46 protein-coding genes, 1 pseudogene and 1 riboswitch (2 of these 48 running past the window's edge) are annotated in these 57,671 nt (G+C 66.3%); of the genes and pseudogenes, 21 read left to right on the top strand and 26 right to left on the bottom strand.

Annotation, left to right across the window (positions count from 1 at the left end):
- The 6 genes from DT603_RS03495 to DT603_RS03520 form a co-directional block, all read left to right on the top strand.
- Positions 1–2,708: the 3' portion of an efflux RND transporter permease subunit gene (locus tag DT603_RS03495; RefSeq protein WP_162348470.1), read on the top strand. The gene continues 454 nt to the left of window position 1, outside the view; 2,708 of the gene's 3,162 nt are visible here — the last part of the coding sequence; the start codon falls outside the window, past its left edge; it ends in the stop codon at positions 2,706–2,708.
- A gap of 154 nt (positions 2,709–2,862) precedes the next feature.
- Positions 2,863–3,300 carry a hypothetical protein gene (locus tag DT603_RS03500; RefSeq protein WP_162348471.1) on the top strand — a complete coding sequence of 146 codons (438 nt, stop codon included), beginning with the start codon at positions 2,863–2,865 and terminating at the stop codon, positions 3,298–3,300.
- 409 nt (positions 3,301–3,709) lie between these two features.
- On the top strand, positions 3,710–4,066 hold the full coding sequence (locus DT603_RS03505; protein WP_162348472.1) for a hypothetical protein: 357 nt from the start codon (positions 3,710–3,712) through the stop codon (positions 4,064–4,066).
- Positions 4,063–5,676 (top strand): PA domain-containing protein, encoded by a 1,614-nt coding sequence (locus tag DT603_RS03510; RefSeq protein WP_162348473.1) that lies wholly within the window; start codon positions 4,063–4,065, stop codon positions 5,674–5,676. Before DT603_RS03505 ends, DT603_RS03510 begins: the two co-directional genes overlap by 4 nt.
- 254 nt (positions 5,677–5,930) lie before the next feature.
- Positions 5,931–6,596: a hypothetical protein gene (locus DT603_RS03515; protein ID WP_162348474.1), complete on the top strand. Its 666-nt coding sequence runs from the start codon at positions 5,931–5,933 to the stop codon at positions 6,594–6,596.
- Positions 6,597–6,827: 231 nt separating this feature from the next.
- Complete coding sequence (locus DT603_RS03520) at positions 6,828–8,396, top strand: FAD-dependent monooxygenase (protein ID WP_162348475.1); 1,569 nt, start codon at positions 6,828–6,830, stop codon at positions 8,394–8,396.
- A gap of 43 nt (positions 8,397–8,439) precedes the next feature.
- On the opposite strand, the gene DT603_RS03525 is transcribed toward DT603_RS03520, so the two are convergent.
- The 3 genes from DT603_RS03525 to DT603_RS03535 all read right to left on the bottom strand — a co-directional run bounded on the left by DT603_RS03525 (position 8,440) and on the right by DT603_RS03535 (position 9,914).
- Positions 8,440–8,718, bottom strand: coding sequence for a hypothetical protein (locus DT603_RS03525; protein WP_162348476.1), 279 nt, complete (start codon positions 8,716–8,718; stop codon positions 8,440–8,442).
- The gene (locus DT603_RS03530; protein WP_162348477.1) at positions 8,715–9,479 is read right to left on the bottom strand and encodes a COG4705 family protein; all 765 of its coding nucleotides are present in this window, start codon (positions 9,477–9,479) and stop codon (positions 8,715–8,717) included. Before DT603_RS03530 ends, DT603_RS03525 begins: the two co-directional genes overlap by 4 nt.
- Positions 9,480–9,641: 162 nt before the next feature.
- Positions 9,642–9,914 (bottom strand): hypothetical protein, encoded by a 273-nt coding sequence (locus DT603_RS03535; protein WP_162348478.1) that lies wholly within the window; start codon positions 9,912–9,914, stop codon positions 9,642–9,644.
- A 120-nt stretch (positions 9,915–10,034) separates the two neighbouring features.
- Between DT603_RS03535 and DT603_RS03540 the strand changes: the two genes are divergently transcribed.
- A complete protein-coding gene (locus tag DT603_RS03540; RefSeq protein ID WP_162348479.1) occupies positions 10,035–10,487 on the top strand; it encodes an EamA family transporter in 453 nt (150 codons plus the stop codon).
- A gap of 98 nt (positions 10,488–10,585) precedes the next feature.
- Here the strand turns inward: DT603_RS03540 and DT603_RS03545 are convergent, their stop codons facing one another.
- From DT603_RS03545 to ilvC, 15 genes are all read right to left on the bottom strand, one after another.
- Complete coding sequence (locus tag DT603_RS03545; RefSeq protein ID WP_162348480.1) at positions 10,586–10,825, bottom strand: hypothetical protein; 240 nt, start codon at positions 10,823–10,825, stop codon at positions 10,586–10,588.
- A gap of 137 nt (positions 10,826–10,962) precedes the next feature.
- Complete coding sequence (locus tag DT603_RS03550; protein ID WP_162348481.1) at positions 10,963–11,235, bottom strand: hypothetical protein; 273 nt, start codon at positions 11,233–11,235, stop codon at positions 10,963–10,965.
- Positions 11,236–11,365: 130 nt separating this feature from the next.
- Entirely contained in the window at positions 11,366–11,830 is a 465-nt protein-coding gene (locus DT603_RS03555; protein ID WP_162348751.1) for an Hsp20/alpha crystallin family protein, read from the bottom strand.
- Positions 11,831–12,498: 668 nt separating this feature from the next.
- Complete coding sequence (locus tag DT603_RS03560) at positions 12,499–13,668, bottom strand: serine hydrolase domain-containing protein (protein WP_162348482.1); 1,170 nt, start codon at positions 13,666–13,668, stop codon at positions 12,499–12,501.
- A 203-nt stretch (positions 13,669–13,871) separates the two neighbouring features.
- Positions 13,872–14,885 carry an acyltransferase family protein gene (locus DT603_RS03565; RefSeq protein ID WP_162348483.1) on the bottom strand — a complete coding sequence of 338 codons (1,014 nt, stop codon included), beginning with the start codon at positions 14,883–14,885 and terminating at the stop codon, positions 13,872–13,874.
- A gap of 149 nt (positions 14,886–15,034) precedes the next feature.
- On the bottom strand, positions 15,035–15,661 hold the full coding sequence (locus DT603_RS03570) for a 2-hydroxychromene-2-carboxylate isomerase (protein WP_162348484.1): 627 nt from the start codon (positions 15,659–15,661) through the stop codon (positions 15,035–15,037).
- A gap of 122 nt (positions 15,662–15,783) precedes the next feature.
- Positions 15,784–17,292 carry a glycerol kinase GlpK gene (glpK, locus tag DT603_RS03575; RefSeq protein WP_162348485.1) on the bottom strand — a complete coding sequence of 503 codons (1,509 nt, stop codon included), beginning with the start codon at positions 17,290–17,292 and terminating at the stop codon, positions 15,784–15,786.
- A 342-nt stretch (positions 17,293–17,634) separates the two neighbouring features.
- Positions 17,635–18,723: a 3-isopropylmalate dehydrogenase gene (gene leuB / locus DT603_RS03580; protein ID WP_162348486.1), complete on the bottom strand. Its 1,089-nt coding sequence runs from the start codon at positions 18,721–18,723 to the stop codon at positions 17,635–17,637.
- Positions 18,713–19,294: a 3-isopropylmalate dehydratase small subunit gene (gene leuD, locus DT603_RS03585; RefSeq protein ID WP_162348487.1), complete on the bottom strand. Its 582-nt coding sequence runs from the start codon at positions 19,292–19,294 to the stop codon at positions 18,713–18,715. The genes leuB and leuD overlap by 11 nt, the downstream gene beginning before the upstream one ends.
- Before the next feature lie 124 nt (positions 19,295–19,418).
- Positions 19,419–20,837 (bottom strand): 3-isopropylmalate dehydratase large subunit, encoded by a 1,419-nt coding sequence (gene leuC / locus DT603_RS03590; protein WP_162348488.1) that lies wholly within the window; start codon positions 20,835–20,837, stop codon positions 19,419–19,421.
- Between the two features lie 210 nt (positions 20,838–21,047).
- Positions 21,048–22,607, bottom strand: coding sequence for a 2-isopropylmalate synthase (locus DT603_RS03595; protein ID WP_162348752.1), 1,560 nt, complete (start codon positions 22,605–22,607; stop codon positions 21,048–21,050).
- A gap of 5 nt (positions 22,608–22,612) precedes the next feature.
- A complete protein-coding gene (locus tag DT603_RS03600; RefSeq protein WP_162348489.1) occupies positions 22,613–23,743 on the bottom strand; it encodes a threonine dehydratase in 1,131 nt (376 codons plus the stop codon).
- 255 nt (positions 23,744–23,998) lie between these two features.
- Positions 23,999–24,304 (bottom strand): ACT domain-containing protein, encoded by a 306-nt coding sequence (locus tag DT603_RS03605; protein WP_162348490.1) that lies wholly within the window; start codon positions 24,302–24,304, stop codon positions 23,999–24,001.
- Positions 24,288–26,057, bottom strand: a complete 1,770-nt coding sequence (ilvG, locus tag DT603_RS03610) for an acetolactate synthase 2 catalytic subunit (RefSeq protein ID WP_162348491.1) — start codon at positions 26,055–26,057, stop codon at positions 24,288–24,290. Before ilvG ends, DT603_RS03605 begins: the two co-directional genes overlap by 17 nt.
- Entirely contained in the window at positions 26,054–27,073 is a 1,020-nt protein-coding gene (ilvC, locus tag DT603_RS03615) for a ketol-acid reductoisomerase (RefSeq protein ID WP_162348492.1), read from the bottom strand. Before ilvC ends, ilvG begins: the two co-directional genes overlap by 4 nt.
- A 418-nt stretch (positions 27,074–27,491) precedes the next feature.
- On the opposite strand from ilvC, the gene ilvD reads away from it, so the two are divergent.
- The 5 genes from ilvD to DT603_RS03640 all read left to right on the top strand — a co-directional run bounded on the left by ilvD (position 27,492) and on the right by DT603_RS03640 (position 35,978).
- The gene (gene ilvD / locus DT603_RS03620; protein WP_162348493.1) at positions 27,492–29,375 is read left to right on the top strand and encodes a dihydroxy-acid dehydratase; all 1,884 of its coding nucleotides are present in this window, start codon (positions 27,492–27,494) and stop codon (positions 29,373–29,375) included.
- A 3-nt stretch (positions 29,376–29,378) separates the two neighbouring features.
- Positions 29,379–29,478: riboswitch (TPP riboswitch) on the top strand.
- A 105-nt stretch (positions 29,479–29,583) separates the two neighbouring features.
- Positions 29,584–31,461, top strand: a complete 1,878-nt coding sequence (thiC, locus tag DT603_RS03625; protein WP_162348494.1) for a phosphomethylpyrimidine synthase ThiC — start codon at positions 29,584–29,586, stop codon at positions 31,459–31,461.
- Positions 31,462–31,571: 110 nt separating this feature from the next.
- Entirely contained in the window at positions 31,572–32,165 is a 594-nt protein-coding gene (locus tag DT603_RS03630; protein ID WP_162348495.1) for a DUF4136 domain-containing protein, read from the top strand.
- 99 nt (positions 32,166–32,264) lie between these two features.
- Positions 32,265–32,948, top strand: a complete 684-nt coding sequence (locus tag DT603_RS03635) for a two pore domain potassium channel family protein (protein WP_162348496.1) — start codon at positions 32,265–32,267, stop codon at positions 32,946–32,948.
- A gap of 276 nt (positions 32,949–33,224) precedes the next feature.
- Positions 33,225–35,978, top strand: coding sequence for a TonB-dependent receptor plug domain-containing protein (locus DT603_RS03640; protein WP_425500934.1), 2,754 nt, complete (start codon positions 33,225–33,227; stop codon positions 35,976–35,978).
- A gap of 32 nt (positions 35,979–36,010) precedes the next feature.
- Here DT603_RS03640 and DT603_RS03645 read toward each other — a convergent pair whose 3' ends face one another.
- Positions 36,011–37,573, bottom strand: coding sequence for a tetratricopeptide repeat-containing sulfotransferase family protein (locus DT603_RS03645; protein ID WP_162348498.1), 1,563 nt, complete (start codon positions 37,571–37,573; stop codon positions 36,011–36,013).
- 485 nt (positions 37,574–38,058) lie between these two features.
- Between DT603_RS03645 and DT603_RS03650 the strand changes: the two genes are divergently transcribed.
- The 4 genes from DT603_RS03650 to DT603_RS03665 all read left to right on the top strand — a co-directional run bounded on the left by DT603_RS03650 (position 38,059) and on the right by DT603_RS03665 (position 45,448).
- Entirely contained in the window at positions 38,059–40,377 is a 2,319-nt protein-coding gene (locus tag DT603_RS03650) for a winged helix-turn-helix domain-containing protein (RefSeq protein ID WP_162348499.1), read from the top strand.
- A 140-nt stretch (positions 40,378–40,517) separates the two neighbouring features.
- Entirely contained in the window at positions 40,518–41,447 is a 930-nt protein-coding gene (locus tag DT603_RS03655; RefSeq protein ID WP_162348500.1) for a helix-turn-helix domain-containing protein, read from the top strand.
- Between the two features lie 48 nt (positions 41,448–41,495).
- Entirely contained in the window at positions 41,496–44,291 is a 2,796-nt protein-coding gene (locus DT603_RS03660; RefSeq protein WP_162348501.1) for a TonB-dependent receptor, read from the top strand.
- Positions 44,292–44,434: 143 nt separating this feature from the next.
- Positions 44,435–45,448, top strand: a complete 1,014-nt coding sequence (locus tag DT603_RS03665) for an aspartyl/asparaginyl beta-hydroxylase domain-containing protein (RefSeq protein ID WP_162348502.1) — start codon at positions 44,435–44,437, stop codon at positions 45,446–45,448.
- A 39-nt stretch (positions 45,449–45,487) separates the two neighbouring features.
- Here the strand turns inward: DT603_RS03665 and ppa are convergent, their stop codons facing one another.
- From ppa to DT603_RS03675, 3 genes and pseudogenes are all read right to left on the bottom strand, one after another.
- On the bottom strand, positions 45,488–46,036 hold the full coding sequence (ppa, locus tag DT603_RS03670; RefSeq protein WP_162348503.1) for an inorganic diphosphatase: 549 nt from the start codon (positions 46,034–46,036) through the stop codon (positions 45,488–45,490).
- A 263-nt stretch (positions 46,037–46,299) separates the two neighbouring features.
- On the bottom strand, positions 46,300–46,650 hold the full coding sequence (locus DT603_RS16190; protein WP_281350894.1) for an OmpA family protein: 351 nt from the start codon (positions 46,648–46,650) through the stop codon (positions 46,300–46,302).
- A 42-nt stretch (positions 46,651–46,692) separates the two neighbouring features.
- Positions 46,693–48,762 (bottom strand): annotated as a pseudogene (locus DT603_RS03675) (sodium-translocating pyrophosphatase); the annotation flags it as partial.
- A 250-nt stretch (positions 48,763–49,012) separates the two neighbouring features.
- Here DT603_RS03675 and DT603_RS03680 point away from each other — a divergent pair.
- Positions 49,013–49,531 carry a hypothetical protein gene (locus tag DT603_RS03680; protein ID WP_162348505.1) on the top strand — a complete coding sequence of 173 codons (519 nt, stop codon included), beginning with the start codon at positions 49,013–49,015 and terminating at the stop codon, positions 49,529–49,531.
- 59 nt (positions 49,532–49,590) lie between these two features.
- On the opposite strand, the gene DT603_RS03685 is transcribed toward DT603_RS03680, so the two are convergent.
- Together DT603_RS03685 and DT603_RS03690 are read right to left on the bottom strand one after the other, a co-directional pair.
- Positions 49,591–50,094 carry a DUF2846 domain-containing protein gene (locus tag DT603_RS03685; RefSeq protein WP_162348506.1) on the bottom strand — a complete coding sequence of 168 codons (504 nt, stop codon included), beginning with the start codon at positions 50,092–50,094 and terminating at the stop codon, positions 49,591–49,593.
- Positions 50,095–50,096: 2 nt separating this feature from the next.
- Positions 50,097–50,786, bottom strand: a complete 690-nt coding sequence (locus DT603_RS03690; protein WP_162348507.1) for a hypothetical protein — start codon at positions 50,784–50,786, stop codon at positions 50,097–50,099.
- A gap of 186 nt (positions 50,787–50,972) precedes the next feature.
- Between DT603_RS03690 and DT603_RS03695 the strand changes: the two genes are divergently transcribed.
- Positions 50,973–51,425: a PH domain-containing protein gene (locus tag DT603_RS03695; RefSeq protein ID WP_162348508.1), complete on the top strand. Its 453-nt coding sequence runs from the start codon at positions 50,973–50,975 to the stop codon at positions 51,423–51,425.
- 200 nt (positions 51,426–51,625) lie between these two features.
- On the opposite strand, the gene DT603_RS03700 is transcribed toward DT603_RS03695, so the two are convergent.
- The gene (locus DT603_RS03700; RefSeq protein ID WP_162348509.1) at positions 51,626–52,882 is read right to left on the bottom strand and encodes a 6-phosphofructokinase; all 1,257 of its coding nucleotides are present in this window, start codon (positions 52,880–52,882) and stop codon (positions 51,626–51,628) included.
- 126 nt (positions 52,883–53,008) lie between these two features.
- Between DT603_RS03700 and DT603_RS03705 the strand changes: the two genes are divergently transcribed.
- From DT603_RS03705 to DT603_RS03715, 3 genes are all read left to right on the top strand, one after another.
- The gene (locus tag DT603_RS03705; RefSeq protein ID WP_162348510.1) at positions 53,009–53,587 is read left to right on the top strand and encodes an adenylate kinase; all 579 of its coding nucleotides are present in this window, start codon (positions 53,009–53,011) and stop codon (positions 53,585–53,587) included.
- Positions 53,588–53,757: 170 nt separating this feature from the next.
- Complete coding sequence (gene mpl / locus DT603_RS03710; RefSeq protein ID WP_162348511.1) at positions 53,758–55,236, top strand: UDP-N-acetylmuramate:L-alanyl-gamma-D-glutamyl-meso-diaminopimelate ligase; 1,479 nt, start codon at positions 53,758–53,760, stop codon at positions 55,234–55,236.
- 13 nt (positions 55,237–55,249) lie between these two features.
- Positions 55,250–55,828, top strand: a complete 579-nt coding sequence (locus DT603_RS03715) for an LON peptidase substrate-binding domain-containing protein (RefSeq protein WP_162348512.1) — start codon at positions 55,250–55,252, stop codon at positions 55,826–55,828.
- A gap of 73 nt (positions 55,829–55,901) precedes the next feature.
- Here the strand turns inward: DT603_RS03715 and DT603_RS03720 are convergent, their stop codons facing one another.
- Positions 55,902–57,671 carry the 3' portion of a bifunctional DedA family/phosphatase PAP2 family protein gene (locus DT603_RS03720; RefSeq protein WP_162348513.1) on the bottom strand. The gene runs 240 nt beyond the window's last position, so 1,770 of the gene's 2,010 nt are visible here — the last part of the coding sequence; its start codon lies beyond the right edge, outside the window; its stop codon occupies positions 55,902–55,904.

Here is a 57,671-nt window from a genome sequence, read left to right on the forward strand (position 1 = left end):
GCTTCGACTACGCGGTGATGAAGGACTATGCCGAGCGCATCCAGCTGGAACTGCAACGCGTGGCCGACGTGGGCAAGGTGGAACTGGTCGGCCTGCAGGACGAGAAGGTCTGGATCGAGTTGTCCAACACCAAGCTGGCGACGCTCGGGATCCCGTTGAGCGTGGTGCAGCAGGCGCTGGACCAGCAGAACGCAGTGACTTCGGCCGGATTCTTCGAGACCACCAGCGACCGCGTGCAGCTGCGGGTCAGCGGTCACTTCGAATCGGTCAAGGACATCCGCGATTTCCCCATCCAGGCCGGCGGCCGCAGCCTGCGGCTGGGCGACATCGCCGAGGTCCATCGCGGCTTCGCCGACCCGTCGGCGCCGAAGATGCGCTTCATGGGCCAGGACGCGATCGGCCTGGCCGTGGCGATGAAGAGCGGCGGCGACATCATCGCGCTGGGCAAGACCCTGGACGCGCAATTCGAGCGCCTGCAGAAGACCCTGCCCATGGGCATGGAACTGCGCAAGGTTTCCGACCAGCCGCATTCGGTGCAGGATTCGGTCGGTGAATTCGTGCGCGTGCTGACCGAGGCCGTGGTCATCGTGCTGCTGGTGAGTTTCTTCTCGCTGGGCCTGCGCACCGGCCTGGTGGTAGCGGTGACCATCCCGCTGGTGCTGGCGATGACCTTCGCGGTCATGCACTACTTCAACATCGGCCTGCACAAGATCTCGCTGGGCGCGCTGGTGCTGGCGCTGGGCCTGCTGGTCGACGACGCGATCATCGCCGTGGAGATGATGGCGATCAAGATGGAGCAGGGCTTCGACCGCATGCGCGCGGCCAGCTTCGCCTATACCTCCACCGCCTTCCCCATGCTCACCGGCACGCTGGTCACCGCAGCCGGCTTCCTGCCCATCGCCACCGCCGCCTCCGGCACCGGCGAATACACGCGCTCGCTGTTCCAGGTGGTGACCATCGCGCTGGTGGTGTCGTGGATCGCGGCAGTGCTGTTCATTCCCTACCTGGGCGACAAGATGCTGCCGGACCTGCATCAACCCAGGCCGCCGAAACCCGGCTCGCTGGCCGCGCGCTGGCATGGCCTTCGCGAACGCCTGGCCGATCGCCATCCCGCATTTGCCCGCGTGCTCGCCCCCAAGGCCCACAAGGGCAACGATCACGACCCCTACCAGACCGGTTTCTACCAGCGTTACCGCAAGCTGCTCGACGCCTGCCTGCGCCATCGCTGGCTGGTGATCGGCGTCACCGTGCTGGCCTTCGTGCTGTCCATCGTCCTGTTCCGCTTCGTGCCGCAGCAGTTCTTCCCGGACTCCACCCGGCCCGAGCTGATGGTCGACCTGGAACTGGCCGAAGGCTCGTCGCTGCGTTCCACCCAGGCCCAGGCCGAGAAGCTGGAGAAACTGCTGGCCAGGCGCACCGACATCGACAACTACGTCGCCTATGTCGGCACCGGTTCGCCGCGCTTCTACCTGCCGCTGGACCAGCAGCTGCCGCAGGCCAACTTCACCCAGTTCGTGGTCACCGCCAAGGACCTGCCCGCGCGCGAGGCCTTGCGCAGCTGGCTGATCAAGGAAGTCGGCCCGCAGTTCCCGCAACTGCAGTTCCGGGTGACGCGACTGGAGAACGGTCCGCCGGTCGGTTACCCGATCCAGTTCCGGGTGGCCGGCGAGCACATCGACCGCGTGCAGGCCCTGGCCCAGCAGGTGGCCGCGCAGGTGCGCCGCAATCCCAATGTCACCAACGTCAACCTGGACTGGGACGAGCCGAGCAAGGTGGTGCGCCTGACCATCGACCAGGACCGCGCCCGCGCCTTGGGCCTGAGCACGGCCGATGTCTCGCACTTCCTCACCAGCTCGCTGTCGGGGTTGCGGGTCAGCACCTATCGTGAAGGCAACGAACTGATCGAGATACTGCTGCGCGGTCCCGGGCAGGAACGCGCGCGCCTGGACATGCTGGGCAGCCTGGCCGTGCCCACGCCCAACGGCAGCGTGCCGCTGTCCCAGGTCGCCGACATCGCCTATGCGTTCGAGGACGGCATCATCTGGCATCGCAACCGCCTGCCCACGGTCACCGTGCGCGCCGACATCCGTGACGGGGTGACCCCGCCGTCGGTGACTGCGGCGATCCTGCCCACGCTGGAGAAGATCCGCGCCGACCTGCCGCAGGGTTACCTGCTGGAAACCGGCGGCACCGTCGAGGATTCCGGGCGCGGGCAGAAGTCGATCGCCGCCGGCCTGCCGCTGTTCCTGCTGGCCGTGGCCACGCTGCTGATGCTGCAGTTGCGCAGCTTCTCGCGCATGGCCCTGGTGATGCTGACCGCGCCGCTGGGTCTGATCGGCGTGACCTTCGCGCTGCTGGTGTTCCGGGTGCCGTTCGGGTTCGTGGCCATGCTCGGCACCATCGCGCTGTCGGGCATGATCATGCGCAACTCGGTCATCCTGGTGGACCAGATCCAGCAGGACATCGATGCCGGCCACGACCGCTGGCACGCGATCATCGATGCCACCGTGCGCCGTTTCCGGCCCATCGTGCTGACCGCGCTGGCGGCGGTGCTGGCGATGATCCCGCTGTCGCGCAGTGCGTTCTTCGGGCCGATGGCAGTGGCGATCATGGGCGGCCTGACGGTGGCCACCGCGCTGACCCTGCTGTTCCTGCCGGCGCTGTACGCGGCGTGGTTCAAGGTCAGGCCGGAAGAAGGCCGGGCATAGGGCGGGCCCCGGCCTTCCGTCGCCGGGCCGCATCGCCTGCCAACTCGCCCGCCCGCGGTGCGGCGACGCGTTGTCCCGCCTTTTCCCGCCGTGACATGATGCCGGCGCCGACGGTCCAGGTCGCGCGCCCCCATCATTGCCGGGAGAGGAAAGCATGCATACCACTGCCGCTTCGCCACGTCGCTGGACCTTCTGGGTCATCGCCTTCATCGCGCTGCTGTGGAACCTGATCGGCATGGCGTTCTTCGTCATGCAGGTCCGCCTGACTCCGGAAATGCTTGCCGCCATGCCCGCCGCGCAGCGTGCCGTGTATGCCGCCACCCCGGCCTGGATCAACATCGTGTTCGGCGTGGCCGTGGTGTCCGGCGTGCTGGGTGCAATCAGCCTGTTGCTGAAGAAACGCTGGGCCGTGCCGTTGTTCCTGGTGTCGCTGCTGGCCATCGTGGTGCAACTGCTCGGCGCCTACGCGGTGACACCGGTATGGCAGTCTTCCGGAGCGGCGGGGCTGGCGTTGCCGGTGATGCTGGTGGTGATCGCCTTGTACCTGTGGTGGTACGCGCGCGACGCGGCGGCCAAGGCCTGGATTTCCTGAGCCCGCCGATGGCGGACTGCGCGGCGCGTGGCGCTCGCGTCCCGCAACCTTCGCTGCCACCGCAGCGGCCACGGGCGCGCGTGAAAATCTTGCTGTCGCGCAGCATCAGGCGGACCGCGCACGGCGCGCGCGGGCGCCAGCCTGGCGACACGCGGTGGCCGATGTTTTCCAAATGGCCGCCAGTATTGGGTTTTCGCCGGGGCTCAAAGTCCGCGCCGCGGCGCAGTCCGCCGGGCCTGCAAGAAAACGTGACGCAGACCTTGTTATTCGGCGAGCGACTCACTAGGGTCGGGGGTATGGGGTTGGGCCGGGACACTGGCAACGGCCTCCCATCGGCAGGCCCCAGGGGGAACTCGGGCAGGTCGTCATTCATTCGCCTCCCGCATCATTTTCTCTAGGAGCTTTGTCCGTGAAATCCAGCACACCCAGGAATCTACTGGCGACCGCAGCCGTCCTGCTCGGCGCAGCCAGCGTCGTGGCACCGGCCGCAGCGCAGTCACAGATCAACAAAGGCAAGCGCGACCTCGGCGACTTCGTCCGCGGCAACGAAAACAGCAAAGGCAAGCGCGTCACCCCGCCCAAGACCGAGCAGGAAGCGGTCGCCCGCAAGCGCGTCACCGCGCAGGGCCTGGTCGAACTGGAGTTGCCGGAGGACCGCATGGTCAACCTGGTGGCGGTACGCAATGCGGATGGCACGGTGAGCTACCGGCACCAGGACGAAAATGCAGCGCCGGTCGAGCAGGCCGCACAGGGAGAAGTGAAATGAAGAAGACCCTGCTGATTTCCGCGCTGTCGGCTGCACTGTTCGCCGGCAACGCCGTCGCCGCCAACATCATTCCGATCAACGCCGACCCTGCCGGCCAGGGACTCAACGACCCGACCGCGCTGGCACCGGCCGGCGGCAACCCGGGCGTCACCATCGGTGAACAACGCCGCATCGCCTACCAGTACGCGGCCGACCTGTGGGGCGCCGTGCTGGTGAGTCCGGTCAATATCCGCGTGCAGGCCAGCTTCCAGGCGCTGCAATGCGACGCCGCCGGCACCGTGCTGGGTTCGGCCGGTACTTCCCCCATCTACGTACTCACCGAGACGGGCAAGCCGGACACCCTTTATCACGGCGCACTGGCCGACTCGCTGGTCGGCCAGGACCTGCAGAACGGGGCCGGCGTCGACATCATCAGCCGCTTCAACTCATCCTACGGCCTGACCAATCCCAACGGCACCGCCTGTTCGCCGGGTTCGGGCTGGTACTACGGCCTGGATGGCAACACGCCGGCCGGCAAGACCAACTTCCTCAACGTGGTCATGCACGAGATCGCCCACGGCCTGGGCTTCTCCGGCTTCGGCAGCGTGACCACCGGCGCGCCGCTGGCCGGGTACCAGGACATCTACTCGCGCTTCGCCTGGAACAACGTCACCAACCAGGGCTGGTACCAGATGACCAACGCCGGCCGCGTGGCGGCGGTCATCGGTGGCAACCTGGCCTTCCGTGGTCCCATCGTGACCAGCCAGGTCCCGCTGGTACTGGACGAAAAGATCGCCTTGCGCGCCAGCGGCACGGTCAGCGGTGACTACAGCTACGGCACCGCGGCCTTCGGCCCGGGGGCCACGGCGGCCAACTTCACCGGCAGCGTGGTACTGGTCAACGACGGCAGCGCAACGCCATCGCAAGGCTGCGCGGCCTCGCCGGCCGGCGCCTACACCGGCAAAATCGCCATCGTCGACCGCGGCACCTGCGCCTTTGAGATCAAGGCCAGGTTCGCGCAGAACGCCGGCGCCACGGCGGTGATCGTCGCCAACAACGTCAATGCGCTCATCTCGATGGCCGACGATGCGAGCGTGACGGCCACGGTGCCAACGCTGAGCGTGTCTTCGGTCGATGGCGCGGCCATCAAGGCCGGCCTGCCGGGTGTCAACGTGACCCTGGCTGCGATCCCGGGCCGCCTGGCCGGTGCCGATGCCAGCGGTTATGCCTTGCTGTATTCGCCCAACCCGGTCGCATCGGGTTCCTCGTTCTCGCACTACGACACCAGCACCACTCCCAATGCGTTGATGGAACCGGCGATCACCCAGACCCTGGCCGCCAACTACAACGTCGACCTGACCCCCGCACTGTTCCAGGACGAAGGCTGGACGCTCACCGAAGGCAACGCCAAGATCGCCGGCTGCGACACCGGCATCCCGGTCGCGGAAGTGGGTGGCCTGATCATCGGCGCCAACGTGATCGCGCAGAACAACCTCTGCCAGATCAGCTCGGCCAACCAGACGGCGTACACGACCTGCATGACCAACTTCCGCACCAAGCTGCGTGCCGGTGGCCTGATCAATACCACCCAGGCCGGCAAGCTGCAGGCCTGCGTCGCCCGCAACCGCTGAACCACGCTGTATTGAAAGAAGAGAACCGGCGCCTCGTGCGCCGGTTTTTTTTGCGCGGTCCGCTACCGCGCGCAGGTGCTTTGCATAGGGCGGGCCCGGCCCGTCATTGCATGCGGATGCATGCCCGGGGGCATCACGAACGCCGTTGCGAAACTTAACCGCTCGCCTGCCTTGCAACGACCGGTGGCGTTTCCTCACTCGCGATTCACCGCGCGCCGTCGAGACTCGCCGCAACATCCACCAAGGAGCTCTACATGAAAACTTTCAGGCATGCCTGTCTTGCACTGGTCATCGCCACCGGCCTGGGCGTCGGCGCGACCGCCGCGGCGCAGACGGTCGGCTACAACATCAGGACCGGCGATGTGTGGGTGGATTCGCGACTGGGCGAAATCAACGACTACGGCCAGCGCTACCGCGACCCCTTCGTCAACGAGATGACCAGCTACTACGGTGCGCCGCGCAGCCTGGTGGTCGAGTTGCTGGAGCGTCGCCGCTGGGCACCGGCCGATGTGTATTACGCCTGCGCACTGGCCCATTCCATGGGCATTCCCTGCGGCAACGTGGTGCGTGAATACGATCGCCATCCCGGCCAGGGCTGGGGCGCGGTCGCCAAGCGCTACGGCATCAAGCCGGGCTCGAAGGCTTTCCATGCGCTGAAGCGCGGCACCGTGTCCACCTACGATCGCTGGGGTTATCCGGTGGTGCTGGATCGCCCGGTCCGCGTAGACTGGTCCAAGCATGGTCCGGGCAAGTCGAAAGGCAACAACGGCAACAGCCATGGCAATTACGGCAACAACGGCGGCAAGGCCAAGGGTCCGTCGCATGGCGACAACGGCCATGGCAATGACAAGGGCCATGGCAACGACAAGGGCCACGGCAACGACAAGGGCAAGGACAAGGGCCACGGCAAGGGCAAGTAATCGGTTTTGATGCCTTCGCGATAACCCGACAATGGCGGCCACTGGCCGCCATTGTCTTATCTGGGCCCAGCGCACATCGGCCGCACGCGGGTGCCGGGCACCGGCTTGCAATAAGGCAGGCAATGCCGGCGTGACGGATCCGATGCTGGCCCAGCCTCGCCCTCGAACCCGTTTTCAATGGTGCGGGCCAATGCCTGGCTTGTTGCCAAGGTATTTCCACGCGGAGGTTACGTGGACACCGAAGTGCTCATCGTGGGTGCCGGGCCGACCGGTCTGATGCTGGCCAACCAGCTCGCACGGCGCGGCGTGCACAGCCTGCTTATCGACCGCCACGCGCAACCGGCGCGCGAGACCCGCGCGCTGGGCGTGCAGGCCCGCACGCTGGAGATCTATGCGCAGCTCGGCGTCGTCGAGCGCGCGCTGGCCCTGGGCAAGCGCGCCACCGGAGCGCAACTGTGGACACAGGGACGCAAGGCCGCGCGCGTGCCCCTGATCGACGCCGGCAGCCTGCTCACCCCGTATCCCTGCATCCTGGTGCTGGGCCAGGACGACAACGAACGCATCCTTGGCGACCGCCTGGCCGACTGGGACCAGCCGGTCCACTGGAATACATCGCTGCAGTCGCTGCAGCAGCGCGACGGCCATGTCACCGCCACCCTGGCGGTCGCCGCTGGTGCCGTCCGTGAAGTGCGCGCGCGCTGGGTCGCCGGCTGCGACGGCTCGCACAGCACGGTGCGCGCGCTCAACGGCATTCCCTTCGAGGGTGCACCCTACGAGCACGTCTTCTACGTCGCCGACGTGCAGGCCAGTGGCAGCATGGCGCCGGCGCAGGTCAATGTGTTCCTGTGGAAGCAGACCTTCCATCTGCTCTTCCCATTGCGCGGCGATGACCACTGGCGGATCGTCGGCATCCTGCCGCCGGCACTGGCCGGCCGCGACGACGTGGACTTCGACGCGGTGTTGCCGTCACTGCGCGGCGAGACCGGGCTGCACATAGCGGTCGATCGATGCAGCTGGTTCTCGACCTATCGCATCCACCATCGCCGCGCGGCGCGGTTCCGCGCCGGGCGCTGCTTCCTGCTTGGCGATGCGGCCCACATCCACAGCCCGGTCGGCGCGCAGGGCATGAACACCGGCCTGCAGGATGCCTACAACCTGGCCTGGAAGCTGGCGCTGGTGGTCAACCGCCAGGCCCGCGAATCGCTGCTGCATTCCTACGAGGACGAACGCATCCCGGTGGCCACGCGCCTGCTCGACACCACCGATCGCGCCTTCCGCCTGGTGGTGTCGGCGCATCCGCTCGCCGCCCTGTTGCGCACCCAGGTGCTGGCGCGCGTCGTGGCGCTGGCCATGCGCAACCGGCGCCTGCAGGAACTGGCCTTCCGCACCGTCTCGCAGATCGGCATCCACTACCGCGACAGCGCGCTGTCGGTGTCCGATCCGCGGCTGCCGGCGCGCTCGGTGCAGGCAGGCGACCGCTTTCCCTGGCTGCGGCTGGTACTGCAGCCCGGCGAGCCGGCCCAGGACCTGTTCCAGGCGCTCGAGGACACCCACTTCCACCTGCTGCTGTTCGGGCAGCTGCCGCCGCCGGCCCTGTCCGGTTTCAACGGCCTGTTGCGCACCCACGTGGTACCGGACGACGCACGCAACCACGGTGAACTCGAACGTGCCGGCATCCCCGCCGTGTCGTTCTTCCTGCTGCGCCCCGACGGGCATGTGGGGCTGTGCGGAAGCAGGGCCGAGGCTGCGGAACTGGCCGCCTACGCGGAAGCACGCCTGGGCCTGCGCACGATGGCGTGAGGCCATGCAGGTGCACTGCGCGCATCACCTCGCAGGCGCGGTCTCATTGCCGGCGTCGACGTTTCCACCAGCCTGCGGCCGCATCGGCGGCCGCGCGCAACAGCATCACCGCGAAGACCAGGATGGCCACGACCGTACTCAGCAGGGCCAGGGCAATGAATGGCGCCGGGTGCAGGCCCTTGTCACCCTGGCTGGCGACGGCCGCCAGTGCACACAGCAGCGGCAGCACGATGGCCGCTATGAAGAGACGGAACAGGCGTGGATAGGCGATGGTCGGCACCTGGTCATCGTAGCCCTGGCCGGGTGGGGCATGCCTGCTCAAGCGGTTGCCCCGGTCCGCAGCCGCCGCATCGACAGCCCGACCATGCCGACCAGCATTGCGAACAGGATCAATGAAGAACCCAGGGTGCCGAAGTCCAGGCCGCCCTTGTCCAGCGGCTTGGTCAGCAGGTCGCCGAAGGTGGCGCCGAACGGCCGCGTGAGCACGAATGCGATCCAGAACAGGACTACCCGGTTCACCTGCCGGATGCGCGAGGCAAGCGCGGTCAGCAGGATCAGGCTGCCGATCAGCAGCGCGCCACCACCGAAACCCAGTCCCGAATCGTCGGCCAGGAAATCCCCCAGCGCGGTGCCCAGCGTGTTGGAGAACAGCACCGCGGTCCAGTAGAAGGCCTCGGACCGGGGCGAGCGGATGTCGCTGACCGACAGTGTCTTTTCCGACCACTTCCACAGCACCAGCACCAGCGCCAGGCCGCCGGCCAGCAGGCTCGCGCCCAATGCGTAACCCAGCCCGAGCGTGCGGTCGAGGAAGTCCGACAGGGTGGTGCCCGCGGTGCTGGTGGCCAGCACCACCGACCAGAACAGCAGTGGATGGAAGCGGCGCGCGCGCAGTTGCAACGCAAGCAGGCCCAGGAACGCGCTGAACAGGACAGCCGAGCTGAGCAGGTAGCCCAGTTGCAGGGTCATGGACAACAGGTCGCCCGCGGTTTCGCCCAGCGTGGTGGCTGCAATTTTCATCACCCAGAAGCCCAGGCCCACGGCCGCCACCTTGCTGCCCGTCACCGCCACGCTGGAAGCCTGCATCGCCGCACCTCCTCAGGAATCGAGTGCGATCGTGGTCAAGCGCCAGTCGGAAACAGGTCGTAGCGGTGTTTGCAGCGAGTTAAGCCACCGGCATCGGTTCAGCCGCCGGCGTGGCCGGCCCCAGGGAATGTTGTCTAGAAGCCGCTGGCTGAAGGTCGTTGGCTAGAGGCCGTAGGACAAGGTCAGGAAGGGCAGCAGCACGACCCTGGCTTCCTGCAGCCAGCGGAACAGTGGCAAGGAGGCCGAACTGATCGCGCGCGCCATGGTGGAGCCGTCGCGGACGTAGGTGTGGTTGTTCCTGACCAGCAGGCCCTGCTCCAGCTCCGCACCGGTTGCACGTATGTCCTGGCCGTCGAAGGGCCCGTCGCGCAACATCACCATGACACGGCAATCGGGTTGCGCTGCTGCGGGAACGGCGGGCCGCGATGGAACCATTTCCTGTTGCTCCTGTTTTTCCTGATTGTAGGCTGCAACGCCAGCGCCTGCCGTGGCGGGTATGCTGCGGCGACAGGCCAACCCGCCTGTTCCTCTCCTCAGGCATCGGTGCTGCAGACCATGGCCACTTCCAGTTCCTGGTTCTTCTGGGCCGCGTTGTCAGCCTGCTTCGCGGCGCTCACGGCGATATTGGCCAAGCTGGGGATCCAGGGCGTGGATTCGGACTTCGCCACGCTGTTCCGCACGGTCATCATCGTATTCGTGCTGGCCGCGTTCGTGTCGCTGGCGGGCAAGTGGACCGACCCGCGCCTGCTTTCGCCGCGCAAGGTGCTGTTCCTCAGTCTGTCGGCGCTGGCAACGGGCGCCTCCTGGGTCTGCTATTTCCGCGCATTGCAGGTCGGCGCCGCCTCGCAGGTGGCGCCGGTGGACAAGTTCAGCCTGGTGCTGGTGGCGGTCTTCGCCTACGCCTTCCTGGGCGAGCGTCCCTCATGGCGCGAATGGCTGGGCATCGGCCTGGTCGCCGTCGGCGTGGTGGTGATTGCGCTGGCCGGCAAGCGCGCGACCGGCGCCTGATACTGCATCGGCCCGTATCGCCTCAGCCGCCTCGTTTGCGGCCAACCAGTGGGCTGAAAAGCATCATTGCGATTCGACGCACACGATGCGTAGACGCACTACTGCTGGCTGTCGAGGAAACGCATGGCGTCGTCGAACAATTTGGCCATGCTCAGCATGGCCAGCGCCGAACCCAGCCCGAACCAGAACAGCATGCCCGCGCACACGCCCGCGTAGTGTGGCGAAGCGCAATACCGCTCGGGCTCATAGACATGACCCAGGCCCATGACGAAACTGCCGCCGGCCATGATCACCAGCGCCAGCAGTCCGAACCACGCCACGGGAAAGGGCTTCTTCACGGCAAAAAGGGTCGCGCAATCGCGACAGCCGGAAAGAGAACCCAATCCCAGAACCGCGCATGCCGCTCATACGGTGGGCGCCCCCCATTGCTGCATCCCCGGATACCGGTACCAGGTGAGCCAAGCCATCCGGCTGGCTAGTTCCTCCGCTTGACCCCCGGCACCGCCAGCTCCACCAGCTCGGCGGTCCAGTCCTCCACGAAAGCCTGGCAGCGCTCGGCGATGTATTCGCTCTGCCGCGCATACGCCGGCACGACCGGGCCGGCGGTGGAATTTTCCAGGGCTTCGCGCCACGCCTTCAGCAGTTCGTTGGAATCGCGGTGCGTTTGCGCCAACGCGCGCAGCGCGGCACGCAGCACGTAGACCTGGGCCTGCAGGTCGCAGATGATTTCTTCGGTGGTCTTGTCCATGCGCCTTACCCTCCGGTCATGCGCGTGTGGTTGTCGCATGTGGTTGTAATGCTGCCAGTGCAGCCGCCCGGCATGGCCGGGCGGCTTGCGGACCTCCAGTGCACTCGCTTGATCGAGGGCAGTCCTGGCCTCAGGAATTCAACGTGCTGCCAACCTGGATGCGGCGCGGCGTGGTTTCCGGCCGCTTGGGAATGACGATCTCCAGCACGCCATTGCGGCCCGAGGCGGTGATGCCTTCGGGGTTGGCGCTGTCGGGCAGGGCGAAGCGGCGATGGAAGAGTCCGTGGCGGCGTTCAACACGCGAAAAGCTGGTGCCTTCGCTGCGGGTTTCCAGGGTGCGCTCGCCCTTGATGGCCAGCATGCCCTTGTCCATCTGCACTTCGATGTCGCCGGGCTCGACGCCGGGAATATCGGCCAACAGGATGAAGCGGTCGGCTTCTTCCTTGATATCCACGTGTGGCGTCCACTGGCTGGTCACCACATTGGAATCCTCGTTGCCGCCCTGCTGCATGCCGCCGTCGAACAGGCGGTCGAACAGCTGCCGGAGCGGGTCCTGGAGAGTGTTCTGATTCAGCCAGCTGGACTGGCTGACCATAGGCTTGGTCATGGCGAGTCTCCTTTGAATTGTGTATGGGTCTCGGGTGGCACGGCGGGTGCCACAACGCGGAAAATAGTTCGCACCAGGCAGGTTTCAAGTGCGCCCGGGCAGCTTCGATTCAGGCCTTGTTTAGCACTGCGCCAGCGTGCCGGTGACGTCGAAAATTGGCACTACGCGGCCAGTGTTGCGGCCCGGCGGCGCCTTCGTCCGGAGCTTCGCGTACCGCCGAGGCTGAGTTCAATGTTACCGGGGTCGAGTGCAAGGTCGCGGAGCCTGATCACAGGCTTCCGGAGGCTGAGTGCAAGGTCGGGAGGCTGATCGCAGGGTTCCAGAGGCTGAGCGCAAGGTCGGCAAGGCTGAGCGCAGGGTTCCAGAGGCTGAGCGCAGGGTCGGCGAGGCTGATCACAGGGTTCCAGAGGCTGAGCGCAGGGTCGGCGAGGCTGATCGCAGGGTTCCAGAGGCTGAGCACAGGGTCGGCGAGGCTGATCGCACGGTTCCGGAGCCTGGTCGCAAGGTCAGCTAGGCTGCTCACAGCCCACGTAGGGCGGGTCTTGACCCGCCATCCGGAGCCTCGCGGACCGCACCGGCGCTGGATCCAAGCGGCAACCGCCCGCCGCGGCAATGGCGTCCCTGCAAGGGGGGATCAAGGCCCGCCTGCCGACGATTCACTCTTCGCGCTTGGCTGGACTCAATTCCGCAAACAGGCTGGCCATCACTGCACGGGTGGCCTTGTCACCGCCCATGTCCTCGGTGGCGTTGGCCACCACCAGTACGCCGGTATCTGCTTTCGGGAACAGCACCGCCCACGCCAGCCAGTTGCCGTCGGAACCGCCATGCACCAGCACCGGCCCGGCGCGGCCGGCAATCGACGCCTGCACGCCCCAGTCCATGCCGCTGGGACTGCCGGGCTGGGCGGTCTGCATCAGCGCGTACGAGGCCGGCTTCAGCAACTTGCCGTCGCCGCGGCTGCCAGCCAGCTGGTCCAGGCAGAACTTCGCCCAGTCCTGCAGGGTCATGTGCAGGTTGCCGGCGGCGGTGTAGACCATCGGCACGCCGTCGTCTGATTTTGTCATCGGCGCGGTGACCGGCTTGCCGGCGCGATGGCCGCGCGGCTGGCCGTCAACGGTCGGGCCGAAGCCGGCGCTGGCCATGCCCAGCGGCTGGAACACCTCGCGGCGCATCAGCTCCTCGAAATCGGCGCCGGCCGCGCGCTCGGCGATGACCGCGGCAATCAGGAAGCCTGTATTGCAGTAGACGAACGCGGTGCCGGGCGCGGCGACGGGCGCTTCCTTCAATGCCGCGCTGACCAGTGCCAGGCGTTGCACCGGCAGGGGTCGGGCATCGGTGAAGAAGCCGTCCAGCAGCTTCACGTCGCCGATGTTCTCCGGCAGGCCCGAATGGTGCGACAGCAACTGCACCAGGGTCACCGCACGATATTCAGCACGCATGGAACCGGCCAGCTCGGGCAGCATCTGCGCCAGCGGCGCATCCCATGACAGCACGCCGCGATCCACCAGTTTCGCGACCAGGGCTACGGTCATCGGCTTGGCGGTCGAGCCGATCAGCCACACGTCCGCGCTGCGCACTACCTCGGCTTGGTCGTTGCGACGCACGCCGCGCACGGCCTGTGCCATGACCTTGCCGTCGCGCATCACCAGCGCACCCAGCGCCGGCGTCCGCGTGCCTTCCATGGCCTGCTTGAGCACGGCGTCGAGGTCCAGCGTCGCCGGCGCCTGCGCACCTGGCGCATCGGCGGCCCGCGCCGCGTGTGCCTGCAGCAAGAACAGGGGCGCCAGCATCAGCGAGAGGAACAGGCGGCGCTTGAAATGCTTCAAGGTGATTCCCGTGGAAGTCGTTCGCACAGTGGGCACGACGTCGACGCGGCTGTCGAGTGCCAGATGGAGGGAGTCATGCGCCGCGCCCACCCCTGCCGCAGTGACACTGACCCAGTTATCCGGGCTACTCGTTGACTTGCCGGCAACCAGCGGGAAGCTAGGGCAAGACTGAGGGCCCACCCGTGCAACCCGGCTGGCCCGGGCTACGGTGTCTGCGCTACGGGCGGCAGCAGGCCGCCTGCTTCGGGTTCGCTGCGGTGCCGCCCTTGCACACGCTTGCGCAGGTGCTGGAAATAGTCGTCGGCAAACTTCAACGGCAACGCCAGGACCAATGTAGCGAGGAGCTGCAGGGCCACCATGCCGCGTGGGGTGAAGTCGGTCACCCCCATGGCGCGCAGGTGGTCGAAGAAATAGAGCACGCAGACATGGCTCAGGAAGACAGGATAGGACAGGCTGCCCAGCAGGTTGTCCAGGTCCCTTTGCGGTGGTTTTGCCCTGCCCAGCACCACCAATGCGATCGATCCAAGCGCAAGACCGGTAAGCGCCTCGAACGAGTACGGCGCGTCGATGTCCTTGTTGGAGAACGACAGTAGTGCCAGGTGCATGCAGGCGACACCGACAATGGCCCCCAGCACGCGCCGCTCGGCCGGCTTCCCCGACACGTCGTGCAGGATCGAGCCCACGATGAAGAAGAACAGCGTGCCCGGTAGGTATTTGTAGCCCCACAGCACGGCGTCAAGGTGGCCAAGGGATGCCGCGACGAACACTGCGTAGCTCAGCGGCAGCAGCGCGTATTTCAACCATTTGAAGCGCACCAGGAACGGCAGCAGCAGGTAGAACTGCACCTCGGTCCCCAGCGACCAGGTTGCCGGATTCATGATGGTGGGGTGCACGTTGAGACCGAACATGGTCAGGTTGACGAACATGGACTTGCCGTCCAGGTACAGCACGCCGTAACCGGTGGCCCGGACCAGCAGGTAGATCATCAGCAGCGAAAGCAGGTAAAGGGGGTAAATGCGGAACGCGCGGTCGATGTAGAAACTGCCGATGTTTGCCAGCCGCCCCTCGAAATTGGCCTTGAAGGAATAAGTCATCACGTAGCCTGCGATGAGGTAGAACCCCATGACCGCCATCGAGCCGAAGTGGAAATCGGGGGTCAAACCCATGTGACTGAAAGCCACCAGAAGGGCAAGCAGGAAACGAAGAGATCCGAGCATGGCGGGTCCAAGCAGGCGCAAACGGCCATGTTACTGGAGGTTCAAGCGGCGCGCGGGTTCATACGAGAAGCCCGGCTGGGACCAGGGGCCGTGTCCGGGGAGCGTGGAGTTTCCGGGTAACGCACGCGGGTGTACATCGCTGGCCGGGGCTACGCAGGCTTGCGGGCGCCGCCAACCGGCAGGTTGGCCACGCGCCGCATTTCCGCGGTGGCCAGCACCGCGGGATCGGCCAGGTAGGATTTCAGCAGGTCGGTCGCCTTCGCGCCCCAGAACAGCTGCTGGTCGACGACGTGCGTAGGGACGCCGAAGACCCCGCAGGCCAAGGCGTCCTGCGTCTCCCGCCGCAGCCTGTCCTTCACCTCCACCGAAGCAAGCCGCGCAGTATCCACGCCGAGCGATTGCGCGAGGCCCGCGACCAGCGCCGCATCGGCCGGATCGGCGCCCGTCGTCCACAGCGCCCGGTAAATGAGGCCGATGGCTTCAGGCGTGTTGCCGGCGGCAATGGCAAGCCGCAGATAGGGCAGGGGATTGAACGGATGCGCGGCAGGAAACCGGAACGGGATATCGTTCCGGGCCGCCCACCAGGTGCACCAGCGGTAGGTCCACACGCGTTTCGACGGGATTTCCGCAGGGCCTTTCTGCCCGTGCTGCCGGAGCAGCTCGGCGAACAGGACGGGGTGGTAGTCGATGCGCAGGTCGCCGAGTTCCCGCAGGCGCAGGAAGCCGAAGTAGGAATAGGGGGAAACGAAATCGAAGTACCAGTCGGAGCGGCGCATAGGGGATTGGATCCTCGTATCAGTTGGTGGCAGGTAGCCCGGGTAAACGAAGCGCACCCGGGGAGCGTGGAGGATCCGGGTGAGGCGCCCCCGGGTGCGCTTCGCTTACCCGGGCTACGTCGTCATGTCACTTCGCCGTTGCCGAACACGAGGGTCGCTTCCACCGCGCGCTTCCAGCCCGCATACAACTTCTCCCGGCGTTCGCTCACCATCTCCGGCACAAAGCTGCGCTCCACTTTCCGCTGCCGGGCGATCTGCTCACGGCTTTCCCAGAAGCCCACTGCCAAGCCGGCCAGGTAGGCCGCGCCCAGCGCGGTCGATTCCTTCACCGAGGGCCGCTCCACCGCGATATCGAGGATGTCCGCCTGGAACTGCGCGGTGAAATCATTGGCGATCGCGCCGCCGTCCACCCGCAGCGCTTTCAGGGTCAGGCCCGCATCCACCTGCATCGCCGTGAGCACGTCGCGGGTCTGGTAGGCCAGCGACTCCAGCACCGCGCGGATGAAATGCTCCTTGGTGGTGCCGCGGGTCAGGCCGAACATCGAGCCGCGCACGTCGCTGCGCCAGTAGGGCGCGCCCAGGCCCACGAAGGCCGGCACGAAGTAGACGCCGTCCGAGGACAGCGCGCGTTCCGCGTAGGCCTGCGAATCGCCGGCCTTGCCCAGCATGCGCAGGCCGTCGCGCAGCCACTGGATGGCCGAGCCGGCCGCGAACACGCTGCCTTCCAGCGCGTATTCCACTTCACCATCGATGCTCCAGGCAATGGTGGTCAGCAAACCATTGTTGGACTGCACCGCCTTCGCGCCGGTATTCATCAGCAGGAAGCAGCCGGTGCCGTAGGTGTTCTTGGCCATGCCCGGCTCGAAGCAGGCATGCCCGAACAGCGCCGCCTGCTGGTCGCCGGCAATGCCGCTGATGGGGATGCGATGGCCGAACACCGACTGCGCGCTGGTGTGAGCGTACACCGTGCTGCTGTCGCGCACCTGCGGCAGCATCGCCGCCGGCACGTCCAGCATGCGCAGCAGGTCCGGGCACCACCGGCGCCTGTGGATGTCGTACATCAGCGTGCGTGAGGCATTGCTGACGTCGGTGGCGTGGGTATGATCTTCGGACAGGTTCCACAGCAGCCAGCTGTCGATGGTGCCGAACAGCAGCTCGCCGCGTTCGGCGCGCGCGCGCGCGCCGGGCACGTGGTCCAGGATCCACTTGACCTTGGTGCCGCTGAAATAGGCGTCGATCAGGAGGCCGGTGCGCTCGCGCACCAGTTGTGCATGGCCGTCGGCCTTGAGCTGCTCGCAGATACCCGCGGTCTGCCGCGATTGCCAGACGATGGCGTTGTGGATGGCTTGTCCGGTGTGCCGGTCCCACACCACGGTGGTCTCGCGCTGGTTGGTGATGCCGATGCCGGCGATCTGCGCGGCGCTGACCCGGGCGCGCGTCATGGCTTCCACGATCGTGCTCTGCACGCTGCCCAGGATCTCGCGCGGGTCCTGTTCCACCCAGCCGGGTTGCGGGAACAACTGCTCGAATTCGCGCTGGGCCATGCCCACCACCGCGCCGCTGCGGTCGAAGATCATCGCCCGCGAACTGGTGGTGCCCTGGTCGATGGCGAGGAGGTAGGGTTTTTCCATGTGCCGCGGCGCCCAGCAGGAGATGCCCGGATATTAGCCGAGCACGCATACCCCTGTAGGAGCGACGCCAGTCGCGAAGCCCTCAGCCTCGCAGTGATCGACAGACTCCGGATCCGGGATTGCCGGGAGCTTCGCGACTGGCGTCGCTCCTACAGGACCCCGTTAATCGTTTGGCGCGAGGGAGCGATGCGAGTCGCGAAGCCCTCGGCCTGGCAGTCTTGGCGCGAGCTTGTGTAGGAGCGACGCGAGTCGCGAAGCCCTCAGCCTCGCAGTGATCGACAGACTCCGGACCCGGGATTGCCGGGAGCTTCGCGACTTGCGTCGCTCCTACAGGTCAATTGCTCAGTCGCGCAGTTCGGCCACGTAGCAATGCGCCTGCATCTGTTCGATGACGGCGTTGGCGGCTTCGGTGGTGGACAGGCTGCGGCCGTTGCCGGACAGGTCGGCGGTGAAGGCGTGGGCGTTGAGCGCGCCGTCGACCGAGCGCTCGATGCAGTCGGCTTCGTCGAACAGGCCCAGCGAATGACGCAGCAGCATCGCCGCGCTGAGGATGGTCGCGTAGGGATTGGCGATGCCCTTGCCGGCGATATCCGGCGCCGAGCCGTGGATGGGCTCGTACACGCCGGCCTTGCCATCGCCCAGCGAAGCCGAGGGCAGCAGGCCCAGCGAACCGGCCAGCATCGAGGCCTCGTCGGTGAGGATGTCACCGAACATGTTCTCGGTGACGATCACGTCGTACTCGCGCGGATGCGCCAGCAGGTGCATGGCCATCGCATCGACCAGCACGTGTTCCAGGCGCACGTCGGCGAACTCGTCGCGGCCCAGGCGGGTGGTGACATCGCGCCACAGCCGCGAGGTTTCCAGCACGTTGGCCTTGTCCACCGAGACCACGTAGCCCCGACGCTGGCGCGCCAGCTTGAACGCGCTGCGGACCACGCGTTCGATCTCGACCACGCTGTAGGTGCACAGATCACTGGCGCTGTCGGCGCTGCGGGTCTTCTCGCCGAAGTAGATGCCGCCGGTCAGTTCGCGCACCACCATGATGTCCACACCGGTGAGCAGATGCGGCTTGATCGGCGAGGCGTTCAACGCGGCCGGATGCGGGCGCACCGGGCGCAGGTTCGCGTACAGGCCCATGCCCTTGCGCAGGGCGAGCAGGCCCTGTTCGGGGCGCACTTTCGAGTTGGGATCGGACCACTTCGGTCCGCCGACGGCCCCCAGCAGCACCGCGTCGGCGGCCTTGCACGCGGCCAGGGTGGCGGCGGGCAGCGGTTCGCCGGTGTTGTCGATGGCGATGCCGCCGATGTCGTGCTCGCTGAAATTGAACTGGTGGCCGTAGCGGCGCGCCACGGTCTTCAATACCGACAGCGCGGCGGCGGTCACTTCCGGACCGATGCCGTCGCCGGGCAGGACTGCGATGTCAGCTTGCATGGGAATGTTCCTCGTACTTTGAGATCTGCGGGTCGCGCAGCAACAGGTAGCCCAGCTCGTCCACGCCTTCCATCAGGCAGGTGCGGGCGAAGGCGTCGAGCGGGAAAGGGTGGACGTCGCCATTCGGCGTGCGCAGCTCGCGCGCTTCGATGTCGACGGTCAGTTCGTCATCGGGGTGCTGCATCAGCGCCTGCACGATGGTTTCGTCAAGCAAGATCGGCAGCAGGCCGTTTTTCAGCGAATTGTTGCGGAAGATGTCGGCGATCTGGCTGCTGACGATCGCGCGCAGTCCCAGGTCGACCAGCGCCCACGGCGCATGCTCGCGCGAGGAGCCACAGCCGAAGTTGGCCCCAGCCAGCAGGATCTGGCGACCTGCATTCTGTGGCTGGTTGAAGGCGAACTCCGGGTTCGGTGACCCATCGGCCTGCCAGCGCCAGTCGTTGAACGCGTGCTTGCCCAGGCCGGCGCGTTCGGTGGTGGACAGGAAACGCGCGGGGATGATCTGGTCGGTGTCGATGTTGCCCTGGGGCAGCACCACGCTGCGCGAGGTGAGGGCGGCGAAGGCGGTCATGCGGGCGTGTTCCAGGAAGTGATCGAAACAATTGTGGGAGGGGCTTCAGCCCCGACGGCTTTCCGCGAAGTGCGTCGGGGCCGAAGCCCCTCCCACAACAGCGGGGATTGGGCGGCAGGCATCATCACGCGACCTCTTCCACGAACAGCTCCCTGGGATCAGCCACCTTCCCATTTACCGCCGCCCACGCCGCCGTCATCGGCGATGCGAGAAGCGTGCGCGACCCCGGTCCCTGGCGCCCTTCGAAATTGCGGTTGCTGGTGCTGACCGCCAGCTGGCCGGGTGCGACCAGGTCACCGTTCATGGCGATGCACATCGAACAGCCCGGCTCGCGCCATTCGGCGCCGGCGGCGCGGACGATGGCGTCGATGCCTTCGGCTTCGGCCTGGCGCTTGACCAGTTCCGAACCTGGCACCACCAGCATGCGCACGCGCGGGTCGATGCGGCGCTGGCGCAGCACCTGCGCCACTTCGCGCATGTCGCTGAGGCGGCCATTGGTGCAGGAGCCGACGAAGACCACGTCCACGGGCGTGCCCTCCAGCGAATGGCCGGCATCGAAGTGCATGTAGTCCAGCGACTTCTGCGCGGCGCCATCCTTCGCCGCCGGAATTTCCCTGTCAACGGCAATGGCCGTGCCCGGATGCGTGCCCCAGGTCAGGGTGGGGCGGATGTCGCGCGCGTCGATCACCACTTCCTGGTCGAAGCGCGCGCCTTCGTCGCTGCTGAACTGCGACCAGCGCGCCCGGGCTTCCTCGAACGCCTGCCCTTGAGGCGCACGCGGTGTCTGCGCCATCCAGGCAAAGGTCACCTCGTCAGGCGCCACCATGCCGGCGCGCGCGCCGGCTTCGATCGACATGTTGCACAGGGTCATGCGCTGTTCCATGTCCATCGCGCGGATAGTGGAACCGCGGTACTCGAGCACGTGGCCGGTGCCGCCGTTGACCCCGATCACGCCGATGATGTGCAGGATCACGTCCTTGGCGCCGACGCCTTTGGCCAGCGGACCCTCGACGGTGATCGCCATGGTCTTCGCTTTCCGCTGCAGCAGGCATTGCGTGGCCAGCACGTGGCCGACCTCGCTGGTGCCGATACCGAAGGCCAGCGCGCCGAACGCGCCGTGGGTGGAAGTATGGCTGTCGCCGCAGACGATGGTCATGCCGGGCTGGGTCAGGCCCAGTTCCGGCGCGATCACGTGGACGATGCCGCGCTGGGGCGACTGCATATCAAACAGTTCGATGCCGTACTGGTTGCAATTCGCGGCCAGGGTATCGACCTGGGTTTCCGACGCCTGCGTGTAGTAATGGAACTTGCCGTCCGCATCGGCGGGCGTGGTCGGGGTGGAATGATCCATGGTCGCCTTGGTCCGGTCGGGCCGGCGCGGCGCGATGCCGCGCGCACGCAACTCGGTGAAGGCCTGCGGCGAGGTCACTTCATGGATCAGGTGCAGGTCGACATACAGCACCGCGGGCGCGGCGTCGGTTTCGGGCACCACCACATGGGCGTCCCAGAGTTTGTCGAAGAGGGTGCGGGGGGCGGAGCTCATGCGGTTGATTTCATCCGGATCGTTAGGGTTCGACTTAAAAACGTAGAAAATAGAAAACGTCATCCCGGCGAAGGCCGGGACCCAGCGGTCAGCATCTGATTTGCAAGCACCTGATTTGCATCAGTAGATCGACCTCCGCTGCACCTGCAAGTTGGGTCCCGGCGTGCGCCGGGATGACGACTGGACCCTGGTCGTTCGCTGATGGCGTGCTCATGCTTCCGCCAACTCCGACTTCTTGGCCCCGTCGCGCGCACGCAGCAGCCGGTTGGCCACGTCCAGCCAGGCCAGCGCGCTGGCTTCGATGATGTCCTTGCTGGTGCCGGTGCCTTCGTATTCCTCGCCTGCGTAGCGCACGCTGAGGTTGGCCTCGCCGCGGGCGTCGGCGCCCAGGCCGACGCTGTGCACCTGGTAACTTTCCAGGGTCAGGTCGACGCCGGTGGCCAGGGCCAGGGCGCCGAACAGCGCATCGACCGGACCGTCGCCCTCGGCGGTCTCGAACACGCGGTCGCCCTCCGGGTCCGACAGTTCGACGGTGGCACGCGCCCGCTGGCCCACGTCGCTTACCGTCATCGAGGACAGGCGATAGCCTTCGCTGTCGGCGCCGTCCTGCATCAGGGTCTGCAGGTCCTTGTCGTGGACCACGCGCTGCTTCTCGCATAGCGCCTTGAATGAAGCGAACACCAGGTCCAGCTCCGGTTCTTCCAGCAGGTAACCCAGTGCGCGCAGGCGCTGCTCGACCGCGGCGCGGCCGCTGTGGCGGCCCAGGACCATCTGCGAGGACGGCCAGCCCACGTCCTCGGGGCGCATGATTTCGTAGGTGCCGCGGTGGCGCAGCATGCCGTGCTGGTGGATGCCGGCCTCGTGCGCGAACGCATTGGCGCCGACCACCGCCTTGTTGCGCTGCACCGGCATGCCGACCAGGCGCTGCAGCAGTTGCGAAGTCGGCACGATGCGGCTGGTGTCTATGCTGGTGTCGGCGCCGAAATAGGCGCCGCGCACCTTCAGGCCCATCACCACTTCCTCCAGCGCCGCATTGCCGGCGCGCTCGCCGATGCCGTTGATGCTGCACTCGACCTGGCGCGCGCCGCCTTCGATGGCGGCCAGCGAATTGGCCACCGCCAGGCCCAGGTCGTTGTGGCAGTGGGTGCTGAAGACCACGTCGCGCGCGCCCGGCACGTTGGCGATCATGCGTTCGAACAGGCCGCGGATTTCAGTGGGCGTGGTGTAGCCGACGGTGTCGGGCAGGTTGATGGTGGCGGCGCCCGAGGCAATGGCCGCGGCAATCACTTCGGCCAGGAAATCCTCCTCGGTGCGCAGCGCGTCCTCGGCGGAGAACTCGACGTCATCGACGAAACCGCGCGCGGCGACCACGCTCCGCGCCACCGCATCGAGCACCTGGCCGCGGCTCATGCGCAGCTTGTGCTCGCGGTGCAGCGGGCTGGTGGACAGGAACAGGTGGATGCGCGGTTTCGCACTGCCGGCCAGGGCACGCGCGGAGGCCTCGATATCAGCGGGCAGGCAGCGTGAGAGCACGCACAGGGTGGTGTCGCGCAGTTCGGCGGCGATCAGCCGGGCGGCCTCACGGTCGGACTGCGAGCTGGCCGGGAAGCCGGTCTCGATCACGTCCACGCCAAGCTCGGACAGCGCCCGTGCCATCACCAGTTTCTGCGAAGGCGACATGCTGCAGCCGGGCGACTGCTCGCCATCGCGCAGGGTGGTATCGAAAATCCTGACCTGGGCTGGGACCTGGACCGGGGTTGCTACGGGAATGACGCTCACCAGGTGAACTCCTCTTCGGTAACGGCGTGGCGCGCAACGGGTGCATCGACAGCCATGGAAATGATGGGGGAAGCCGGCGCGGCCGAGGCGCTGACGTGGACGCCGGTGTGAACCGGCTCGACCGGATGCAGCTCCTGGGTGCGCCGGCGCGGCTTGCGCGGTGCGCGCGGGCGCACCTCGGAGAGCAGCCCGGCGAGCACGCGGGCATCTATGTTTCCGCCGGAAACGACCGCGCATTTGCGCTTGCCTGAGACGCGCCGCCCGGCGGCCAGGGCCAGCGCGCCAGCGCCTTCGGCAATCAGGTTTTCCTCCAGCGCCAGTCGCACCAGGGTTTCGCGCAGTTCGGCTTCGCGCACGATAACGACGTCGTCGAGCAGGCTGGCGCACAGGCGCCGGGTCAGGAAGCCGGGCACCTTGACCCGCACGCCGTCGGCCAGGCTGGCGACCGGATCGACGAGCGACGCATCACCCTTCAACGCGCGCGCCATCGCATCCACGCCTTCCACCTGCGCGCCTACCACGCGCACACCCTGCGACTTCAGCGCCAGCGCCACTCCCGAGGCCAGACCGCCGCCGCCGATCGGCACAATGACCACGTCCGGCGTGAACGGCGCGATCTCGATGCCGACCGTGCCTTGCCCTGCGATCACGTCCGGATCATCGAAGGCCGACAGGAAGCGGTAGTCGTTCTGCTCGGCCAGCTCGCGCGCGAAGGCATAGGCTTCGTCGTAGCTGTTGCCATGCTGGCGCACGGTCGCGCCCCAATGGGCCACGCCGGCGATCTTGTTCTCGGGTGCGCCATGCGGCATCACCGTGATCGCCTGCACCCCAAGCCGGTACGCGGCCCAGGCCAGGCCTTGCGCATGGTTGCCGGCCGACGCAGCGATGACCGGGCGCTGGTCGCCACGTTCGCGTGCGGCCAGCAATGCATTCAACGCGCCGCGCACCTTGTAGGAACCGGTGCGCTGCAGGTTCTCCAGTTTCAGCATCACCCCGAAGCGTTCGGCATGGTGCATCGGCGTCGGCGGCAGGTAACGCCGCAGCCGCGCCTGCGCCGCCAGCACGTCGGCCACGGTGACGATTACGTCACTTACGTCCGGTTCGTTGCTGGCGCGTGCGTCAGGCACTGGGGTGGAGCCGGGAGCCGGAAGCCGATAGCCGGTAGCCGGAGGGCGTGCAAGCAAAGGAGCGCCAGGATTGCGATGGAAGAAGACGCCTCCGTGAAGTCCTGGTACTGGAAGAAAAGTCGGGAGCGGTGAAGCAAATCCCCCTCAGTCCCCCTTTTTCAAAGGGGGAGGTGGAACGCGGCGACCCGATACTTCCCGAAGCCCTGAACACTCCCCCTTTGAAAAAGGGGGGCAGGGGGGATTTGCCCTTGATCTTCAAGAAACCTCCTCCGCCATAGCGCTTTCCATCGGCACGACTTCTACCGGCGTGATCTCGACTGGCGCGATCTCAACTGGCGTGATCTCCACCGACACGCAGTCGTACACCTTCAGCATCTGCAGCCGCAGGGTCTCGGCGGGGCGCTGGCCGTCGACCACCAGTTCCACCCGCCAGCCGCCGTTCCCGTCGGCGTTGCGGCCGTTGATCGAGTGCGGGGTGAAACCGCGGCGTTCGGCCATGCCGATGACGCGGGTCAGTGCGCCTTCGGCAGGCTTCAGGACCAGGTCAAGCCGATATCGCATGTGCGTGCTCCGTGCGTTCGCTGGCTTCGGCATCGGCATCGGCCGGGCGGGCGTCGGCGGGGTTGTTGTCCAGCATGGTGCTGTTGGCGGTATTGGGCGGCACCAGCGGCCACACGTTGGCGCGGATGTCGATGGCCACGTGCAGCAGCGCGGGACCGGGCTGGGCCAGCAGGTCCACCAGCGCATCCTCGACCTGGTCGCGGCGGTCGATGCGGCGCGCGCGGATGCCGAACACCTCGGCCAGGGCGGCGAAGTCGGGATTGTCGGACAGGTCGATCTCGCTGTAGCGCTTGGCGAAGAACAGTTCCTGCCACTGCCGCACCATGCCCAGCGAACTGTTGTCCAGCAGCACGATCTTCACCGGCAGCTGGCAACGCGCGATCGTCACCAGCTCCTGCACGTTCATCATGAAACTGCCGTCGCCGCTGACCAGCAGCACGGTGCGGTCGGGACAGGCGAACTGCGCGCCCATCGCCGCCGGCAAGCCGAAGCCCATGGTGCCCAGTGCGCCGCTGGTCAAATGGTTGCGCGGATGGTTGAAGCGGCAGTGCTGGGCCACCCACATCTGGTGCTGGCCGACATCGCAGGCAACGATGGCATCGTCCGGCGCGAGTTCGGTCATGCGCTTCAGCAGGGCCGGTGCATAGATGTCCGAACCCGGCGCGTCGTAACGGAAGCCGTGCTTGTCGCCCAGCATACGGCAGCGCTTGCGCCAGCTTTCCTGGGCAATGCTGTCGCAGCTGCTGCGCGCACTGACCAGGGCGCGCAGGCCGGCGGCCACGTCGCCGGGCACGGCGATGTTGGCGGTGCGCAGCTTGGAGATTTCATAGGCGTCGGCATCCAGGTGGATGACCCGCGCGAACGGCGCGAATTCGGCGAGCTTGCCGGTGGCGCGGTCGTCGAAGCGCGCGCCGACCACGATCAACAGGTCCGATTCCTGCACCGCCATGTTCGCCGCGCGGGTGCCATGCATGCCCAGCATGCCCAGGTAGTCGGGATGGCCGCCGGGCAGGGCGCCCAGGCCGCGCAAGGTCAGCACGGTGGGGATGCGGGTGGCTTCGACGAATTCGCGGAACACGTCGGTGGCGCCGGCCAGGCCGATGCCGCCGCCGCCGTAGATGACCGGCTTCTCGGCCGCGGCAATTGCCGCCAGCGCTTCGGCCAGTGCCAGCTGCGATGGCGCCGGTGGCAGTTCCACGTCCGCCGGCACGTGGTCGGGCAGGTGCGAGGCATCGGCCACCTGCACGTCCTTGGGCAGGTCGATCAGCACCGGGCCCGGCCGTCCTTCGCGGGCGATGCGGAAGGCGTCACGCACCACTTCGGGCAGGTCTTCCACCCGGCGCACGATGTAGCTGTGCTTGACGATGGGCAGGGTCAGGCCGAACACATCCAGTTCCTGGAACGCATCGGTGCCCATCAGGTGGGTGGCGACCTGGCCGGTCAGGCAGACCATCGGCACCGAGTCCAGCATCGCATCGGCTATGCCGGTGACCAGGTTGGACGCGCCGGGGCCTGAGGTCGCCACGCACACGCCTACCCGGCCGCTGGCACGCGCATAGCCATTGGCGGCCAGTGCCGCGCCCTGCTCGTGGCGCACCAGGATGTGCTTGAGCTTCGAATCCACCAGGGCGTCGTAGAACGGCATTATGGTGCCGCCCGGGTAGCCGAACAATGTTTCCACGCCCTCGGCTTCCAGCGCCTGGGTCAGCCAGCGTGCGCCGTTGCGTGGGGCTGCGGCGGCGCTGGCGTTCATGCGGCGGCGGCCTTGTCTGTTGAAGTCGCGTCATCGGCATCGGGCTGGGCGGCGTTGGCCGACAGCCACACCATCTTGGCGCGCAGCTTCTTGCCCACCGCTTCGATCGGATGATCCATGTCGGCCTGCTTGAAGCGGTTGTAGTTGGGCAGGCCGGCTTCGTATTCGGCGATCCAGTTTTTGGTGAAGGTGCCGTCCTGGATGTCGGTCAGGATGTCCTTCATGCGCTGCTTGGTGCCGGCGTCGATCACCCGCGGGCCGCTGACGTAGTCCCCGTACTGGGCAGTCTCGGAAATGAATTCCAGCATGCGGGTGATGCCGCCTTCGTAGAACAGGTCGACGATCAGCTTCAGTTCGTGCAGCACTTCGTAGTAGGCGATTTCCGGCTGGTAGCCGGCTTCCACCAAAGTTTCGAAGCCGGCCTGCACCAGCGAGGAGGCGCCGCCGCACAGCACGGCCTGCTCTCCGAACAGGTCGGTCTCGGTCTCTTCCTTGAAGGTGGTCTTGATGATGTTGGCGCGCGCGCCGCCCAGGCCGGCGGCGTAGGCCAGGGCCAGTGCCTCGGCATTGCCGCTCCTGTCCTGGTGAACGGCGTAGATGCAGGGCACGCCGCGGCCGATCTCGTATTCGCGTCGCACCAGCGCACCGGGACCCTTGGGCGCGACCAGGACCACGTCGATGTCCTCGCGCGGCTTGATCAGGTCGAAGTGCACGTTCAAGCCATGCGCGAACAGCAGGCAGGCACCCGGCTTGAGGTTGTCCTTCAGCACTTCGTCGTAGAGCTTGCGCTGGACCATGTCGGGGGTCAGCACCGCCACCAGGTCGGCGTCCTTCACTGCTTCGGCCGGGCTCTTGACCACGAAGCCATCGGCCAGCGCCTTGGCCGTGGTCGGCCCGCCCGGACGCAGGCCGACGGTGACATCGAAACCGGACTCGCGCAGGTTCAACGCATGCGCGCGGCCCTGGCTGCCGTAGCCGATGGTGGCGATCTTGATGCTGGGAAGGGTGCTGGTCATTGCGCTTGGATTCCAGGAAGGGTTGAAGGAAAGGTTGGAAATTTATGCAGGCTCTGAAAACAAAAAACCCCGCACTTCTCAGGGCGGGGTTTTGCGAATCCGGCGTTTGCTGCTGCTTACACGCCTGTTCGTCCCGCTCCGGTTGGCGAGGTAATAAGTACGAGTACCAAGAGCGCGGCCGCAGTGGCGGCGCGTCGGTCTCGTGCAGGCATGTCCTGCGTGGGTGTGTGCAGTTGCAACATAGGGTTAGAGGAACATGGGTTCGCGGGCTTGTCAAGCACACCAACGCAGGCCGGATTCTAGTGCGGACAGGCGCGCAGATGGTTGCAGATGAAACCCCGATAGTTGCAACCGAAACAATGAAAACGAGGCAGTATCAATGCCCCCATATCCCGAACGGAAACGTTCGCGCAGGCCCATGCCCGAGTACCGCTCCAGGACTTCCACCCACGGCCGCAACATGGCCGGCGCGCGCGCGCTGTGGCGCGCCACCGGCATGAAGGACGAGGATTTCCACAAGCCGATCGTGGCGATCGCCAATTCCTTCACCCAGTTCGTGCCCGGGCACGTGCACCTGAAGGACCTCGGGCAACTGGTGGCGCGCGAGATCGAGCGCGTAGGCGGCGTGGCCAAGGAGTTCAATACGATCGCCGTGGACGACGGCATCGCCATGGGCCACGACGGCATGCTGTATTCGCTGCCCAGCCGCGAGATCATCGCCGACTCGGTCGAATACATGGTCAATGCGCATTGCGCCGATGCGCTGGTGTGCATTTCCAATTGCGACAAGATCACGCCTGGCATGCTGATGGCGGCATTGCGCCTGAACATCCCTACCGTATTCGTTTCCGGCGGGCCGATGGAGGCGGGCAAGACCACGCTGTCAGAACACGGCCTGGATCTGGTCGACGCGATGGTGGTGGCGGCCGACGAGAACGCATCGGACGCCAAGGTCGCCGAATACGAGCGCAGTGCCTGCCCGACCTGCGGTTCGTGCTCGGGCATGTTCACCGCCAACTCGATGAACTGCCTGACCGAGGCGCTGGGCCTGGCCCTGCCGGGCAACGGCTCCACGCTGGCCACGCATGCCGATCGCGAACAGCTGTTCCTGCGCGCGGGCCGGGTGGCGGTGGAGTTGTGCCACCGCTGGTATGGCGGCGAGGATGCCTTGGCGTTGCCACGCTCGATCGCCAGCTTCGAGGCCTTCGAGAACGCGATGACCCTGGACATCGCCATGGGCGGTTCCACCAACACCATCCTGCACCTGCTGGCCGCGGCGCAGGAGGCGGAAATCGACTTCGACCTGCGCGACATCGACCGGTTGTCGCGCAAGGTGCCGCAGCTGTGCAAGGTGGCGCCGAACATCCAGAAGTACCACATGGAAGACGTGCACCGGGCCGGTGGCATCTTCTCCATCCTGGGCGAACTGGCGCGCGGCGGACTGCTGCATACGCAGGTGCCCACCGTGCACAGCCGCAGCCTGGCCGAAGCCATCGCCCAGTGGGACGTGACCCAGACCAGTGACGAAGCCGTGCACACCTTCTTCAAGGCCGGTCCCGGCGGCGTGCCCACGCAGGTCGCCTTCAGCCAGTCGGCGCGCTGGAAGAGCCTGGATGTCGATCGCAGCGACGGTTGCATCCGCGATGTCGCACACGCGTATTCGCAGGAAGGCGGCCTGGCCGTGCTGTATGGCAACCTGGCCGTCGATGGCTGCGTGGTCAAGACCGCGGGCGTGGATGAATCCATCCACGTGTTCGAAGGAAGCGCGCGCGTATTCGAAAGCCAGGACGCGGCAGTCAAGGGCATCCTGGGCAACGAGGTGGCCGCCGGCGACGTCGTGGTGATCCGCTACGAAGGTCCCAAGGGCGGGCCGGGCATGCAGGAAATGCTCTACCCGACCAGTTACCTGAAATCCAGGGGACTGGGCACGCAATGCGCGCTGCTGACCGACGGGCGTTTTTCCGGCGGCACCTCCGGCCTTTCCATCGGGCACGCCTCACCGGAAGCGGCGGCAGGCGGCGCCATCGGGCTGGTGCGCGAGGGCGACCGCATCCTGATCGACCTGCCCAACCGCAGCATCAATCTGCTGGTCTCCGAGGAGGAGCTGGCCGTGCGCCGCTCGGGCCAGGACGCCAATGGCTGGAGACCAGTCGAATCGCGTCCACGCAAGGTCACCACCGCGCTCAAGGCCTACGCCCTGTTGGCCACCAGTGCCGACAAGGGCGCTGTGCGCGACAAGGCCTTGCTGGAGGGCGGGCTGGCGCCGCGCGGGCCCGACACCCCGTTGTGGGGTGTGTTCTAATCCGCCCTGAAGCGGGGGTATCGCCGGCCTGGCCGGTGATTGAGACAGTCCCTTCGAACCTGATCCGGTTGAGACCGGCGTAGGAAGCTTCGCAGGATGCGCAATGGAACAGGCTCGGGCCGGCGCCGAAAGCGTCGGGGCTCAAGCCCCTCCCACACGTGCAGTCCATGCGCCGCCGCTTCGTCCCCTTGCCCTTTGGACGAACGCCATGAACGCACTGCCTTCCTCGCTGCTGCAGCAGACCGACCAGCTTTCCGAATCCGTGACCCGGCCCATTCCAGGCTCGCGCAAGATCTTCGTGCAGGGCTCGCGCCCCGACGTGCAGGTCGCGATGCGCGAAATCGTGCAGTCGCAGACGCCGACCCTGTTCGGTGGCGAAGAAAATCCGCCGATCACCGTCTACGATCCTTCCGGTCCCTACACCGACCCGGACGCGCGCATCGACCTGCGCAGCGGCCTGCCGGCGTTGCGCGCGAAGTGGATCGAGGAGCGCGGTGATACCGAACTGCTGGGACAGCTCAGCTCAGAATTCGGACGCGGTCGCGAAACCAACGCCCGCCTGGATGCGGTGCGCTTCCCGGCGCGCACGCTGCCGCGCGTGGCCAGGGCCGGCGCCAACGTCAGCCAGATGCACTACGCGCGCAAGGGCATCATCACCCCGGAAATGGAATACGTCGCCATCCGCGAGAACCAGCGCCTGGACGCGGTGCGCGATGCGCTGCTGCTGAAGCAACACCCGGGCGAATCCTTCGGCGCCAGCATCCAGAAGTTCATCACTCCGGAATTCGTGCGCGACGAGATCGCCCGCGGCCGGGCCATCCTGCCCAACAACATCAACCACCCCGAAAGCGAGCCGATGATCATCGGCCGCAACTTCCTGACCAAGATCAACGCCAATATCGGCAACAGCGCGGTGTCGTCCGGAATCGCCGAGGAAGTCGAGAAGCTGGTCTGGTCGATCCGCTGGGGCGGCGACACGGTGATGGACCTTTCCACAGGCAAGCACATCCACGAAACCCGCGAGTGGATCATCCGCAATTCGCCGGTACCCATCGGCACGGTGCCGATCTACCAGGCGCTGGAGAAAGTGGATGGCCGCGCCGAGGAGCTGACCTGGGAGCTGTTCCGCGACACCCTGGTCGAACAGGCCGAGCAGGGCGTGGACTACTTCACCATCCATGCCGGTGTGCTGCTGCGCCACGTGCCACTGACCGCCAAACGCGTCACCGGCATCGTCTCGCGCGGCGGTTCGATCATGGCCAAGTGGTGCCTGGCCCATCACAAGGAGAATTTCCTCTACACGCATTTCGAGGACATCTGCGAAATCATGAAGGCCTATGACGTGGCCTTCTCGCTGGGCGACGGCCTGCGCCCCGGTTGCATCGCCGACGCCAATGACGCAGCCCAGTTCGGCGAACTGGAAGCGCTGGGCGAGCTGACCAAGATCGCCTGGAAGCACGACGTGCAGACCATGATCGAAGGCCCCGGCCACGTGCCGATGCAGATGATCAAGGAGAACATGGACAAGCAGCTGGCCGAATGCGGCGAGGCGCCGTTCTACACCCTGGGGCCGCTGACCACCGACATTGCCCCGGGCTACGACCACATCACTTCGGCGATCGGCGCGGCGATGATCGGCTGGTTCGGCACGGCGATGCTCTGCTATGTGACGCCGAAGGAACACCTCGGCCTGCCCAACCGGCAGGACGTGCGAGACGGCATCATGGCCTACAAGATCGCCGCCCACGCCGCGGACCTGGCCAAGGGCCACCCCGGCGCGCAGGTACGCGACAACGCCTTGTCCAAGGCGCGCTTCGAGTTCCGCTGGGAGGACCAGTTCCACTTGGGCCTGGACCCGGAGAAGGCCAAGGAATTCCACGACGAGACCCTGCCCAAGGACGCGCACAAGCTGGCCCATTTCTGCTCGATGTGCGGTCCGCATTTCTGTTCGATGAAGATCACCCAGGACGTGCGCGACTACGCCGCCGAGCATGGGGTGGAAGAAACCGCGGCACTGGAGGAAGGCATGGCCGAGAAATCGGCGGAGTTCCGGGCCCAGGGCGCGCAGGTGTACCGGCAAGGCTGAATGAGCCCGGGGCGCGGCTGCGACCGTGCCCCGGCCTCCCGCGTACCTTCACCAAGGGCAAATGAACCAGTGCTAGGTTCAGGCCCAACACGAAGCACGGGAGATCGGACATGAAGTTTCAAAGACGTCTTGCCCTCGCGGGACTGGCAGCGCTGGCCCTGGTGCTGGCGTCCTGCGCCAGCGGGCCGCGCATCAGCAGCGAAGCCGATCCGCAAGCGGATTTCGGCAGCTACCGCAGCTTCGGCTTCTACACGCCGCTGGCGCTGGAGAAGGAGGGCTATGCCACGCCCACCACCGACCGCATCAAGGCGGCCGCACGCGCGCAGCTGGAGTCGCGCGGATACACCTACACGGCCACGCAGCCGGACCTGTGGGTGAACCTCAACGCCTACATGCAGGAACGCACCGACGTCAGCACCATTCCGACGGTCGACTACAACTACTACTACAGCTATCGCGCGCGCAGCTATTTCGCCGTTCCGTACTGGCATGACCAGACCCATGTGAGCCAGTACACCGAAGGCACGCTCAACGTGGACCTGGTCGACCGGCAGAAAAACCGGCTGGTGTGGGAAGGCATCGCGGTGGGCCGGATGGCCAGGCTCAAGCCCGACGAACGGGCGGCGCGCATCGACGCCACCATGGCCGAGATCTTCGCGCGCTATCCGTATCGCGCGGGACAGGCCGCCGCGGCGACGCCTTGATCGGCGCCAGCCATCCTGTGCCGGCGATTGGTCCGGCGCAGGGCGGGTGGCGCGCCTGCACCGCGTGGTCTACTAGCGGCTCATGAAGCAGGTGCGCCGATGACATCTTTCAAACGTCTCAGATGGTGGGTAACCGCGCGGCGGCATCCGTCGGCGCTGCTGCTGGCGGTGCAATTGCTGGGCGTGCTGCTGTATCCGGCCATGGAAGACACCGATGCCGGGCGCGCGCTGTTCGGGGCATTCGGCATGGTGGTCCTGGCTCTTGCGCTGTGGGTGGTCAACCGCAGCGCCTCGATCAACTGGATCGCCTGGTGCATCGCGGTGCCGGCGGTGGTGATGTCCCTGCTTTCGGTGTGGGGACAGCTGCCGGGCCTGCTGGTCTATGCGCACCTGCTGGAAGGCACGTTGTATTTCTATACCGCGGCCAGCCTGACCGCGTACATGCTGCAGGACCACGAGGTCACCCGCGACGAACTGTATGCGGCCGGCGCCACCTTCACCCTGCTGGCGTGGGCGTTCGCGTTCGCCTTTTCCGTCTGCCAGCAGTGGTATCCGGGCAGCTTCATCGCCGCGGTGAATCCGGAGCTGCCGCGCAGCTGGATGGAACTGCTGTTCCTCAGTTTCAGCGTGCTGTCCAGCGTCGGGCTGAGCGACATCGTCCCGGTCCGGCCCGAGGCGCGTGCGCTGGTGATGCTGGAATCCTTCGCGGGGGTGATGTACATCGCGTTGGTGGTCTCGCGCCTGATCGGATTGACCGTCACCCGCGAGCGCAAGGGCGGCTAGCGGCACGCGGCCTCCACCGCACCCGGCCTGCACGGCACCCGGTACCCACCGCACGTGACGGTGCGCAGCTGCGGTTTCCCATGGTGCGGACGTTAAATTCAAGGCAATCGCGACAATCGGCGCCAACAACTGCAACAACCGCGATCAACAGCGGCCGCCTGTCTGCATGACATCGTACGGGGACTCGACCATGACTCGTTGACGCGGGCAGAGGGAATCCACGTGCATCGCAAACTCCTGGCAACCGCCATCTGCAGTGCGTTGGCCTGGCCGCTGGTGGCCGCTACTGCCCGTGCGCAGGAAGACAGTCCTGACCAGCCCGGCGCCGAAGACCAGCCCGCCGCGGCCCCGACCGAGCTCGACCGCATCCTGGTCACCGGTTCGCGCATCCCCCGCGTGCAACTGGAGACCGCCTCACCGGTGGTCACCATCACCGCCGAGGACATCCAGCGCCAAGGCTTCCGCAACGTCTCCGACGTACTGCGCGCGCAGCCGCTGGCCACCGGTGCCGTGCAGGACAACCAGTTCTCCGGCTTCACTCCCAACGCCACCACCATCAGCCTGCTTGGCCTGTCGCCCAGCTTCACCCTGATCCTGATGGACGGCCGCCCGCTGGCCGATTACCCGCTGCTGTACAACGGGCAGAGCAACTTCACCGACCTGACCAGCATTCCCACCGCCATGGTCGAGCGGATCGAAATACTGCCGGGCAACCAGTCCTCGATCTACGGATCGGCGGCCATTGCCGGCGTGGTCAACATCATCCTGAAGAAGCACCTGGATGGCATCCAGCTCGACGCGCGGCTGGGTGGCTATTCCGACGGCGGCGGCGAAAACCAGCGCCTGCAGCTGACCGGCGGCAAGAGCTGGGACAACCTGGACCTCACCTTCGGCCTGCAATACAGCCACCAGGATCCGATCTACATGCGGCAGCGGGATTTCACCGACACCACCGATGACAATCCCAATCCCGACCTGCGCTACGGCAGCCGCACCTTCATCATCCTCAACGGCATTACCGGCCAGTACGACGAGCCGGGCACCGGCTGCGACAACGTGGCGGCCAACTTCGGCGGCACCACCATCCGCGATTTCCGGCCCGGCCGCGGCTTCTTCTGCGGCAGCCGCGCCCAGCCCGGTTTTGCCACGCTGCTGAACGAGGAGGAGGGCGTGTCGGCCTATTTCAACTCGACCTACCGCCTGGGCGACAACGCCAACTTCTACGCCAGCGTCCTGTATGGCAAGAACAAGGCGAAGAACGATTCCGGATCGCGCTTCTGGATCCCCAACTACAACGCCGGCACGGGCGGCTACATCTGGAACCAGGCCGAGCAGACCCTGGAGACCTACCAGCACATCTTTTCGCCGGAGGAGCAGGGCGTCACCAACTACACCACCGACTCGAGCTCCTACAACCTCGCGCTGGGTTTCAACGGCACCATCACCGGCTCGAACTGGGACTACGACCTCTATTACAGCCGCTCCGGCTACGAGGTGAAGTCGGACCAGCTGTGGCCGCTGGTCGACGAGATGGATGCCTTCTTCCAGGAACAGTTCCTGGGCCCGCAGCTGGGCACCACCTCCGGCTATCCGATCTACGAGCCCGACAAGCAGGCGTTCTACCAGTCGATCACGCCCGAGCAGTTCCGTGCCTTCTCCGGCAACCTGCGCAACAACTCGGACACCTGGACGCACAGCTTCAACGTGCAGCTGACCAACCCGGAGCTGTTCCGGCTGCCGGCCGGTGCGGTCGGGGTGGCGGGCGTGGTCCAGTTCGGCTACCAGCACTGGAACAACCCGGTCGATCCGGGCGTGAGCGGCGATGCCTACTTCGGTCTCAGCGGCACCAGCGGCAGCGGCAACCGCGCCAATCGCGCGGTCGGCGTGGAGTTCAGCATCCCGCTGCTCAAGACCCTCACTGCAAGCCTGTCGGGGCGCTACGACTCCTACAAGAACATCCACGCGGGTTCCGACGCCCAAGGCACCTACAAGGTGGGCCTGGAATTCAGGCCGGTGGAAAGCCTGCTGCTGCGCGCCAACTACGCCACCGCGTTCCGCGCCCCGGACATGGGCTACGTGTTCACCGGCGGCAACGGCTTCTTCTCGCAGCAGACCGATTACTACAAGTGCGAGACCTACGGCCCCAACCCGAACTGTCCCTTCGAAGGCAATTCACTGGAAGGCATCCAGGTGGCCAACCCCGACCTGAAGTCGATCAATGCGAAGTCCTACGGGTTCGGCTTCGTGTGGTCGCCGAACGAGCGCCACACCCTGCACGCCGACTACTACAACGTCAGGATCGAGGACGAGGTGCTGCCGCAGTCCTTCTCGCGCACGCTGTTCGACGAGAACGAATGTCGCCAGGGGCGCCTGGACATCAATTCGCCCACTTGCGTGGACGCGTTGTCACGGGTGCAGCGCGGACCGCTCAACGCCAACCCGCTGCTCAGCGAGACGGTGCAACTGGTGACCATCAAGGCGATCAATATCGCCGAGGAGCAGATCAGCGGCATCACCGCCGGTGGCAGCGCGCGTTTCGACTGGGGCAACTGGGGCGAATTCGGATTCGGGCTGGATTACAACCTGACCCTGGACCACACCACCGTGACTTTCCCGGGCGATCCCGAAAACGACCTGCTGTCGCCACAGCAGGCGCTGAGCGCCGAGTTCAAGAGCGTGCTGACCGGCGACATCAGCTGGAGCAAGGGCCCCTGGTCGGCCAATGTGCACGGCATCCGTTACGGCTCCACGCCCAATTACGCCGCCCAGTTCGGCATCGACACCACCCCGGGCACCAGCCAGGGCAAGGTCGGCCCGCACATGCTCTACAACATGAGCGTGAGCTACGACGTGACCGACAAGAGCACGCTGAGCGTGACCGTCAACAACGTGCTCAACACCGAGCCGCCGTTCGATCCCACCTACGATGGCTCGCAGGGCTTCGCGCCGCCGTTCTACAACATCTTTGCCTACAACGGCTATGGGCGCGCGTTCTGGGTGCAGTACCGCATCGACTTCGGGACCAATTGATTGAATGAGCCGGGCCGCCATCCGGCCCCGATTCAATCCAGGCCGGCCAAAGCGAGCCGCAGTGGTTCCAGCGCATTCGCGTAGCCGTGCCATTCCTGCAGCGCGCGCTGGTGGATCGGCGCCCGCACCTGGGCGCTGCTGAGGGTCGCCACCGGTGCCTGGTTGCCGGTCGTGTCCACGCAGGCGGGGTCGAAAGGCAGGCCGCAGAAATCCAGCACGCGGCGCGCGGTCGCGGCGGTGTCGCGCACCAGTGCTTTGTAGGGCACATCAAGCACGGAGCCCGGTGCGACGGCATGCCAATGCGCCATCAGCCGACGGTACTGGCGGTAATGGTGGGCCAGCGACACGGGGTCGTAGCTGTAGACGTGGGCGTCGCCAAAAAACGCGCGGTAATTGGAGAAGCAGACCTGCATGGGTTCGCGGACCATGTGCAGGATCCTGGCGCGCGGCAGGGCCTGGACGATGAAGCCGACCAGCATGAAGTTGGGGGGCAGCTTGTCCACGAAATACCTGCGTCCGCCTGCGCGCCACCGGGTCTGCTGCAGGTAGCGCCTTCCCAGCAGCGCCGCGTCCAGCGTGCGGCTGGCGGCAAGCAGTGGCAGGTCGAGCGCGGCATGCCCGTGGCGATCGGCAGTCCAGCGCAATTGCCTGGGAAAATCGTTGAGTTCGCCCGCCGGGGCCACCTGCGGGTGGTTGCCGACAATGCGCTCGAGCAGGGTCGTGCCGGAACGTGGCATGCCGACGATGAAGATCGGCTGTGGACCCTCATCGTCTGCCGGCTGGGCCGCACGCACCGGCCCGGGGAAGTGTTCGATCACGGCATCGACCAGGGCCTGTCCGGCAGCGGCGTCATAACCCAACCGCCGATGCATGATGCGGTTGCCGCGCTGCAGTGCCTCCCATGCCTGGTCGTGGCGTCCCAGGTCATCCAGCTCCTTGTACAGCGCGAATTCGAGCGCGGCGTGGTCCTCGCTGTCCGCAGTCACCGCTGCCAGTCGCGCCTGCACTGCATCCAGGTGGTTGCGATCGGCCGTCTGCGTGCGCAGGCGGGCCAGGGTGAGCGAGGCGCGGCCAAATCGGGTGCCTTTGGCCAGGCACGCCTCCAGTTCCGTCTCGGCCTCGTCGATACGGCCGTTGAACTGCAGTTGCAGCGCATGGAAATAGAGGAAATCGGCGCTGTCCAGTCCTGCCTGGCGGGCGCGTTCCATCAGCGCCAGTGCCTGCCGGTGCTGGCCCAGACCCTGCTGCACATGGGCCAGGGCAAGCAGTGCCTGGCCGTCCTGGCTGCGTTCGATTTCCGGATGGGCCAGGCAGGAAAGCGTAGCGACGGTTTCGCCAAGCCTGGAAAGTGATTGCGCCACGCGACAGATCTGCGGCAGGTCCGCCGGCAACGTGGGCAGGCAGGCAACCAGTTGCGCGGCGGCACCGCGGACACCGCCCTGGGCCAACATCACGGCGGACAGCAGCAGACGCACGGGCGTTGCATCGGCGTGGGTGCGCAGCAAGCCCTGCAACAGGAGGGTGGCCTGGTCCCAGCGTTTCGACGCGACGTGGCGCTGGGCCTCGGCCCAGGTGGCCTGTTCGGCGGGAGTCATGCACCTGGCTGGCGTGCTGGACATCGCTGCATTAACGTCTCCAGCCTGGCCGCTATCAAGGCAGGGCCCATACGTGGGATGTAGTAACTGCGTGCCGCACTGCCGGTGCCGGTAGCAGGCAGCGGGCGGAAGGCGCCCTGTCCAATGCCAGCGAGAAAAATAAACAGGCGAGTCAATCTGCAGGACCGGGACCTACGGCACATGTACTTCGGCCAGCAGGCAGATGAAGCTGCGTTAGGATTACATGGCATCGCTGCGGCCACACGCAAAAAATTGCGCCCGGAGGCGCAAAGAGGTGAGCCATGCTGCAGGCGGAGAGAGATCGCCTGCGGCTCTACAGCGGGATCTTGTGACCTGACTTTATCCAAGGCCGGCAGCCTGCGTTATCCGCATTGCCAACGCGCGCTATGCAGTCCTTGTCCTCACCATTGCCGCATCGTGCGCAACAGGTGTTGTTTCCAACAGGACCGGAGCACTACTCCCACATGCTGAATCCGCGCGCTTATCCGTTCCACCAGGAATCCGACCGCTTGAAGGTCGGCGACTGCATCGTCGACATACCCAGTCGCGAAATGGTCGGGCCCGCGCATGCCGAGCCCTCGCGCATCACCGTCAAGGCCTTGCACGTGCTGCTGGCACTGGTGGGACAGCACGGCAAGGTGGTCAGTCGCGAAGCGCTGCTGGAATGGGTATGGCCCGACACCCTGCCGACCGACGACGTGCTGACCCAGGCCATCGGCCAGTTGCGCAAGGCCTTCGCCGATGATCGCGAGTCGCCGCGTTACCTGGAGACTATTTCCAAGGGCGGCTATCGGCTGATCGCGCCGGTGGAATGGCTGCCCGATGAGGCCTCACCCGGTCTGGCCGCCGGCACTGCCACGGCGCCGCCGGCCACGCTTGAAGCAGATGCGGAGGCAAGCGCAAGCGCGGCTCCCGCTGCCGCTGCGGTCCCGGTTGCAGGCAGCGGGCGCGCGCCCGCTGCCGGGGCGAGGCGCATGGCGTGGGGTGCGGCGCTGGCGATCGCCTCTCTGGTGGCGGCGTTCGCGTTCTGGCGCATGGGTGCGGTCACGACGGCTGCACCGGTGGCGCCCGTTCCTACGGCCGCGCTGGCGCCGGCGAACCGGTTGGCGTTCGTCACCATCACTTCCAAACCCGGCCGCGAGGCCAATCCGAACCTGTCGCCCGATGGAGCGATGGTTGCCTACGAACAGATGGATGCAAAAGGCTACGGCGTCATCATGCTGCAGGCCACGCTGCACGTGCCCGGCCGCCCCTTGACCCAGCCACCCGTCGGCTACAGTGATTCCATGCCGGTGTGGTCACACGACGGGCGCCGCCTTGCATTCGTCCGCTACAACCCGGACAGCCGCTGCGAAGTCATGGTCATTGCCGCCAGTGGCGGCGATGAGCGCAAGATCGCCGACTGTTTTTCCGGCAGCGCCTCCACCTATGACTGGACCCCGGACGACTCGGGCCTGCTGATGGGCGTGACCACCAAGCCGGCGAGCGAAAAGAGCAGTCCGTTGCGCCTGCTCGACCTGGCCAGCGGGCAGTGGCGGACGCTCGACTACGCCATCGCCGAGGGTGACATCGACATCGACCCGCGCTATTCGCCCGATGGCCGCTGGATCGTGTTCCGCCGCAGCATTTCGCTGTCGGACCTGTGGAAGATGCCGGCCGCCGGCGGCAAGCCGCAGCGCCTGACCAACGTCAAGGGCGACATCCGCGGATGGGACTTCATGCCCGATGGCCGCGCCATCATCTTCAGTTACATCGGCAACGAGGTCGGCCTGTTCCGCTACGACATGGCCACGGGCAAGGTCACGCCGTTGCCTGCCGACGAGATACTTGTTTCCCCTGACATCGCCCGGGCGTCGCCATCGATGGTGTTCACCGTCGACCAGTCCACCTCGGGGATATTCCGCTACACCTTGCCCACCTCGCCTGCCGGCAAGGTGGGCAAGCAGCGCGTGTTTCCTTCCAGCCGGTCGGACATGCTGCCCGCCGTTTCCCCCGATGGACGCCTGCTGGCCTTCATGTCCGATCGCGGTTCACGCTTCGAGCTGTGGGTCGGTGAGCTGGCCAGGCCGGACAGCGCGCGCCCGATCGAAACGCTGATGCCGGTGCCGCGCCATATCCCGGTCTGGTCGGAGGACGGCACCCGGCTGCTGGTGGTCGGCAACCAGACCGGTCAGCAGGCGCTGTATGAAATCGAAGTGGAAAGCGGCCGCATGCACCTGCTGCCGGTGCCGGCGACCAGCCCCATCTATGCCGCCTACACAGACCGTCCCGACCGCATCATCGTCGGTTCCGACAGCGGCAACGGACGCCTGCGCGCGGTGCTGTACGACCGTTCGCAGACTCCGTGGCACGAACTCGCGTCGCTGCCGGACGTGGCCCTGCTGCGTTTCAACGCGGCCACGCGCAAGGTGTACTTCAGCCGCGTGATCAAGCCCGGCACTTGGCAGGCCGACACCAGCCTGCAGTCGGTGCAGGTCCTGGACGCGGATCGCCCGCATTCGCCCAAGGAGTACAAGCGCTGGGACGTGGGCACCGACGGCGCCTATTTCATGGAGTGGACCGAAGACTGCCCGGTAGGCTGGATCAGGATGGGTGCCCCCGCCGGGCAGTCCCCGCTGTGCCTGGACAGCGGCACCGAAGCGTGGGCACTGGGGCCCAGCCTGGAGCGCTCGGGCCGATCGGTCTTCATCACCATGGACCTTTCAAACAACGCGGACATCGGCTGGGCCGACCTGTCCCCAGATCCGGCCGCTGTGCCGATTGCGCAGTCGCCCAAGCAGTAACCCGCGCTAGGCGCGCAACGGGTTGAAACCGGCAGGTTTTTTTTGCAGGGCAAAGATATCGGAAAAATTTCGGAGCCATTTCCTGAGATTCGGACCGGTTTGGGCCAAACCAGTCGCCAAACCCACAGCAGGAATCGGCCATGAAGATGCAAACCGCGTGGATGGATCGCAACCAGTTGCTGGAAGCAGGCGTCGATTTCCAGCATCCGGACCTGGTCAACGTGGTGGCGGCCAGCCGCACCGGCAGCATCGCGGTGGTGGCGCCGCTGGTGTCGTTCTGGCTGGTGGTGCGCGGCACTGCGGACCTGGATGCGCGCGAGGGCCGCTTCAACCTGCGGGTGGGCGAGTGGGTGGTGCTTGAACCGGACTCCCGCCCCGCCGTCTATGCCGGCCGTGGCAGCCTGGTCCTGGGTGTGGTCATGGCGCAGGCGGCACGCACCCGGATCCGCCAGTTCACCCATCTGGACCTGCACACCGGGCGCGGCGCCATGGACCGGCACGAAGTGCGTGAATGCGTGGGCCTGTGGCGCCGGACCGGGGTGTTCGCCCGCAGCGGCCGCCTGCATCCCAGTGACGAGGCCACGCCGCTGGTGCCGCTGCTGCGCGAGCTCTGCAACGCGCAATACGAGTTCGGCCGCCTGATCGATCACTGCCCCGGGCGTTCGATGCGACGCAAGAGCCAGGTGTTCGACCGCATGCAGCGTGCGCGCCTGTTCCTGGAAGGCAACGTCGACCGCAACGTCCGCCTGGCCGAGCTGGCCGAGCTGAGCAACGTGTCGACCTGGTACTTCACCAAGATATTCCATGCGCTGTATGGCGAGGGACCGCAGGCGATGGCGGCTCGGTTGCGGCTGGGCCATGCGGCGCGGCTGCTTGCCGAAACCACCTTGTCTGTCAGCGAGATCGGCGCGGTGTGCGGGTTCGAGAACAACTGCAGTTTTTCCCGTGCTTTCCGCGAACGCCATGGCGTGCCGCCCTCCGTCTACCGGATGAATACCGCCTATGCAGGGACAGATTCTGCAAAGCCACGCGGCAGCGAGCGCAAAGCAGCGGGGGCATTGGGTCCGTAACTTCGTGGGGCGTTAACACACTCGTAACGAACACGGAGAGAGACCCAGATGAGCAAGCGTAAATTGCGGCGTTCCGCGCTGCCGGCCTGCATCGCCCTGGTCCTGCTCGCGCCGCTGGCGCAGGCGCAGGACGCCGAGACCGATGCCACCACCCTGGACCGCATCGAGGTGACCGGATCCAACATCCCGCGCAGCCAGGTGGAGACCGCCTCGCCGGTCCAGGTGATCAACCGCGAGGAGATCGACCGCACCGGCAAGGCCACCCTCGCCGAGTACCTGCAGACACTGACCAGCGATGGCGCCGGTTCCATTCCCAAGACCTTCGGCAACGGCTTTGCCGGCGGTGGCGCGGGCATATCGTTGCGCGGGTTGGGCGCGGCCTCCACGCTGGTGCTGTTGAACGGCCGGCGCCTGGCGCCCTACGGGCTGGCGGACGACGGGCAGAAGGTATTCACCGACCTCAGCGTGATCCCGATGGATGCGGTGGAACGTGTGGAAGTGCTGCGTGACGGCGCCTCGGCCATCTACGGTTCTGACGCGATTGCCGGCGTGGTCAACATCATCCTGCGCCGCGATTTCAATGGCGTCACCGGCAAGGCCTCGTACGGCACCTCGGGTGACAGCGATGGCAATGCGCGCAAGGCCTCGTTCACCGCGGGCACCGGCAACCTGTCCGAGGATGGCTTCAACGCCTTCTTCAGCATCGATGTCGGCAAGACCGACGAGATCCTGGTCAGCGAGCGCCGCAACCGCAAGTGGATAGGCACCGGCGACATCCGGCCGTGGGGCTACAGCATCGAAGGCAGCCAGTTCCTGACCGGTTTCATCACTCCGGGCGTCATCGATCCCGATACCGGCGAGCTGCTGGCCGGCAACGCCACCAGTTCGCCCGCCGGCAGCGTGCGCGGCGCCGACGGCCAGTATGTGTCGTTGCCCGGCTGCGCGACGTTCTCCGATGTAACCCCGCAGGATCCCAACGGTGGCTGCCTGTGGGAGGCCGGTCGTTTCCGCAGCCTGTCGCCCAGCGAGAAGTACGGCAACTTCTTCGCCCGCGCCACCTTCTCGCTTTCCGACAATTTCGAGCTGTATTCGGAGGTCGGTTATTCGAAGAAGGAAAACGTCTTCCACAACACGCCCTCCGGCGTGTCGGGCGCGTGGGGCTACCCCGGCGGCCCGGTCAACGCCAGCAGTGGCGGCGGCGCCACCGTGCTGGGCGCCGCCCATCCGGACAACCCGCTGGGTGTCGCCGCGCGCCTGCGCTATTCGGCCTTCGACGTGGGTCCGCGCACCACCTACAACACCAATGAATTCCGGCGCTTCGTGATCGGGCTCAAGGGTGTGTGGGGCGAGTGGGACATCGATACCGCCTTCCTGCATTCGTCCACCGTGCTGGTCAACAAGCGCACCGGCTTCCTGCGCTACAGCGCAGTGCGCACGGCGCTCAGCGATCCCAACAGCCCGGTCGGCTACTGGCGCATCGGTGACGATGCGGGGCTGAATTCGCAGGAGCTGTACGACTTCATTTCGCCGGAGATCCAGGCCAACGCTTCCAGCGGACTCAACATCCTGGACTTCAAGGCCTCGCGTTCGCTGATGGACCTGTCCGGCGGCCCGCTGGGACTGGCATTGGGGGCGGAATTCCGCCGCCAGAGCACCAAGCTCTCGCCACAGACCTATACCGATGTGGGTGACATCATCGGGCTGGGCTATTCGGCCTACAGCGGCGTGCAGAAGGTCGCCGTGGCGTATGCCGAAATCGCCGCACCGGTGACCCCGACCCTGGAGCTTTCCGCCGCCTTCCGCGTGGACAAGTACCAGGGTGGCGACACCGCGACCACGCCCAAGGTCGGCTTGAAATGGAACCCCGCCGACTGGATCGCCTTGCGGGCCACCTATGCCGAAGGCTTCCGCGCGCCCAATCCCGCCGAGGCAGGCGATGGCGGCCTGGCCGCCTTCAGTACCGCCGAAGACCCCGTGCGTTGCCCCGGCGGCACGGCGGCACCGGGCGCAACCGACGCCGACTGCGCCGCGCCCATCGCCATCATCACCTCGCCCAACCCGGACCTGTCGCCCGAGGAATCCAAGAGCTATTCGGTGGGCCTGGTGCTCGATCCGACCCCGTCCACGACGCTCACCCTGGATGCCTTCCGCATCAAGCGCACCAACGAAATCAGCCCGGGCAACACCGACCTGGCGATCGCCGCAGGCGACGTCGTGCGCGCCGACAACGACCTGCCCGGCGTGCCCAACAGCGGAACCCTGCTCGCGGTCAGCGTGGACTATGTCAACGCCAATTCCACCACCGTGGATGGGCTGGACCTGGACGTGCGCCAGAAGTTCGAGTTGGGGCGCTACGGCAAACTGGGGATGGACCTGCAATGGACGCACATCCGTTCGTTCGAGCGCATCGAGCCGGACGGTACCCGCTTCGAATACGCAGGCACCCATGGCAACTGCGATGTGACCAACTGCGTGGGCACGCCGAAGAACCGCATCAACTTCGGCACCACCTGGGAGGTCGGCAACTTCAGCATGAGCGGCATCGTCAACTACATCAGCGCCTTCGACAACCGCGCCTCGGAAGGGGACACCTGTGCCAATTCCTTCGCCGACGGCACCGATGCCCCGCGCGGTTGCCGCATCCCGTCGTTCTATTCGATCGACCTGTCCGCGCGCTGGCAGGCGACGAAGGCGTTCCAGCTGTTCGGCTCGGTGCAGAACGTGACCGACCGCGTCGCGCCGCTGGATCCGCTGACCTACGGCTCGATCAACTACAACCCGCTGCACTTCAGCGGGGCGATTGGTCGTTACTTCACGGTGGGAGCGAAGTTCAGCTTCAATTGAGCGGCGCGCAAGCACCCGGCCCCGGCAGCCCCGGGGCCTGGGCGCGTCCGGCCCGCCACCCGGCTGGCGTTTTTACGCCTTTTTTTGACTCCGGGGCGTCACCTAACCACACTTGCAAGCCTGACATCAGCGCCAGGCCCGCAATGAAACTGCAAGTTCCCTTCATCCAGCTCCCCATCCTGTTCGATGCCCCGGCCATGGCCGCGGAGATCGCCGCGATCGACCCGGCGGCCTGGAGGGGACGCACCCAACGGGACGACGGCAACAGCGCGCTGACCCTGATCACTGCCGGCGGCGACCCGGACAATGACGAACTGGCCGGCGCAATGCGGCCCACCCGCTGGCTGCAGCAGTGCCCGTACGTGATGCAGGCGCTGGAGGCACTGGGCGCGACCTGGGGCAGGGCCCGCCTGATGCGGCTGTCGGGACAGGCGGAAGTGAAGCCGCACGTGGACATCAACTATTACTGGCGCGAACGCATGCGCGTGCACGTGCCCATCGTCACTACGCCGTCGGTGCGCTTCCAGTGTGGCGAAGGCGAGATAAACATGGCCGAAGGCGAATGCTGGATCTTCGACACCTGGCGTCGGCACCGGGTGGTCAACGCCGGCAACGATACGCGCATCCACCTGGTCGCCGACACCGTGGGCGGCGCCCGCTTCTGGGACCTGCTGAGCGCCGGCCGCCCGCCCGACGCGCGTGGGCCGGACTGGAAGCCGGTTCGCATCGATGCGGGCGCGACGGCGACACCGGCGCTGGATTTCGAAACCGTCAACGCCCCGGTCGTGATGACGCCGTGGGAAGTCCGCGAACACCTGGTGTTCCTGCTGGGCGAGGTGGTGCCGCACCCGCAGCTGCCTGCCCTGCAGGTTGCGCTGCTGGCGTTCGCACGCCGCTGGCATGCGCTGTGGTCGTGTTACGGCGAACGTCGCGAAGGGTGGCCGCGCTATCGCGAACTGCTGGTGGCCACGCGGGCCGAACTGGTGGCGCTGGGCATCGACGAAGTGGGGCTGCGCAACGAAACAGGCCTGATGCAGACGTTGTGCTCGTACGTGCTGGACATGGCCCTGGCCGACGGCGATACGCGGGGCGAGGAAGCGAAGCTGGATCGCCATGGAGCGCCGCCGCCGCACGTGGGTGCGGTGACGGTCGGCTGAGCGCGGCGCGGGGCGTTTCGAGCGCTCCGGCCGGAATGATCAGAACTTGGGCTTTTCCACGCTGTTTTCGTGGCGGGTCATCGACTCGCGCAGGATCTGCTTGGCTTCAGTGGCATCGCCCCAGCCGTCCAGCTTGACCCACTTGTCTTTCTCCAGGTCCTTGTAGTGCTCGAAGAAGTGGCCGATGCGCTCGAGCCAATGCGGAGACACCTGGCCGATGTCCTGGATGTGGGCGTAGCCGTTGAAGACCTTGGTCACCGGCACGGCCAGGATTTTTTCGTCGCTGCCGGCTTCGTCGGTCATGCGCAGCACGCCGACCGGACGGCAGCGGATCACCGCGCCGGGGATCAGCGACAGCGGCAGCACCACCAGCACGTCGGCCGGGTCGCCATCGCCACACAGGGTGTGCGGCACGTAACCGTAGTTGCAGGGGTAGCGCATGGGGGTGGAGAGGATGCGGTCGACGAAGATCGCGCCGCTTTCCTTGTCCACTTCGTATTTCACCGGCTCCGAGTCCTTCGGGATCTCGATGATGACGTTGATCTCGTCGGGCGGGTTCTTGCCGGCGGAAACGTGGTCCAGGCCCATGCCTTTGCTCCAACTTGCGAATACGGGGGTGCGCATTCTACCCGCTTGCCTGTTGCGCCGCAGCAGCAGAACCTCCTCCCTTGCCCGCGCAGCGGGTAGGAGAGGATTGAGGAGGGGTGTCCTTGGGCGCTGAGTCTGCAGGACACGGTACTGGAACAAGGATCAAAAGCACCCCTCCTCAATCCTCCCCTGCTGTGCAAGGGAGGGGGCTAAAAAAAGGCGGCCAAGGCCGCCTTTTCAGTTCTGTCGTCCAGACCCGCGCCTTATTCGAGGCGGATCTCCACCCGACGCGCTTCGGCCGGATTACCGCCGCCGGTGGTCAACGTCGGCTTGTCCAGCATGATGCGCGCGGCATCGATGCCGCTGGCGACCAGCAGCGCCTGCACCTGCTGGGCACGCTCGCGGGCCAGCTCCTCGTTGTCGGCCGGATCGCCGCTGGCATCGTGGAAGCCGGAAACCCGCGCTGTCAGGCCCATGTCGTTCTGCATGCTGGCCACGATCGGCGCCAGTGCGGCGTCGACGCCGGTGGGCACGCTGGCACCAGTGTCGAAGTAGAGCCTGGCCAGCTGGCCGGGATGGTCAGCCGTTGCAGTGATCGCGGCCGGGGTGTGCATGCCCGCGCCGGTCTCGTTGCCACCCAGCCAGCCATTGGCCGGCAGCACAGGCACCAGCAGCAGGGCCACGATGTTGATGATCTTGATCAACGGGTTGATGGCCGGGCCGGCGGTGTCCTTGTACGGATCACCGACGGTGTCGCCGGTGACCGCGGCCTTGTGCGCTTCGGAACCCTTGCCACCGTGGTGGCCGTCCTCGATGTACTTCTTGGCGTTGTCCCAGGCACCGCCGCCCGTGGTCATTGAAATGGCCACGAACAGGCCGGTGACAATGGTGCCGATCAGCAATCCGCCCAGCGCCTGCGGGCCCAGCAGCATGCCCACGATCACCGGCACGGCGACCGGCAGCAGCGAGGGCACGATCATTTCCTTGATCGCCGACTTGGTCAGCAGGTCGACCGCCTTGCTGTAGTCGGGCTTGCCGGTGCCTTCCATGATGCCGGGGATGTCACGGAACTGGCGACGCACTTCCTCCACCACCGAACCGGCCGCGCGACCCACCGCCTCCATGGCCATGGCGCCGAACAGGAACGGAATCAGTCCGCCGATCAGCAGGCCGATGATGACCATGTGGTTGGACAGGTCGAAGGTGGTGGCGGTGTAGTCCAATCCCGCTGCCGCCGCCTTGGCTGCGCCCAGGGTGTCCAGGTTGTGGGTGTAGTCGGCGAACAGCACCAGGGCGGCCAGCGCGGCCGAGCCGATCGCATAGCCCTTGGTCACCGCCTTGGTGGTGTTGCCCACCGCATCCAGCGGATCGGTGATGTTGCGGATCTCCGGCGGCAGTTCGGCCATCTCGGCGATGCCGCCGGCGTTGTCGGTGATCGGGCCGTAGGCATCCAGGGCCACGATCATGCCGGCCATCGACAGCATGGCAGTGGCGGCGATGGCGATGCCGTACAGGCCACCCAGTGCATGCGCGCCCCAGATCGCTACGCACACCACCAGCACCGGCAGCGCGGTGGACTTCATGGAGATGCCTAGGCCGGCGATGATGTTGGTGCCGTGGCCGGTGGTCGAAGCGGCGGCGATGTGCTGCACCGGCTTGTACTGGGTGCCGGTGTAGTACTCGGTGATCCACACGATCAGCCCGGTCAGCACCAGGCCTATGATCGCGCAGCCATACAGGTTCATCGCACCGTAGGCGTTGTCGGCCATCAGTTCGGTGGTGACCGGATAGAACGCAACGGCCGACAGCACCGCCGACACGATCACGCCCTTGTACAGCGCCCCCATGATCGAGCCGCCCTCTTTAACCTTGACGAAGAACGCACCGATGATCGAGGCGATGATCGACACACCGCCCAGCACCAGCGGATACAGCACCGCATTGCGGCCCACCTGTTCCATCATCAGGCCACCCAGCAGCATGGTGGCGATGATGGTGACCGCATAGGTTTCGAACAGGTCGGCAGCCATGCCCGCGCAGTCGCCGACGTTGTCACCGACGTTGTCGGCGATCACGGCGGGGTTGCGGGGGTCATCCTCGGGAATGCCGGCTTCCACCTTGCCCACCAGGTCGGCGCCGACGTCGGCGCCCTTGGTGAAGATGCCGCCGCCCAGGCGGGCGAAGATCGAGATCAGCGAGGAACCGAAGGCCAGGCCCACCAGTGCATGCAGCGCAGGTTCGCCGGTGATGCCCATGCGGCCCAGCACCAGCCAGTAGCCGGCCACGCCCAGCAGGCCCAGGCCCACCACCAGCATGCCGGTGATGGCGCCACCACGGAAGGCCACATCCATGGCCGCGCCGATGCCCTTGCGCGCGGCTTCGGCCGTACGCACGTTGGCGCGCACCGACACGTTCATGCCGATGTAGCCGGCCGCGCCGGACAGCACCGCGCCGATCAGGAAGCCGATGGCCGTGGGCCAGCTGAGGAAGAATCCGACCAGCACGAACAGCACCGCGCCGGCGATGGCGATGGTGGTGTATTGCCGGTTGAGGTAGGCGCTGGCGCCTTCCTGGATCGCCGCTGCGATCTCCTGCATGCGGGCGTTGCCGGCAGGTTGCCTGAGGATCCAGCGTGCGGAAATGATGCCGTAGAGAATCGCGACAGCGGCGCAGACCAGCGCCAACGACAAGCCCCAATGTTCCAGAAATCCAGGTTGTTCCAGCATGACCCCTCCCAAGGTTGTGGATGTCATCCAGCGGACCGCATGGGAACGAGCAACGCAACAACCGGGCAAGTCACTGGAAAACAGGCAGCGGACTTGGCGACCCCCGATGATCGGAGGCCCGTGTCGCGGTGTGTTCAGCAATCCCTGGAGCCACCCGAGTATGCCCGCATGGCATGGCAGCCGCCAGCCGCCGGGCGGGGTTCAGTCGGGCCGTGGCAGCCTGCGGCCCTGGCTAGTACCGGAGAACCCCATGCGCCTGACCCCGTTGTTGTTGCTGAGCTGTCTTGTCCCGATGTCCACTGCCGTGTTCGCTGCGGCCCCCGCACCGGAGATCCAACGCCCTGTCGGCACGCCGCAAGCCATAGGCGCGGTGCACACGCTGCGCGCGATTCCCGAAGCCTGCGCGCGGCTTGAAGGCGTTTTCACCGGCGAGGCCGCCACGCCCTACAAATACACCGCGGTGCGCACCGACCCGCAATGCCAGCCTCGCGCTCGCTTCGTCGACTACGCCAAGGCGCAGCCCTCGGAAGCCAAAGGCTGGAAATTGAACGACGTCATCCGCGTGCCGGCCGCGGCCTGCCCGAAGCAGCAGGCGGTGGTGCGCGTATGGCGCAAGCCCGCGGACAACAAACCCGTGCTGGACGGGCAAGGCAGCGCGCGCGTGTACCTGGAAGATGCGAAGAAGGATGCGGCGGCCGGCAAGCCGCTTCCCGCAGTCACACTGTATGCGGCGGAGATGAAGGTGGAAGGCAAAGGCTGTGCGGGCTGATCACCCGTAATGAAGAAAGGCCGCTTGCGCGGCCTTTCTTTTATGTTCCAGCCGGATGATTACTGCTTGATCGGCTTGGCGGGCTTGAGCTTGCTCGACATGCCGTCAAACACGGCCTGGTCCGACGGTGACAGGTTCGGTCGGCCCGCCATGAAGCCCATGGTGATGCTGCCGATCACGTAGTAGGTCTCGCCGGCTTCGACTTCCAGATTGAGGATGTCCTTGGCTTCGGAATGCACGGTGTATTCGTGCGCGCCCGGATCGGCCACGTGCACGAAGTAGGTACCGCTGCTCAGTTTGCCCAGCTCGGTTTCGCCTTCGCGCACCTTGTAGTTGATGGCGGCGCCGGCGAATTTCTTCTCGCGGAAAAACACGATCTGGCCCTTGCCGGCGGGCGCTGCACCGATTGCACCAGCGGGTGCGGCAGCAACGGCAGTGGCCGTGGCTTCGGCTCCAGGCGCAGCGACCGTGGCCTCTGCCGCGACGGATGCTTCTCCGGCATTGGCGAAAAACGGGCAGACCAGGATCAGGGACAGCAAAGAACGGTGCAGCGTCGAACGCATGGTTATTCCTTTGGTGGTTGGGTGGTTTCGGTAGGTTGCGGTGTTGCATTTTCAGAGGAGCGAGAAGCCGGGTCGCCTGCTTGCGATGGCGACACGCCTGGAATTGCGGAATTCACGGCGACGGCTTTCGCCAGGTCTACCGGATGCAGATCGATGTCCTGCGCAATCTTTGCCTGGGCCAGGGTGCCCGACGGGATTTCGATCTCCTGCCCGTGGATGAAAAGCGCGAAAGCTCCCACGACCATGGAAGTCGCCAGCGCGGCTGCGCTTTTGTCCTTGCCGCTGCCGCCCACCCTCAAGCCACGCAAGCCAATCTGCTGCCCCTGGTAGTCCAGGTAGCGCGCGGCAATCAGCAGCTCCCCGGGCTTGCCGCCTCCGCGGGACTTTTCTGCATGGATCACCTCGCCCACGCCTTCGGCGCCGGCGGCGACTAGGATGCGGTCATCGATCATCAAAGGGCCGGCCAGGCGCAGCCTGAATTTATCGCCGCGCTTCAGCAGTGACGAATTCAGTGGGTCCTGGATCTCCAGGATGACCGGTGTTCCGTCGACGAGGCGGCAGCATGCAGATGCTGCGCTGGGTTCTGCGATTGCGGATTGTGCAACAGGCGCGGCGGCCGACGGACCGGCTTCCTGCGCAATACAGATGGCCGACGAAGCCATCGCCAACGCGATGCCTGCAAGTTTCAGCATTGGATCCCCATCCCATGCAATTCCCCGGTGCGCAAACTAACCCAATCGCGTGACCGTGCCAATAGAGCGAAACCGGCAGACTGCGCTCGACACGCAGTGCGTTGGCGTGCATGTGAGCCTTCGCTGCATGTCTTATGATGGCCGCGCGCCGGTATTGCCGCCGGCTACCTGCCGGAGTCGCCCGCCATGCCGCATGACACCGAACGCGTTGCCGACGATCACAGTGAGCAGGAGGTGTGGGCCGGTGCGCCCTCGCAATGGCAGAACCTGGGCTGGTGGCTGGCTTGCCTGCTGGTCCTGCCGATTCCATTTGCCTTGTGGCAATGGCTGGTGGTCCGCAATACGCGCTATGTGCTCACCGACCAGCGACTGAAATCAAGCCGCGGCGTATTCAACCGCGTCACCGATGACCTGGAGCTCTACCGCATCAAGGACACACGCTTCGAACAGAGCGTGTGGCAGCGCCTGGTCGGCGTCGGCGACATCGAACTCAACACCTCCGACACCACCACGCCACTGGTCCGGTTGAAGAATATCCAGCACGCCGACAGCGTGCGCGACACGCTGCGTGGCCTCGTCGAAAAACGCCGCGATGCCAAGCGGGTGCGTGAGCTTGATGTGGGGCATGAGGCGATTTGAGTCGGCGCCCGACCACGAAGGCAATCATGCTGCTGCAAGACCACGCCGCGCCCCATTTTTTGTAGGAGCGACGCAAGTCGCGAAGCTGGGAAACCAGGGCCCCGGACCGCGACGGCAATCATTCGACCCGCGCTTCGCGACTCGCGTCGCTCCTGCAGGAGCACCAGTTGCCTGGCGTTGTGCCAGTCCAGTCGCCGCAATCAACCTTCCCAGTCGGCCAGCTTCTTCTTCACCGCGACATTCTTCAGCGTCACGTAGTTGGGAAGGCCGTCGCGACCGTAGGGCGGGTAGGCTTCGCCGCGGATCAGCGGTTCCAGGTAGGTGCGGGCGGCGGCGGTGATGCCGTAGCCGTCCTTGCGCAGGAAGCTGTTCGGCATCTTCTTCTCGTGGTTGGCGACCTTGCTCAGCGGCGCGGCCTCGATCCTCCACTTGTACGGCGCATTGGAGGTGCGCACGATCACCGGCATCACCGCGTTCTGTCCCTTCAGTGCGAACTGCACGGCGGCCTTGCCTGCGGCCTGCGCCTGCTCCCAGTCGCTCTTGCTGGCCAGGTGGCGCGCCGAACGCTGCAGGTAATCGGGCAGGGTCCAGTGCACCTTCATGCCGAGTTCGTTCTTGACCCGGCCGGCCAGGTACGACGCCACGCCGCCCAGCTGGGTGTGGCCGAAGGAATCCTTGCCGCCGCCGGCATCGGCGACGAAGCGGCCATCGGCGTACTGGATGCCCTCGCTGGCCACCACTACGCACCAGCCCACCTTTGCGACGACCTTCTTGACCTGGGCCAGGAAGGCGGCTTCGTCGTAGGCGCGTTCGGGGAACAGGATGATCTGCGGCGCCTCATCCGGGTTCTTGCCGGCCAGGCCCGCGGCCGCGGCCAGCCAGCCGGCGTGGCGACCCATGGCTTCGTAGACGAACACCTTGGTCGAGGTCTCGGCCATGGCCGCCACGTCCAGCGCCGCTTCGCGCACCGACACGGCGGTGTACTTGGCCGCCGAACCGAAGCCGGGGCAGGTGTCGGTCACCGCCAGGTCGTTGTCCACGGTCTTGGGCACGCCGATGCAGGTCAGCGGGTAGTCGTAGGCCTTGGCCAGCTGCGAGACCTTGAGGGCGGTGTCGGCCGAATCGTTGCCGCCGTTGTAGAGGAACCAGCGAACGTCGTGGGCCTTGAACACTTCCAGCAGCCGCTCGTATTTGGCGCTGTCCACTTCCAGCGACTTGAGCTTGTAGCGGCACGATCCGAAGGCGCCACCGGGCGTGTGCGCCAGTGCGCGGATGGCCGCAGCCGACTCCTTGCTGGTGTCGATCAGGTCTTCGCGCAGGGCGCCCAGGATGCCGTTGCGGGCGGCCAGGACCTTGACCTTGCGGGCCCGGGCCTCGGTGATGACGGCCGAAGCCGAGGCATTGATGACGGCGGTGACGCCGCCCGATTGTGCGTAGAGGAGGGTGCCTGCAACCATGGTCGGGTTCGTTCCGGATTGGTGGGATGCGGTAAGCTTGGGCCATAGCGCGGGTCCGCGCTGGCGCGGGCGAAGTCTAGCGCCGCCGCCCGGCCACCGGATATTTTTTGCTTTGGGAGTCAGGCAATGCGATTGGTTCTACTGGGCCCGCCCGGGTCGGGCAAGGGCACGCAGGCGGCGCGCCTGAAGGAGTACCTGCAGGTCCCACATGTTTCCACCGGCGACTTGCTACGCGCTGAAGTCGCCGCCGGCAGCCCGCTGGGCGTGCAGGCCAAGGAAGTGATGGCGCGCGGCGATTTCGTCAGCGACGAGATCCTGCTGGGGATGCTGGAGGACCGCCTGGCGCGCACCGATACCGCCAATGGCTTCATCCTGGACGGCTACCCGCGCAACCAGGTCCAGGCCGATGCGCTGGCCACGCTGCTGAAGAAGATCGGCCAACCGATGGACTATGCGGTGCAGCTGGAAGTGCCGACCGACCTTCTGGTGGACCGCATCGCCGGTCGCGCCGCCGAAGAAGGGCGCGCTGACGACACCCCCGAGGTGGTCCGCAACCGCCTGGACAAATACACCAGCCAGACCGCGCCGGTGATCGACTATTACCGCCAGCAGGGCCAGTTGACCGTGGTCGACGGCGTCGGTTCGCTGGACGAGGTGTTCAGCCGCATCATCGAAGCGCTGTCGCCGGCCAAAGAAGTCGGCTGAGCGCACCGGTCCACGATGTCGAAACCTCGTAGCGCCGGGCTTGCCCGGCTGCTCCTGATTTCCTGGAAAATGCAGGCGGGCAAGCCTGGCTCTACAAGGCGTTGGCGCCTTCGGAAAATCCGGGGCGCCGCACGCGAGCAAAAGCGCCTGCGACAGGCGACAATTGCGCCATGAGCAAACTCCATATCCTCGGCATCGCCGGCACCTTCATGGGCGGCGTGGCCGCATTGGCACGCGAACTGGGACACGCGGTGGAAGGCAGCGACCAGGCCATCTATCCGCCCATGTCCACGCAGCTGGAAACCCTGGGCATTCCGTTCTCGCAGGGTTACCTGGCCGGGAACATTTCCGACGATTGCGACGAGGTCGTGGTCGGCAACGCGCTCTCGCGCGGCAACCCTGCGGTGGAAGCGGTGCTGGACCAGGGCCGCAAGTACACCTCTGGCGCGCAATGGCTGGCCGAGAACGTGCTGCCCGGCCGGGACACCATCGCAGTGGCCGGCACCCACGGCAAGACCACCACGACCACCATCCTGGCCTACCTGCTGGAAGCGGCCGGCCGCAATCCAGGTTTCCTGATTGGCGGTGTGGCCGAGGATTTCGGCGTGTCCGCCCGTATCGGCGGGCTGCCCCCACACCCCAGGGGTGCTTCCTTCGGGGCGTCCGGTGCTACGCACCACCTTCCCCCGCAAGCAAGGGAAGGGAATCTGTCGCAGCCTGCGGCAGCGGGCTTTCCTTTCGTCGTGGAAGCCGATGAGTACGACACTGCCTTCTTCGACAAGCGCAGCAAGTTCGTGCACTACCGGCCGCTGGTGGCGATCCTCAACAACCTGGAATACGACCACGCCGATATCTTCCCCGACATCGCCGCGATCCAGCGCCAGTTCCACCACCTGGTGCGCACGGTGCCGCAACGCGGCCGGCTGATCGTCAATGGCCAGGATGCGCGGCTGGCCGAGGTGCTGGCGATGGGTTGCTGGACGCCGGTGGAACGCTTCGGGCTGCAGGATGAAAGCGCCGATGCGCCGCTGGATTGGAGCGCGCGCCTGCTCAACGGGGATGGCAGCGCATTTGCGGTGCTTCATCACGGCAACGAAATCGGCGCCGTGCGCTGGCCGATGCTGGGCCGCCACAACGTGCTCAACGGCCTGGCCGCACTGGCCGCCGCGCATGCGGTCGGCGTCGATATCGCCGCTGTGATTCCCGCGCTGGCGGACTTCCGCAGCGTCAAGCGTCGCCTTGAGGTCATCGGCCAGGCCAACGGCATCACCATCTACGACGACTTCGCCCACCACCCGACCGCCATCCAGACCACGCTGCAGGGGCTACGCGCGAAGGTCGGTTCGGCGCGCATCGTCGTGGCCATGGAACCGCGCAGCAATTCCATGCGCCTGGGCGCGCATGCCGATGCCTTGGCACCGTCGCTGGATGGCGCCGACGCGGTGGTGTTCCTGCACCGCCCCGAATTGGCCTGGGATGCGGGCAGCGTGGTGGCGGCGATACGCGGCCAGGCCCATGCGGTGGCCGATGCCGATGCGCTGATCGCAATGCTGAAAACCATCGCTGGCGCCGGCGACCATGTGGTGTTCATGTCCAATGGTGGTTTCGACGGCGCGCCGCGTCGTTTCCTCGCGGCGCTGGATGGTTGAGGACAGCGGTCGCATGCCTGCCAGGGAATCGCTGCCGTTGTTTCCATTGCACACCGTGCTGTTGCCCGGCGCCTCATTGGACTTGCGGGTGTTCGAGCGCCGCTACCTGGACATGGTGCGCGATTGTGGGCGCAGCGGGCGTGGCTTCGGCGTCTGCATGATCCTGGAAGGTGGCGAGGCCGGCGCGCCCGCCGTGCCCGCGGCGTTTGGCACCGAAGCGTTGATCGAGGACTTCGGCACCGACGGCGGCGGGCTGCTGACCCTGCAGGTGCGCGGCAACCGGCGCTTCCATGTCAGCCGCACGCGGGTGCGCGACAACGGCTTGATCATGGCCGACGTGGAGTGGCGTGAAGCCGACCTTGACGACTCGCTGAGGCCCGAACATGCGTTGCTGGCCACCGTACTGCAGCACTTCCTGGAAAAGGCAGGCGGCGAACACAGCAAGGTCAGCAATGCGCGCTTCGATGACGTGGCCTGGGTGGGCTGGCGCCTGGCCGAATTCCTGCCGCTGGAGGATGCGCAGCGCCTGCGGATACTGCAGGAAGACGATCCGCATGCGCGGCTGGACCAGTTGCTGCGGATGATGCCCTGACGATTTCGCGGCGGGTGGCGGTGGCGGCGGCGAGCCGGATTTTTGAAAAGCGGGTACGAATCGCTGCCCGGCTTCAGGGCGACTCCGGGCCTGGATGATCGGTGCGCAAACGCAACACCGGCAGCTGCGATTCGGTATGCAGTTCGGTGCGATGCGGCAACGCGCCGATGTCGTTCGACAGCGCATCCAGCGATGAGCCCGCCTCGCGCAGCGGACGCCACATGCCCACGAATTCGAAGGCGCGCTGGTGCTGCAGGGTCTGCGCGCTGCCTATCCACAGCGGCAGGTCACCAGGCTGCAACCGGGTGGGCACGGCCCACAGTCGCAGCGCAAGCATTTCCCCGGGCCTGGCGCCGTCGCGCAGCATCAGCAGGCTTTCGGCGCGTGTGTCCAGGGTGGCAGGCAGGACGGGTTGTTTCCGGTCGGGCACGTCGTTGTCGAGCAGGTTCAGCGCCTGCTGCCAGCCGGCCTGTTCCTGCACGCGCCAGCCCGCCGATTGCAGCTGCGCGCGCAAAGGTGCCAGCGGGCCGGCCACCTGCACGTCCAGGGGCCAGCGCTGTTCGTCATCGAACTCGTTGCGTCGTGACGGCTGCCGTTGCCAGTCGTGCTGCCACCAGGTTTCCATCGCGACCGGCTGATGGATCTGCACCACCTCGAACTGCGCCAGCAGCGGCGCGATGCTGCGTGGCGCATGCCACAGCGCAGCCGCGGCGAAGCTGCCGTAGAACAGCCACGCCAGCGGCTTCATCCACAGCGAGCGCACCGTGCGCCTGCGGTAGGCGGTGCCCAGCACTAGCAGCCAGAAGATGCCGAACAGCATGCCGCCGATGACATCGCTCAGCCAGTGCGCGCCCAGGTAGATGCGGGCGAAGCCGATCAGCGCGACCACGATGCCCGAGACCAGGTACGGCCAGATGCGGCGGCGGCCCGGCAGTTCGCGTGCGATCAGCACGGCGAAGAAGCCGAAGGTGATGGTGGCCATGGTGATGGTAATGGAAGGAAAGCTGAAACCGCCGGCCACCGCCGGCGGCCGCGGGAAGTCCACCGAGAGGCCCAGCCACGCCGTCAGCGCCAGGCCGAAGGCCAGCGCGGCCAGCCAATGCGCGGCGGCCATCCAGCGCTTGCGCCAGGCCAGGTAGACCAGCACCAGCGCAGCGGCAGGCGTCAGCACCTGCGCATCGCCCAGCGAAGCCAGCGCGGCCATCGGATAGTCGGCCAGCGGGGTGCGCAGGGCCTGCATCGCCTCATGGATGGCCAGGTCCAGCCCCAGCGGTTCGCCGTGGCCCAGCACCAGTGCCAGGAACGCGAACCAGATCCAGCCGAACGCCAGCAGCATCACCGCCAACAGCGCCAGCGATACCGATTCGCGCCGTTGCGGGTCGAAGATGGCGATGGAATAGCGGCCCAGGATCGGGTGCTCGTGCGACCACGCCAGCGCGCGCGCGAGCAGCGAATCGGCATGCGCCGCGAACCAGCGGTAGGTGTACAGCACCACCGCCCAGGCCAGGGCCAGCACCGCCAGCAGCAGGGTCAGCACCAGCGCCAGTCTTCCGGCCACCGCGGCCACCGCGTCGTAGGCCTCGCCGAGGATCCAGCCGGGAGCCAGGAACAGCACCGCCCAGCTCACCGCGGCCAGTGAGCTGGCGGGAAGGTAGCGGCGCCACGGCATCTTCAGCATGCCGGCGATGGCCGGCACGAACGGGCGTATGGGACCGACGTAACGCGCGATGAGGATGCTCTTGAGCGCGTTGCGGCGGAACATGCTTTCGCCGCGATCCAGCAACTGCGGATACTTGCGGAACGGCCAGTGGTTGCGCAGTTGCGGGCCCCAGCGGCGACCGAC

Source organism: Pseudoxanthomonas gei, assembly GCF_010119615.1.
Lineage (GTDB): Bacteria > Pseudomonadota > Gammaproteobacteria > Xanthomonadales > Xanthomonadaceae > Pseudoxanthomonas_A > Pseudoxanthomonas_A gei.

Coding starts and splice junctions, on each gene's coding strand:
- DT603_RS03500 (WP_162348471.1), top strand. CDS start 2,863: ATGCATACCACTGCCGCTTCGCCACGTCGCTGGACCTTCTGGGTCATC.
- DT603_RS03550 (WP_162348481.1), bottom strand. CDS start 11,235: ATGGACAAGACCACCGAAGAAATCATCTGCGACCTGCAGGCCCAGGTC.
- DT603_RS03530 (WP_162348477.1), bottom strand. CDS start 9,479: ATGCAGGCTTCCAGCGTGGCGGTGACGGGCAGCAAGGTGGCGGCCGTG.
- DT603_RS03660 (WP_162348501.1), top strand. CDS start 41,496: ATGAGCAAGCGTAAATTGCGGCGTTCCGCGCTGCCGGCCTGCATCGCC.
- DT603_RS03665 (WP_162348502.1), top strand. CDS start 44,435: ATGAAACTGCAAGTTCCCTTCATCCAGCTCCCCATCCTGTTCGATGCC.
- leuB (WP_162348486.1), bottom strand. CDS start 18,723: ATGCAAGCTGACATCGCAGTCCTGCCCGGCGACGGCATCGGTCCGGAA.
- DT603_RS03705 (WP_162348510.1), top strand. CDS start 53,009: ATGCGATTGGTTCTACTGGGCCCGCCCGGGTCGGGCAAGGGCACGCAG.
- DT603_RS03645 (WP_162348498.1), bottom strand. CDS start 37,573: ATGACTCCCGCCGAACAGGCCACCTGGGCCGAGGCCCAGCGCCACGTC.
- DT603_RS03715 (WP_162348512.1), top strand. CDS start 55,250: ATGCCTGCCAGGGAATCGCTGCCGTTGTTTCCATTGCACACCGTGCTG.
- ilvD (WP_162348493.1), top strand. CDS start 27,492: ATGCCCGAGTACCGCTCCAGGACTTCCACCCACGGCCGCAACATGGCC.
- DT603_RS03630 (WP_162348495.1), top strand. CDS start 31,572: ATGAAGTTTCAAAGACGTCTTGCCCTCGCGGGACTGGCAGCGCTGGCC.
- DT603_RS03565 (WP_162348483.1), bottom strand. CDS start 14,885: ATGCTCGGATCTCTTCGTTTCCTGCTTGCCCTTCTGGTGGCTTTCAGT.
- DT603_RS03540 (WP_162348479.1), top strand. CDS start 10,035: ATGGCCACTTCCAGTTCCTGGTTCTTCTGGGCCGCGTTGTCAGCCTGC.
- DT603_RS03700 (WP_162348509.1), bottom strand. CDS start 52,882: ATGGTTGCAGGCACCCTCCTCTACGCACAATCGGGCGGCGTCACCGCC.
- ilvG (WP_162348491.1), bottom strand. CDS start 26,057: ATGAACGCCAGCGCCGCCGCAGCCCCACGCAACGGCGCACGCTGGCTG.
- DT603_RS03655 (WP_162348500.1), top strand. CDS start 40,518: ATGAAGATGCAAACCGCGTGGATGGATCGCAACCAGTTGCTGGAAGCA.
- DT603_RS03510 (WP_162348473.1), top strand. CDS start 4,063: ATGAAGAAGACCCTGCTGATTTCCGCGCTGTCGGCTGCACTGTTCGCC.
- leuD (WP_162348487.1), bottom strand. CDS start 19,294: ATGACCGCCTTCGCCGCCCTCACCTCGCGCAGCGTGGTGCTGCCCCAG.
- DT603_RS03635 (WP_162348496.1), top strand. CDS start 32,265: ATGACATCTTTCAAACGTCTCAGATGGTGGGTAACCGCGCGGCGGCAT.
- DT603_RS03685 (WP_162348506.1), bottom strand. CDS start 50,094: ATGCGTTCGACGCTGCACCGTTCTTTGCTGTCCCTGATCCTGGTCTGC.
- DT603_RS03690 (WP_162348507.1), bottom strand. CDS start 50,786: ATGCTGAAACTTGCAGGCATCGCGTTGGCGATGGCTTCGTCGGCCATC.
- DT603_RS03650 (WP_162348499.1), top strand. CDS start 38,059: ATGCTGAATCCGCGCGCTTATCCGTTCCACCAGGAATCCGACCGCTTG.
- DT603_RS03555 (WP_162348751.1), bottom strand. CDS start 11,830: ATGGTCAGCCAGTCCAGCTGGCTGAATCAGAACACTCTCCAGGACCCG.
- DT603_RS03535 (WP_162348478.1), bottom strand. CDS start 9,914: ATGGTTCCATCGCGGCCCGCCGTTCCCGCAGCAGCGCAACCCGATTGC.
- ppa (WP_162348503.1), bottom strand. CDS start 46,036: ATGGGCCTGGACCACGTTTCCGCCGGCAAGAACCCGCCCGACGAGATC.
- DT603_RS03695 (WP_162348508.1), top strand. CDS start 50,973: ATGCCGCATGACACCGAACGCGTTGCCGACGATCACAGTGAGCAGGAG.
- thiC (WP_162348494.1), top strand. CDS start 29,584: ATGAACGCACTGCCTTCCTCGCTGCTGCAGCAGACCGACCAGCTTTCC.
- leuC (WP_162348488.1), bottom strand. CDS start 20,837: ATGAGCTCCGCCCCCCGCACCCTCTTCGACAAACTCTGGGACGCCCAT.
- glpK (WP_162348485.1), bottom strand. CDS start 17,292: ATGGAAAAACCCTACCTCCTCGCCATCGACCAGGGCACCACCAGTTCG.
- mpl (WP_162348511.1), top strand. CDS start 53,758: ATGAGCAAACTCCATATCCTCGGCATCGCCGGCACCTTCATGGGCGGC.
- DT603_RS03515 (WP_162348474.1), top strand. CDS start 5,931: ATGAAAACTTTCAGGCATGCCTGTCTTGCACTGGTCATCGCCACCGGC.
- DT603_RS03680 (WP_162348505.1), top strand. CDS start 49,013: ATGCGCCTGACCCCGTTGTTGTTGCTGAGCTGTCTTGTCCCGATGTCC.
- DT603_RS03605 (WP_162348490.1), bottom strand. CDS start 24,304: ATGCGATATCGGCTTGACCTGGTCCTGAAGCCTGCCGAAGGCGCACTG.
- DT603_RS03570 (WP_162348484.1), bottom strand. CDS start 15,661: ATGCGCCGCTCCGACTGGTACTTCGATTTCGTTTCCCCCTATTCCTAC.
- ilvC (WP_162348492.1), bottom strand. CDS start 27,073: ATGACCAGCACCCTTCCCAGCATCAAGATCGCCACCATCGGCTACGGC.
- DT603_RS16190 (WP_281350894.1), bottom strand. CDS start 46,650: ATGCACACCCCGGCCGCGATCACTGCAACGGCTGACCATCCCGGCCAG.